The organism is Clostridium disporicum (assembly GCF_001405015.1).
Lineage (GTDB): Bacteria > Bacillota > Clostridia > Clostridiales > Clostridiaceae > Clostridium > Clostridium disporicum_B.
The window spans coordinates 1-57,671 of sequence record NZ_CYZX01000011.1; the positions used below are offsets into that span (position 1 = coordinate 1).

The 57,671-nt window shown below is 27.5% G+C and carries 67 protein-coding genes and 2 pseudogenes (2 of these 69 only partly in view); 4 read left to right on the forward strand and 65 right to left on the reverse strand.

Going from position 1 to position 57,671, the window contains the following annotated elements:
• The first annotated feature begins 449 nt into the window (after positions 1-449).
• Positions 450-944, forward strand: a complete 495-nt coding sequence (locus tag ARA56_RS08575) for a hypothetical protein (RefSeq protein ID WP_055265734.1) — start codon at positions 450-452, stop codon at positions 942-944.
• Between the two features lie 138 nt (positions 945-1,082).
• On the opposite strand, the gene ARA56_RS08580 is transcribed toward ARA56_RS08575, so the two are convergent.
• The 19 genes and pseudogenes from ARA56_RS08580 to ARA56_RS17090 form a co-directional block, all read right to left on the reverse strand.
• On the reverse strand, positions 1,083-1,448 hold the full coding sequence (locus ARA56_RS08580; RefSeq protein ID WP_055265736.1) for a site-specific integrase: 366 nt from the start codon (positions 1,446-1,448) through the stop codon (positions 1,083-1,085).
• Positions 1,449-1,598: 150 nt separating this feature from the next.
• Positions 1,599-1,919: a hypothetical protein gene (locus tag ARA56_RS08585; protein WP_055265738.1), complete on the reverse strand. Its 321-nt coding sequence runs from the start codon at positions 1,917-1,919 to the stop codon at positions 1,599-1,601.
• 13 nt (positions 1,920-1,932) lie between these two features.
• Positions 1,933-2,199 carry a hypothetical protein gene (locus ARA56_RS08590; RefSeq protein WP_055265740.1) on the reverse strand — a complete coding sequence of 89 codons (267 nt, stop codon included), beginning with the start codon at positions 2,197-2,199 and terminating at the stop codon, positions 1,933-1,935.
• A gap of 863 nt (positions 2,200-3,062) precedes the next feature.
• On the reverse strand, positions 3,063-3,785 hold the full coding sequence (locus tag ARA56_RS08595; protein WP_172675752.1) for a hypothetical protein: 723 nt from the start codon (positions 3,783-3,785) through the stop codon (positions 3,063-3,065).
• On the reverse strand, positions 3,754-4,386 hold the full coding sequence (locus ARA56_RS08600; RefSeq protein ID WP_055265744.1) for a hypothetical protein: 633 nt from the start codon (positions 4,384-4,386) through the stop codon (positions 3,754-3,756). The genes ARA56_RS08595 and ARA56_RS08600 overlap by 32 nt, the downstream gene beginning before the upstream one ends.
• Positions 4,387-4,914, reverse strand: a complete 528-nt coding sequence (locus ARA56_RS08605) for a hypothetical protein (protein ID WP_055265746.1) — start codon at positions 4,912-4,914, stop codon at positions 4,387-4,389.
• A gap of 267 nt (positions 4,915-5,181) precedes the next feature.
• Complete coding sequence (locus ARA56_RS08610) at positions 5,182-6,729, reverse strand: response regulator transcription factor (protein ID WP_055265748.1); 1,548 nt, start codon at positions 6,727-6,729, stop codon at positions 5,182-5,184.
• Between the two features lie 364 nt (positions 6,730-7,093).
• Complete coding sequence (locus ARA56_RS08615) at positions 7,094-8,089, reverse strand: ABC transporter ATP-binding protein (protein ID WP_055265750.1); 996 nt, start codon at positions 8,087-8,089, stop codon at positions 7,094-7,096.
• A gap of 3 nt (positions 8,090-8,092) precedes the next feature.
• The gene (locus tag ARA56_RS08620) at positions 8,093-9,070 is read right to left on the reverse strand and encodes an ABC transporter ATP-binding protein (RefSeq protein WP_055265752.1); all 978 of its coding nucleotides are present in this window, start codon (positions 9,068-9,070) and stop codon (positions 8,093-8,095) included.
• The gene (locus tag ARA56_RS08625; protein ID WP_070205674.1) at positions 9,054-10,025 is read right to left on the reverse strand and encodes an ABC transporter permease; all 972 of its coding nucleotides are present in this window, start codon (positions 10,023-10,025) and stop codon (positions 9,054-9,056) included. Before ARA56_RS08625 ends, ARA56_RS08620 begins: the two co-directional genes overlap by 17 nt.
• A 25-nt stretch (positions 10,026-10,050) precedes the next feature.
• Positions 10,051-11,040, reverse strand: a complete 990-nt coding sequence (locus tag ARA56_RS08630; protein ID WP_055265754.1) for an ABC transporter permease — start codon at positions 11,038-11,040, stop codon at positions 10,051-10,053.
• A gap of 30 nt (positions 11,041-11,070) precedes the next feature.
• Positions 11,071-12,777: an ABC transporter substrate-binding protein gene (locus ARA56_RS08635; protein WP_055265756.1), complete on the reverse strand. Its 1,707-nt coding sequence runs from the start codon at positions 12,775-12,777 to the stop codon at positions 11,071-11,073.
• Between the two features lie 720 nt (positions 12,778-13,497).
• Positions 13,498-13,914: a helix-turn-helix domain-containing protein gene (locus ARA56_RS08640; RefSeq protein WP_172675753.1), complete on the reverse strand. Its 417-nt coding sequence runs from the start codon at positions 13,912-13,914 to the stop codon at positions 13,498-13,500.
• A gap of 2 nt (positions 13,915-13,916) precedes the next feature.
• A pseudogene (locus tag ARA56_RS08645) lies at positions 13,917-14,915 on the reverse strand (FAD-dependent oxidoreductase); the annotation flags it as partial.
• Positions 14,912-15,904: a sulfide/dihydroorotate dehydrogenase-like FAD/NAD-binding protein gene (locus tag ARA56_RS08650; RefSeq protein ID WP_055265760.1), complete on the reverse strand. Its 993-nt coding sequence runs from the start codon at positions 15,902-15,904 to the stop codon at positions 14,912-14,914. The gene ARA56_RS08650 and the pseudogene ARA56_RS08645, both read right to left, overlap by 4 nt.
• Positions 15,905-16,205: 301 nt before the next feature.
• Positions 16,206-16,949 (reverse strand): hypothetical protein, encoded by a 744-nt coding sequence (locus ARA56_RS08655; protein WP_055265762.1) that lies wholly within the window; start codon positions 16,947-16,949, stop codon positions 16,206-16,208.
• A gap of 114 nt (positions 16,950-17,063) precedes the next feature.
• Complete coding sequence (locus ARA56_RS08660; protein WP_055265764.1) at positions 17,064-18,398, reverse strand: APC family permease; 1,335 nt, start codon at positions 18,396-18,398, stop codon at positions 17,064-17,066.
• Between the two features lie 19 nt (positions 18,399-18,417).
• A complete protein-coding gene (locus ARA56_RS08665; protein WP_055265766.1) occupies positions 18,418-19,020 on the reverse strand; it encodes an NUDIX hydrolase in 603 nt (200 codons plus the stop codon).
• Positions 19,021-19,452: 432 nt separating this feature from the next.
• A pseudogene (locus ARA56_RS17090) lies at positions 19,453-20,364 on the reverse strand (D-alanyl-D-alanine carboxypeptidase family protein); the annotation flags it as partial.
• Positions 20,365-20,767: 403 nt separating this feature from the next.
• On the opposite strand from ARA56_RS17090, the gene ARA56_RS17140 reads away from it, so the two are divergent.
• Positions 20,768-21,079: a DUF2953 domain-containing protein gene (locus ARA56_RS17140; protein ID WP_423230666.1), complete on the forward strand. Its 312-nt coding sequence runs from the start codon at positions 20,768-20,770 to the stop codon at positions 21,077-21,079.
• Positions 21,080-21,094: 15 nt separating this feature from the next.
• Positions 21,095-21,520, forward strand: coding sequence for a GerW family sporulation protein (gene ytfJ / locus ARA56_RS08680; protein ID WP_055265772.1), 426 nt, complete (start codon positions 21,095-21,097; stop codon positions 21,518-21,520).
• 95 nt (positions 21,521-21,615) lie between these two features.
• On the opposite strand, the gene scpB is transcribed toward ytfJ, so the two are convergent.
• The 6 genes from scpB to ARA56_RS08710 form a co-directional block, all read right to left on the reverse strand.
• Positions 21,616-22,233: an SMC-Scp complex subunit ScpB gene (scpB, locus tag ARA56_RS08685; RefSeq protein ID WP_055265774.1), complete on the reverse strand. Its 618-nt coding sequence runs from the start codon at positions 22,231-22,233 to the stop codon at positions 21,616-21,618.
• Positions 22,226-22,990, reverse strand: a complete 765-nt coding sequence (locus ARA56_RS08690) for a segregation/condensation protein A (protein WP_055265776.1) — start codon at positions 22,988-22,990, stop codon at positions 22,226-22,228. The genes scpB and ARA56_RS08690 overlap by 8 nt, the downstream gene beginning before the upstream one ends.
• A 68-nt stretch (positions 22,991-23,058) precedes the next feature.
• Positions 23,059-23,718 carry a TIGR03943 family putative permease subunit gene (locus tag ARA56_RS08695; protein WP_055265778.1) on the reverse strand — a complete coding sequence of 220 codons (660 nt, stop codon included), beginning with the start codon at positions 23,716-23,718 and terminating at the stop codon, positions 23,059-23,061.
• A gap of 12 nt (positions 23,719-23,730) precedes the next feature.
• Positions 23,731-24,642: a permease gene (locus tag ARA56_RS08700; RefSeq protein ID WP_055265780.1), complete on the reverse strand. Its 912-nt coding sequence runs from the start codon at positions 24,640-24,642 to the stop codon at positions 23,731-23,733.
• 22 nt (positions 24,643-24,664) lie between these two features.
• Positions 24,665-25,288 carry a GTP-binding protein gene (locus tag ARA56_RS08705; RefSeq protein WP_055265782.1) on the reverse strand — a complete coding sequence of 208 codons (624 nt, stop codon included), beginning with the start codon at positions 25,286-25,288 and terminating at the stop codon, positions 24,665-24,667.
• Between the two features lie 14 nt (positions 25,289-25,302).
• Positions 25,303-26,247, reverse strand: a complete 945-nt coding sequence (locus tag ARA56_RS08710) for a CobW family GTP-binding protein (protein ID WP_055265784.1) — start codon at positions 26,245-26,247, stop codon at positions 25,303-25,305.
• A gap of 145 nt (positions 26,248-26,392) precedes the next feature.
• Between ARA56_RS08710 and ARA56_RS17145 the strand changes: the two genes are divergently transcribed.
• Positions 26,393-27,121 (forward strand): YwaF family protein, encoded by a 729-nt coding sequence (locus ARA56_RS17145; RefSeq protein WP_055265786.1) that lies wholly within the window; start codon positions 26,393-26,395, stop codon positions 27,119-27,121.
• Between the two features lie 44 nt (positions 27,122-27,165).
• Here ARA56_RS17145 and mgsA read toward each other — a convergent pair whose 3' ends face one another.
• Positions 27,166-27,534, reverse strand: a complete 369-nt coding sequence (gene mgsA, locus ARA56_RS08720; protein WP_055265788.1) for a methylglyoxal synthase — start codon at positions 27,532-27,534, stop codon at positions 27,166-27,168.
• A gap of 86 nt (positions 27,535-27,620) precedes the next feature.
• A complete protein-coding gene (locus ARA56_RS08725; protein WP_055265790.1) occupies positions 27,621-28,250 on the reverse strand; it encodes a hypothetical protein in 630 nt (209 codons plus the stop codon).
• A 104-nt stretch (positions 28,251-28,354) separates the two neighbouring features.
• Positions 28,355-29,578 carry a D-alanyl-D-alanine carboxypeptidase family protein gene (locus ARA56_RS08730; RefSeq protein ID WP_055265792.1) on the reverse strand — a complete coding sequence of 408 codons (1,224 nt, stop codon included), beginning with the start codon at positions 29,576-29,578 and terminating at the stop codon, positions 28,355-28,357.
• Between the two features lie 91 nt (positions 29,579-29,669).
• Positions 29,670-30,974: a pyrimidine-nucleoside phosphorylase gene (locus ARA56_RS08735; RefSeq protein WP_055265794.1), complete on the reverse strand. Its 1,305-nt coding sequence runs from the start codon at positions 30,972-30,974 to the stop codon at positions 29,670-29,672.
• A 22-nt stretch (positions 30,975-30,996) separates the two neighbouring features.
• Entirely contained in the window at positions 30,997-32,166 is a 1,170-nt protein-coding gene (locus tag ARA56_RS08740) for a phosphopentomutase (protein ID WP_055265796.1), read from the reverse strand.
• A 56-nt stretch (positions 32,167-32,222) separates the two neighbouring features.
• Positions 32,223-33,101: a tyrosine-type recombinase/integrase gene (locus ARA56_RS08745; protein WP_055265798.1), complete on the reverse strand. Its 879-nt coding sequence runs from the start codon at positions 33,099-33,101 to the stop codon at positions 32,223-32,225.
• A 71-nt stretch (positions 33,102-33,172) separates the two neighbouring features.
• Entirely contained in the window at positions 33,173-33,808 is a 636-nt protein-coding gene (gene spoIIM, locus ARA56_RS08750; RefSeq protein ID WP_055265800.1) for a stage II sporulation protein M, read from the reverse strand.
• Between the two features lie 81 nt (positions 33,809-33,889).
• A complete protein-coding gene (locus ARA56_RS08755) occupies positions 33,890-34,561 on the reverse strand; it encodes an HD domain-containing protein (RefSeq protein ID WP_055265802.1) in 672 nt (223 codons plus the stop codon).
• Between the two features lie 198 nt (positions 34,562-34,759).
• The gene (spo0A, locus tag ARA56_RS08760) at positions 34,760-35,566 is read right to left on the reverse strand and encodes a sporulation transcription factor Spo0A (RefSeq protein WP_055265804.1); all 807 of its coding nucleotides are present in this window, start codon (positions 35,564-35,566) and stop codon (positions 34,760-34,762) included.
• Positions 35,567-35,810: 244 nt separating this feature from the next.
• Complete coding sequence (gene spoIVB / locus ARA56_RS08765; protein ID WP_055265806.1) at positions 35,811-37,001, reverse strand: SpoIVB peptidase; 1,191 nt, start codon at positions 36,999-37,001, stop codon at positions 35,811-35,813.
• 179 nt (positions 37,002-37,180) lie between these two features.
• Entirely contained in the window at positions 37,181-38,881 is a 1,701-nt protein-coding gene (recN, locus tag ARA56_RS08770; protein ID WP_055265808.1) for a DNA repair protein RecN, read from the reverse strand.
• A 23-nt stretch (positions 38,882-38,904) separates the two neighbouring features.
• The gene (locus ARA56_RS08775; protein ID WP_055265810.1) at positions 38,905-39,354 is read right to left on the reverse strand and encodes an arginine repressor; all 450 of its coding nucleotides are present in this window, start codon (positions 39,352-39,354) and stop codon (positions 38,905-38,907) included.
• Position 39,355: 1 nt separating this feature from the next.
• On the reverse strand, positions 39,356-40,207 hold the full coding sequence (locus ARA56_RS08780) for an NAD(+)/NADH kinase (protein ID WP_055265812.1): 852 nt from the start codon (positions 40,205-40,207) through the stop codon (positions 39,356-39,358).
• A 41-nt stretch (positions 40,208-40,248) separates the two neighbouring features.
• On the reverse strand, positions 40,249-41,058 hold the full coding sequence (locus tag ARA56_RS08785; RefSeq protein ID WP_055265814.1) for a TlyA family RNA methyltransferase: 810 nt from the start codon (positions 41,056-41,058) through the stop codon (positions 40,249-40,251).
• An 11-nt stretch (positions 41,059-41,069) separates the two neighbouring features.
• Positions 41,070-42,929 carry a 1-deoxy-D-xylulose-5-phosphate synthase gene (gene dxs, locus ARA56_RS08790; RefSeq protein WP_055265816.1) on the reverse strand — a complete coding sequence of 620 codons (1,860 nt, stop codon included), beginning with the start codon at positions 42,927-42,929 and terminating at the stop codon, positions 41,070-41,072.
• A gap of 17 nt (positions 42,930-42,946) precedes the next feature.
• A complete protein-coding gene (locus tag ARA56_RS08795; protein ID WP_055265818.1) occupies positions 42,947-43,816 on the reverse strand; it encodes a polyprenyl synthetase family protein in 870 nt (289 codons plus the stop codon).
• Complete coding sequence (xseB, locus tag ARA56_RS08800; RefSeq protein ID WP_055265820.1) at positions 43,806-44,021, reverse strand: exodeoxyribonuclease VII small subunit; 216 nt, start codon at positions 44,019-44,021, stop codon at positions 43,806-43,808. Before xseB ends, ARA56_RS08795 begins: the two co-directional genes overlap by 11 nt.
• Entirely contained in the window at positions 44,021-45,235 is a 1,215-nt protein-coding gene (gene xseA / locus ARA56_RS08805; protein ID WP_055265822.1) for an exodeoxyribonuclease VII large subunit, read from the reverse strand. The genes xseB and xseA overlap by 1 nt, the downstream gene beginning before the upstream one ends.
• Entirely contained in the window at positions 45,225-46,073 is an 849-nt protein-coding gene (locus ARA56_RS08810; protein ID WP_055265824.1) for a tetrahydrofolate dehydrogenase/cyclohydrolase catalytic domain-containing protein, read from the reverse strand. Before ARA56_RS08810 ends, xseA begins: the two co-directional genes overlap by 11 nt.
• 30 nt (positions 46,074-46,103) lie before the next feature.
• On the reverse strand, positions 46,104-46,508 hold the full coding sequence (nusB, locus tag ARA56_RS08815) for a transcription antitermination factor NusB (protein ID WP_055265826.1): 405 nt from the start codon (positions 46,506-46,508) through the stop codon (positions 46,104-46,106).
• Between the two features lie 191 nt (positions 46,509-46,699).
• Positions 46,700-47,089 carry an Asp23/Gls24 family envelope stress response protein gene (locus ARA56_RS08820; protein ID WP_055265828.1) on the reverse strand — a complete coding sequence of 130 codons (390 nt, stop codon included), beginning with the start codon at positions 47,087-47,089 and terminating at the stop codon, positions 46,700-46,702.
• An 87-nt stretch (positions 47,090-47,176) separates the two neighbouring features.
• A complete protein-coding gene (locus ARA56_RS08825; RefSeq protein ID WP_055265830.1) occupies positions 47,177-47,680 on the reverse strand; it encodes a SpoIIIAH-like family protein in 504 nt (167 codons plus the stop codon).
• 54 nt (positions 47,681-47,734) lie between these two features.
• Complete coding sequence (gene spoIIIAG, locus ARA56_RS08830) at positions 47,735-48,340, reverse strand: stage III sporulation protein AG (RefSeq protein ID WP_055265832.1); 606 nt, start codon at positions 48,338-48,340, stop codon at positions 47,735-47,737.
• The gene (locus ARA56_RS08835; protein ID WP_055265834.1) at positions 48,341-48,928 is read right to left on the reverse strand and encodes a stage III sporulation protein AF; all 588 of its coding nucleotides are present in this window, start codon (positions 48,926-48,928) and stop codon (positions 48,341-48,343) included. It lies immediately after the preceding gene.
• A 3-nt stretch (positions 48,929-48,931) separates the two neighbouring features.
• A complete protein-coding gene (gene spoIIIAE / locus ARA56_RS08840; RefSeq protein WP_055265836.1) occupies positions 48,932-50,119 on the reverse strand; it encodes a stage III sporulation protein AE in 1,188 nt (395 codons plus the stop codon).
• A 9-nt stretch (positions 50,120-50,128) separates the two neighbouring features.
• Positions 50,129-50,512 (reverse strand): stage III sporulation protein AD, encoded by a 384-nt coding sequence (gene spoIIIAD, locus ARA56_RS08845; protein WP_055265838.1) that lies wholly within the window; start codon positions 50,510-50,512, stop codon positions 50,129-50,131.
• A gap of 9 nt (positions 50,513-50,521) precedes the next feature.
• A complete protein-coding gene (gene spoIIIAC / locus ARA56_RS08850) occupies positions 50,522-50,719 on the reverse strand; it encodes a stage III sporulation protein AC (protein ID WP_055265996.1) in 198 nt (65 codons plus the stop codon).
• A gap of 21 nt (positions 50,720-50,740) precedes the next feature.
• On the reverse strand, positions 50,741-51,259 hold the full coding sequence (spoIIIAB, locus tag ARA56_RS08855; protein ID WP_055265840.1) for a stage III sporulation protein SpoIIIAB: 519 nt from the start codon (positions 51,257-51,259) through the stop codon (positions 50,741-50,743).
• Positions 51,244-52,167 carry a stage III sporulation protein AA gene (gene spoIIIAA, locus ARA56_RS08860; RefSeq protein WP_055265842.1) on the reverse strand — a complete coding sequence of 308 codons (924 nt, stop codon included), beginning with the start codon at positions 52,165-52,167 and terminating at the stop codon, positions 51,244-51,246. The genes spoIIIAB and spoIIIAA overlap by 16 nt, the downstream gene beginning before the upstream one ends.
• A gap of 152 nt (positions 52,168-52,319) precedes the next feature.
• On the reverse strand, positions 52,320-52,682 hold the full coding sequence (locus ARA56_RS08865; protein WP_055265844.1) for a CD1247 N-terminal domain-containing protein: 363 nt from the start codon (positions 52,680-52,682) through the stop codon (positions 52,320-52,322).
• A 133-nt stretch (positions 52,683-52,815) separates the two neighbouring features.
• Positions 52,816-53,373, reverse strand: coding sequence for an elongation factor P (gene efp / locus ARA56_RS08870; protein WP_055265846.1), 558 nt, complete (start codon positions 53,371-53,373; stop codon positions 52,816-52,818).
• A gap of 162 nt (positions 53,374-53,535) precedes the next feature.
• Positions 53,536-53,883: a hypothetical protein gene (locus ARA56_RS08875; protein ID WP_055265848.1), complete on the reverse strand. Its 348-nt coding sequence runs from the start codon at positions 53,881-53,883 to the stop codon at positions 53,536-53,538.
• A gap of 2 nt (positions 53,884-53,885) precedes the next feature.
• On the reverse strand, positions 53,886-54,278 hold the full coding sequence (locus ARA56_RS08880; RefSeq protein ID WP_055265852.1) for a hypothetical protein: 393 nt from the start codon (positions 54,276-54,278) through the stop codon (positions 53,886-53,888).
• Positions 54,259-54,906: a hypothetical protein gene (locus ARA56_RS08885; RefSeq protein WP_055265854.1), complete on the reverse strand. Its 648-nt coding sequence runs from the start codon at positions 54,904-54,906 to the stop codon at positions 54,259-54,261. The genes ARA56_RS08880 and ARA56_RS08885 overlap by 20 nt, the downstream gene beginning before the upstream one ends.
• Positions 54,907-54,914: 8 nt before the next feature.
• Positions 54,915-55,349 (reverse strand): prepilin-type N-terminal cleavage/methylation domain-containing protein, encoded by a 435-nt coding sequence (locus ARA56_RS08890; RefSeq protein WP_055265856.1) that lies wholly within the window; start codon positions 55,347-55,349, stop codon positions 54,915-54,917.
• Positions 55,340-55,807 (reverse strand): type II secretion system protein, encoded by a 468-nt coding sequence (locus ARA56_RS08895; RefSeq protein WP_055265858.1) that lies wholly within the window; start codon positions 55,805-55,807, stop codon positions 55,340-55,342. Before ARA56_RS08895 ends, ARA56_RS08890 begins: the two co-directional genes overlap by 10 nt.
• 4 nt (positions 55,808-55,811) lie before the next feature.
• The gene (locus ARA56_RS08900) at positions 55,812-56,213 is read right to left on the reverse strand and encodes a type IV pilus modification PilV family protein (protein ID WP_055265860.1); all 402 of its coding nucleotides are present in this window, start codon (positions 56,211-56,213) and stop codon (positions 55,812-55,814) included.
• Between the two features lie 13 nt (positions 56,214-56,226).
• The gene (locus ARA56_RS08905; protein WP_055265862.1) at positions 56,227-56,673 is read right to left on the reverse strand and encodes a type II secretion system protein; all 447 of its coding nucleotides are present in this window, start codon (positions 56,671-56,673) and stop codon (positions 56,227-56,229) included.
• Positions 56,666-57,671, reverse strand: partial view of a type II secretion system F family protein gene (locus ARA56_RS08910; protein ID WP_055265864.1) — the 3' portion only. The gene runs 29 nt beyond the window's last position; 1,006 of the gene's 1,035 nt are visible here — the last part of the coding sequence; its start codon lies off the right edge, out of view — the gene reads right to left on this strand; its stop codon occupies positions 56,666-56,668. Before ARA56_RS08910 ends, ARA56_RS08905 begins: the two co-directional genes overlap by 8 nt.
• Positions 57,666-57,671, reverse strand: the final stretch of a protein-coding gene (locus ARA56_RS08915) for a GspE/PulE family protein (protein WP_231071617.1). 1,416 nt of this gene lie beyond the right edge of the window; 6 of the gene's 1,422 nt are visible here — the last part of the coding sequence; the start codon falls outside the window, past its right edge; its stop codon occupies positions 57,666-57,668. Before ARA56_RS08915 ends, ARA56_RS08910 begins: the two co-directional genes overlap by 35 nt.

Below are 57,671 nucleotides of genomic sequence, written 5' to 3' on the forward strand. Positions count from 1 at the left end.
TTCCCATAATGGACACATCCTTTCTTAACTAAATATTATTTTACTTAGTTCGATTTAATGTGTCCACTACTTTATACTAACACCATATAGCTAATTTACATTAACCTCTTTCATACTTTTTATTAAATTACTAGCATTTATATAATTTTCAGGCTCTTCACTATGTTCTCCTACATATACCTATAATCCCCTAAGCTATAGAAAGTGGTATTTATAAAATACTAGCACTAACTAAATAAACCACTTGTATTCCAAATTTATTTTTATTATAATGCTCAATTATATAACTATATAATTATCCTTTTCATAACTTCATATAAACTTTATTTTACTCATTATAAAAATTTATAATATATTATACACTTTGTTACTTATTTATATAAATCTTATCTTTACTTTAATAAAATAATTAAACTTGTATATACTAAAAATGAAAATTGGAGGTGTGTATGAAAAGAACATTTAACGTATATTCAGATAATTATTTTGAGTTTCCAGATATGATTTTTGTTTATACAAGCATAACTTTAAAATCGCGCTATATAACCTTTAACGGTGTTGCTATTGATATGTTAAATGATAGTAAGTTTGTTGCATATAAAAATTCAACTATCAAATTAGAAGTATTATCTAGTTTTTATATTTCATTATACCTTTGTTCATTTTTATCAAATTCTTTAATTACTAAACTAATAAAAAAATATCTATCTAAATATAGAGAGAATAATTTAATAGATACAACTTTTGATAATCTAGAGTATGGCGATAAATTAGGATATCTTGATTTTGTTAAATATTCAACTCCCCTAGTATACGCTGAAGCATGTGAAAATATAGTTAACTTTATAGCTAAAAGTAATTATGAAAATAGAAGGGTTATCCATAATATGCATTCCTTTACTGAAAAAGCTTATGCTAAAGTTATTTATTGTAAAGCTATATAATGCTTTAGAGTAAAGAAAAACCTAGAATTTAAATTAAAATTCTAGGTTTATTTTTAAATTTATTTAGTTACTTTTGACATAAACATTTTTCAATACTTTTCTTCCAGCTCCATGCCCTAATTTATCAAAGGTATTATCTCATGCTTCAGTTTCATCCATACCTTGCTGTAAATTATCTTTATATTTTTCTGTTGCATAAGATTTTCTAATTGAATGTATTCCTGTTTTGCTATCTTTATATCTATTTATCTGATGCTTTAACAATATTCTCCTAACCTCTTGATTCACAGAGTCTTCTCTTAGTGGACATATCCTAGCTTCATCACTAACTATAGCTTTTATATATTCACAAAACTTTCTCTGCTGCTCTGTTTCAATTTTAATATCCCTACATCTTTTCCCTTTACTATCATGAACATGTATATAATCATTAGCTAATTTTATATCCTTCCCTTTCATTTTACAACACTCAGATACTTTTAATCCAAAAAGAATACTTAGCATAATTCAATTTCTCGCTTTACTACTACTTTTACTACATTCGTCTAGTAGTATTTGTAAATCCTCATCATTCTTTTTTATATCTCTTAAAATAGCTGTTGTTCCATTAGGAATTTTAATATTACTAGTATAATCAACATATAAAAGTAGCTCTTACTTTACCATCTTTTCTAGCTTTCTAATACAATAATAATAATTTTTCAATGTACTTTTAGTGCAATATTTTGCTTTTTCTATGAAAAAATTTTGAATGTGTTTAGTCTTTATATCTTTAATAAATACTATTTCTGAATAGATTTCTTCTAAAAAGTCACATAATAAACTTGTAACTTTTATTAAATTTCTTCGATCTTCGTAACTAAATATCTTTACTTTTTTGCAGTTACTTTTTTTGTAGCTGTACTTGTCTGTTCCTATCGCTGTACATTTTTCAATAGCCTTATAAAATTGATAAAATATCTTTTCTGCCTTCATAGTACTTCACCTTTTATATCTCATTATCCCAGTGTATAGATTCTAATAAATCATTCAATCTGCATAAGCAATTCGTATACACTTGTATAATTTCATCATCATAGTTACAGCTACCTTTTTCATAATAAATAATATGGTCTAATACACCTTCTAATTCAACTATAGCAATATCATAATCTCCATCTTCATCTTCTAAAATCCACTCCCAAATTTCATTTCTAGTATGTTTTGTTAAATCAGCTACAATTTCATCATAAATTTTTTTCTCTTTATCATTCATTTTTATCACCTCTTAAGGCTTCCATAGCTTTCTTCTCATTTCCATTTTATTTATTATACAAACTATAATTTTTTATTATTATTCTACATATCAAAAATGAAATCTTTTTCTTTTAATTTTTTTGTGATTTAATCTTAATTATTGTTATTGACAATTATACTATAACAACATTTTATATCTACATTATACATTGGATTTTTCACTAATCTCTTATATAAATCTTTAATATTTCTACAATATAAATTTCATGAAAATCTTTTTGAGGATAATTATTTTCAATTAAGCCTTCTTGAACAATTGAAGTATTATAAATTTTCTTACATACCAATTGCCATCTTTGCTTCCCTAATATATAGTTGTTCCTACAATAAATTCTGGTGTTATTCCTGCCTTTTCTATTTTGTTTTCATCATGGCCTAAAGGTGTTCTTAAATATCCTTATGCTTTCTTATTTACTTTATCAAATATACATAAAGTAAATAGAATTTAATTACTTATCTGTTTTTTTTATAAAGTTGTACTCATTTACGAGTATTTTATTTACTATTATATTTAGATTATTGTCTTAGTTGATACATTTAAATTTGAAATTCACTTAATCTTTTTATATCTTTATATTTCACCTTTCACGCGTAAAAATGCACACCCCCTAACTAAAATTCCACTAAGGTGTGCACACAAATACTCAAAATATATAAAAGCGGCTAAAATATCTATTAAAAATCTCTAAAATTTTATCCATATAAAGCAAAATACAATGGCCAAACCTTGATATTGCAAGGTTTTACCATTGTATCCTTACTTGATTTCTTATTTGGTGGAGGCGAGACGCTACTATTAATACCCTCGACCTTACTTTATATCTAGACTATTTCATTATATATATCATCTATCTTTTTAATTTCTTCTCTTAACTCATTATCTAGAATTTCATTGATGAACTCATATTTCACCTTACTAATAAAGGAATAATCACTTATTAGCCTATAAAGTGTTACAACAGCTCCGCCTACATCTAATTTAGTAAAATCCTTGGTAACTGCTGTATAAATAGTATTACTTGATGTAGCTAACGCATTCGAATAACTTAATATCTTTCTTGTCCTAACTTCATATAAATCTCTTTTAATATCTACTTTTTCATCATAGAATAATCCATGAATGGCCGAAATTATTGAATTTATTAGTGTAGATAACATTATGCCTCTGCTAACACTATATGCATCTATTCTGAAATTTTCACTTAACAATTTTGAACTTAAATCTGGTGAAATAGTATTAATAATTGGTATTGGCAAACCCATCTTAGTAAATGCATCTGCTCCAAAATGCAATGCTTGTCTAATTATAGAAACTACTAATAGCTTATAATCATTTTTAGCTAAATTAACTCCATTTATAAACACCTCTGATATTAAAACACTTTCTCCTATTTGTGTATAATTACCTGTAGTTGGATGTGCCTTTACAATATAAGTTGTTAATAATGGTGAATTTTTAGTTAATGTATTTGTCATAATATTTAATGTACCAAATATCCATCCTAGTATAGGATCATGTCCTAAAGTCATATGTCTGGTTTGCACAACTAATCCCTGTATTTTGGTCTTTATACCCATCAGCTTTTCTTACTGCATCATAGGGTACAGACCCTAAAAGTATATCTTCATATTTTCTAGGTACAAATTTACTTATAAATTTATCTCCTGCTTTGTCAGTATCAAATCTAAATTTATCATTAGAAATTAAATATTGTCTCAAACATTGTAATGTTGTTGCAAAAAACAAAAATTTAACATCAGTAGAGTTTAACCCTGTTGCCTTAGAAAATTGCTCGTTAATCTCATCTATTTTTTTATAAACTTGTACTTGCTCATTAGTAGTTAAAATGTCATTTATTTCAGTATTAACATAACCTTCCTCATTAACTTCTTTTACTATATCATCCCATGTTTTCTCTAAATCATTCTTACTATTTGTATTTGATTTATTGTTTACTATACTATTATTAGGATATTTCATAACATCAATATTTAAATTCTTTAACAGCTTTTTAGTATCATTTATTCTATCATCTAAACTATTATTAACATTATCTACTTTATTAATAATATTGCTACTTTTATCTTGGTTGTATTTTAGAACATCTAATAAATCTCTTTCATTATCATTAAATTTATCTGCCATCTATGCTACCGCTATATCGCCTTTTAAATCATTTATTATACCTGTAAGAATTATGTTCATAGCTTCTAATTCTCTAGCTTTTTCTTCTACTAATTCTACTTTATTTTTTAATTTATCAATAACTATATTTTGTTTTCTTATAGCTTCTTGTAGAAGAGCTTTCTTTTCAAGTAATAATTCTTTTTTCTTTTTATTGGCAACTAATGCATATCCTCCTACACCTAAAACAGCTATTGGAGCTGCTAGTACTCCTATTCCTGCAACCATTCCTCCACCAACGATTCCCCCTGCTGTTGCAAGTCCAGTTGTTATTCCAACAGCACTATATCCTGCTATCCCCAATGTACCTAAAGCTGCAAAACTCCCTGCAGCACCTACACTCATTCCAGCAGCTGCTGCAAGTACTTCACTTAACCCTTTATCATTTTTACTGATTACAGATTCGCTAGAAGTCATTTCCCCTGCTTTAGAAATGATATTTTTAATTGGATTTAAAGATTCCTTGTTTGTGTATTTTACTTTTCCCACAATGCCTCCTAAAACTTGTATTTATAATAGTTGTTATACTATAGATTTCCTAGTATAGCCCCTCCCCTAATTACGTACAATATCATTACATGAACATCTTGTCCATATTTTTTAATATATGCTCTATAATTGTTTATTTTTATTGAAAATAATTCTAACTTCAATCACTATCTGATGTATGTCTCATAACAATTAGATACTTTTCTAAATCAAATCTATATTACACCCTATTATATTCCATTAAGTATATTATTAAGATTAACCTTATTATATATTATTTAATTTCACATCCATAAACATAATTCTATTTCTCTTCTTATAACTTAAAGGGCTTGTACCTACATGCTTTTTAAATTTATAATAAAAATAATCAATATTTTTATAACCTACCTTTTCACATACTTCATATACCTTCAATTTACCCTCAACAAGTAATTTTTTAGCTTCTTCTATCCTAACATTATCTAAATAATTATTAAATTTTTCCCCTGTAGTATCCTTAAATAATTTCCCTAAATAAGAGCTATTATAATTAAAAATTTCTGCTAAATACTCTAATTTTAAATCTCTATAATATCTATTATCTACATATTTAACTATTCTATTAATACCTTTATCATTAAAGTTGCTTGCTAAATATTTTGATATATTCAAAAATTTATCTATTAATAACTTAATAGCTTCATGTAAACTATTTTTACTAATAATTTCTTCAATAAATTTTTTATTATCAATATCTAAACTTTCTTTTAAATCATAGTTTGATATAATACTATCTTTCAATTTAATATAGTAAGTAATTAATAAAGCCTTTACTCGTTCTTCTTTGTAATTTTTTCCTATTATAATTTTTTCTAGTAGCAAAAAGCTTTCCTCTATCCCATATAATTCTCCTATTTCTATATAACTATATAGCTTATCAATAATCTCTTCTTCAGTAACTTTGCTATTAATAATATTTTTTATCTTATCCTTATACATGATTCCTTCATTAATATATAAATATCTACTTTTCATTAATTCTATAGCAGTTTCATAAGAATAGTTAATTTCATTAATATTTTCGACTTCTTCTCCTATTGTAATGAAAATATTTTCTTTCATCTCTTTTTCAAATTGTATTTTTATTTTCTTTAATATTGAGTAGATATAATCAATACTTTTATCATAAAATATTATTGCCACTCTACTTTTAACTTTAAAAATATTAATATTTTTAATAAACACCTTTTCTTTAATCCATTTTTCTAAATCAATTGTATTATCATTACTTACTTTATTTTCTTCATTAGAGATTAATGATATATGCAAACTTTTACTCTTTATATATTTTAATATTTCCTTCTCTTCTTTTAAGTTCTTATTTAAACATAGCTGTGATAAAACATTTTCTTTTATTAATTCAACTTTACTTTCGATATTTATATTTAAATTTCTTTCATAAAAAAATTCCTTTTTTATTTCTTTAATAATATCAAGTAACTCATTTTTATCTATAGGTTTTAATAAGTATCCTTTTGCTCCAAATCTTATAGCATCTTTTACGTAATTAAATTCATAGTACTCACTTACTATTATAAATTTTCCTACGAATCCTTTTTTCTTTATATCTTTTATCACATCTAAGCCTGATTTTCCATGCATTTTTATATCAATCAACACTAAATCTGGTTTTAAATTACAAATCTTTTGATATGTATCCTCACCATCAGTTCCTTCTCCACATATAATAAATCCAAGTTGATTCCAATTAATAATATTTTTTATTGCTTCTCTTACAATAAGTTCATCATCTGCTATAAGTACTTTCAACATATTATTATCACCTCTTATTTCCGATAAACTAACACCCTCACCCAAATATTATATTATTTAAAATTTTTATTAAATTCATTTTAAGTTTGCATATTCTTAGTAGTAATTAACTACTTTCACATTTAAGCATATTAACTTAAAAGTTTTCCTTACAAATAATATTATATAATATTATTTTATTCCTTAAAATGTATTAACTGTAAAAAATAATAATAACTTTAAATAATTAGTCTATGTATATTTAAAACAAAAAATAAATCCTAGAGTTTATACTCCAGAATTTATTTTAAGAAAAAAATTTCTTTTAACATAATATTCTTTTCTAGCATATTCATAACTATATTAATATTTTAAAAGAATCTAATTAACCATGTATACATCTAATAAATTGTCCAGATTCAATTTCTCTAGATTCTGGAAATTCACTTGCACAAATGTCCTTTGCTACTGGACATCTAGTTCTAAATGGACATCCTTTACTTTCAGGAGTCCACTGTCTTATTTCTGTATCTTTATCTCTTACAACTGGTAAATCAATTACTTCTTCTCTTTCAGGATCTGGAGCTGCTGCTACAAGAAGCTTAGTATATGGATGTTTTGGATTACAAATAACTTTATCTACATCTCCCCATTCAACCATATGCCCTGCATATAATACTATTATTCTATCTGCAAAATATCTTGCTGTAGCAATATCATGAGTAATATATATAAAAGATTTTTTCATATCTCTTTTTAATTTATTTAATAAGTTTAAAACTCCAAGTCTTATAGATACATCAAGCATGGACGTAGGTTCATCTGCAAAAATTACATCGGCTCCTACTGCTAGTACTCTTGCAATATAAGCTCTTTGCTTTTGTCCACCTGAAAGTTGATGAGGAAATTTTTCACCTTGATCCTTAGGTGGAGTTAATCCAACCATTGTTAGATATTCATCCATCTTTTTATACATTGTCTCTTCATCAGAAGAATGATAAAGCTCTAATGGTCTTTTAAGATGATAATATATATTCTGTAAAGGATTTAAAGATGAAAAAGGATCTTGGAAAATCATTTGAGACTTTTGTCTATAATTTTTAAGTTTTTCACCTTTTAATTCATGAATATTTTCATTTTCAAAAAACATTGCTCCAGAACTTGGATTATAAAATTTCATTGCAATCCTACATAATGTAGACTTCCCACAGCCAGATTCTCCAACTATTGCCAAAGACTCACCAGGATATAAATCAAAAGATACATCATTTAAAGCACGAATAGTACTTTTCTTCGAAAAAAATCCTTTTTTAGCAACTTTAAAATCCATTGTAACATTTTTAACACTAAATATTGGTTTTACTAATTCTTGTGCTTTCATATCTTATCCTATCTCCTTTACCAATTCTAATGGATTATGACAAAAGAAGAATTCTTCATCTTTTGAATTCCTTTGTGGTTCTTCTTCAAAACATATTTTAGTTGCTTTAAAACATCTATCCTGGAATCTACATCCTTTAGGAATAGAGCTTAAATTTAATGGTGAACCTGGAATACCTTCCATATACTCTATTTCACCTTGTAATGAAGGAAATGAATTCTTTAATCCATAGGAATACGGATGTTGTGGATTACTTAATATCTTCTTTGAAGATGCTTGTTCAACAATTTTACCTGCATACATTATTGCTACTGTATCACAAAATTCCATCATTAAACTAATGTCATGAGTAATAAATAAAATTGAAAAATTAAACTTTTCCTTTAATTCATATATTTTTTGAAGTATTTCTCTTTGAACTACAGTATCTAATGCTGTAGTAGGTTCATCTAATATAAGAAGCCTTGGCTTTAAAGCTAATGCCATAGCAATTACAGCACGCTGTCTCATTCCACCTGAAAATTGATGTGGATAATCTCCTAAACGGTTAGCTGGAATACCTACTATTTCTAGAAGTTCTTCTGCCATCTTTCTTGCTTTTTTCTTATTATTCGTTATGCCATGAGTTTTATAAAGTTCAAAAAACTGATTTTCAAGAGTAACTACTGGGTTTAAACAGTTCATAGCTGATTGGAATACCATGCTTATTTTATTCCATCTAAAATCCTGTAATTGATTTTCTGATAATGATAAAATATCTATTCCATCCATCTTTATTTTCCCACCAGTAATAAGTGCTGGAGGCCTATGCAATCTCATTAACGAATAAGCAATAGTACTTTTACCACAACCTGATTCTCCTGCTAGTCCTAAGCTTTCTCCTTCTTCAATAACAAAACTTACATTATCTACTGCTCTTATATGTCCTCTTTCTGTTATATAGTCCACACAAAGATTTTCTACTTCAAGTACTGCTGCCATACTTAATACCTCCTTTACTAGTAGTTGTTGCTGAAAGTTGTTTATTTAATAATTTTTCTTGTTTCTTCTTTTCTTTATAGTATTTTCTCATAATTCTCTGAGCTCTCAATTTTGGATTAGATACTTCATCAATTGAGAAATTAATTAATGTAAGTCCAGCACCAAATAATATTACAAATACACTTGGACCTAATATTTCCCACCATACACCACTACTTAAAGCACCTGTACTTTGGGCATTATTTAACATTTGCCCCCAAGTTACTGACATTCTATCTCCAAAACCTATAAATTCAATAAATGATTGTGCCATAATAGCATATATTATTGTTCCTATAAATCCTGAAGTTATCATTGATAACATATTAGGCATTATTTCTACGAATAATATACGTAGCTTAGATTCACCTAATGTTTCAGCTGATTTTACAAACTCTCTATTTCTTAAACTCATGGTTTGTGCTCTATAAACACGTGCTCCCCAAGGCCAAGAAGTAAGCCCTATTATAACTCCAATTGCCATAGGTGATATTACCCCTATCATTGATGCAATTATTAGTAATAATACTGTTTGTGGAATAACCATAATTACATTTATTATAGTTGTAATAATGTTATCTACTACTCCTCCAAAATATCCTGCTGTAATTCCAACTATCAAACTTAAAACAACTGCAATTGAACCTGCAAAAATACCAACTGATATGGATACTCTTCCACCATATAAAGTTTGAGCCCATACATCTTTACCTGCTTGTGTAGTTCCAAGAATATGGTCCGCTGATGGAGCTACACGCCATAATCCATCAAATGTTTGCATAGGTTCATATGGTGTAAATAAGTCAGCTCCAAGAGTTAATATCAATACAATTAATATTAAAGCTAATCCAACTGCAGTTTTAGGAGACTCTTTTAAAAACTTTACTATTTTGAAATTAAATATTTTTTTTACCATACTACACCTCATAATTTACTTATAATTATTCTCCTGATTGTCTTCTAATTCTTGGATCAAGAATAAAAACACTTATATCTGCAATAAAATTAGTTGTTAACATCAAAATAGTAGTCATAAGCAAAATACCTTGCATTAATGGATAGTCTCTACCATTAATAGCTTGAATCATTAGCTTTCCTAATCCTGGATAGTTAAATATATTTTCAACAAGTAGTTGTCCACCAAGTAAAAATCCAACTGACATTGCAAATGAAGTTACTACTGGTAATAACGCATTTCTTGCACAATACTTAAACATAATCTTTTTATCAGGAACTCCTTTTGCCACTCCCATAACTATATAATCTTCACCTAATTGATTTATCATATTAGCCCTCATACCCATTATTCCACCAAAACTACTTATAATAATTGCAGTTACTGGCAAGAAAGCATGATAAGCAACATCTTTAACATATTCAAAACCTTTGGCATATAATAATGGAGTTACTGCATATCCTTTAGGAAAAATCCCACTATAAGCTAATGTATAGCTTAGTGTTAATGCAATAATTATAGCAGGAATATTCGCCATAATTTGTCCACCAACTGTTACTGTAGTATCTAATCTACTTCCTCTTCTCCATGCAACAAATATACCTAAAGCTGTATTAATAATAAATGATATTATTAATGCTGTCCCACATAAAAACACTGTCCATCCTAGTGGTCTTTTTATTACCTCAGTAACAGGATATAGGTTATTTGTAAAAGAAACTCCCCAATCACCCTTTAATATATCAACAAAATTTTTAAAATATGTTATTATTAAAGGTTCATTGCTATTAATCCCAAACATTTTTTCAATAGCTTGTATAGTTGATGGATCTACTTTACCACCTTGTCTTGCAAGCTCTCCTATTCTCATTTGGACTGGGTCTCCTGGCATAAGACGTGGAAGAAAGAAGTTTAGCGTAAAAGCCCCAATAAAGGCCATAAAATAAAATGAAAATCGTTTTAAAATATATCGCATCTTTCTCCTCCTCTAATATTACTTAATAATTTATTTTACTGGTGTTAATTCCATTAATTGTAGTATTTTAGAATCATGTGTGCTGTTATTTGGATCTGGACCCTTACCTTCTTCTGTTGTCCATCCTGTAAATCTAGCGTCACTATAAACTTGCCACTTACCATTAAATAACACTGGTACATTAATCATATTTTCAGCAAAGAATTTTTCAATTGTTTCTATTATTTCAGCTTGTCTTTCTTCAGGTGCTGAAGCTAATTCTTCTATTAAAGCTGTCATTTCATCATTTTTATAATTATTTTGGCAAGTTGACCACCAACTACTTGTTAAAAATCTTGATTGATCACCAATTGTATCAAAATAGTACTTCCATATATTAGTGTTTTGTCCATATGCTGTATATAACATGTCAAATTCACCTGTTTGCCATGCTTCTGTAACTACTCCAAGTTCTTTAGGTGTATTTGTAGCATTTATACCAATTGCTTGTAAATTTTCAGCAACTATTTGTGCTCCTGCATTCCAATCTGACCAACCTGCTGGTGAAATTATTTCAAATGCAATTGGAGTTCCATCTGGATTATCTCTATATTTATCTCCATCTTTATCTACAAATCCTGCTTCATCAAGAATTTTCTCTGCTTTAGTTAAATCAAATTTCACATATTCATCTGAAAGTGCTTGCGCATCTTCATTTATATAAGCTGATAACATTGGTGGTAATCCAGTAACTGTTGGTATCTCATCACTTAAGTAACCAAATGCTGCAGACTCATTAATGCTCTTTCTATCAATTGCTAAAGATACTGCTCTTCTAAAATCTACTGATTCAAAAGCTTTTTTATTATTTTCATTTTTAGTCATATAGTTAAAGCTCAATCTTATACCATCATTTTTTCCATACCAATATTTCTTATTAGCATCGCCTTTTACATAAGTTTTTTCAATATCTGGAATCATAATATAAGCCCAGTCAACATTTCCTTCTTCTAATAATGCTAATGCAGCATCATTTCCATCATATTGTGGTACTCTTAATTCATCTACTTCTAAATCATCTGCTTTCCAATAATTTTGATTTCTTCCTAAAACAACCATTTCAGGTGTAAAATCTTTAACTTCTGAGAACGCTCCTGTAACAACTGGATTTTCTATTATTGCTGTCGCTGGCTCTGAAACTTGAGAGAATACGTGCTCTGGAACTATCCAAGATTGATAGAATATATCTTTTCTGTGGAATGCATTTTCATATGACATTACAAATTTAACTGTATATTCATCTACTTTTTCAACTGATTGCATCTTTGGAGTATCGCCATTCCAGTTACCTGTTGTATCTATTTCTGGTTTATCCTTTGAATAAGTGTATGTGAATACAACGTCATCAGCATTAAAATCTTCTCCATCACTCCACTTAACATCTTTTCTTAATTTTACTATAATCGTTTTGTTATCTTCTTCACTTATAATATCTTCAGCTAACCACATTGTTTCTTGTCCACCATTATTTGCATCGAAAATAACTAATGGCTCATACATAAATCCTTGAATAAATTGAGTTGGATTATTGTATGGATTAAAGTTTCTTACCCATCCTTGTGAACTCTCTTGTAATACTGTTAATACTGCTGGTTTTTCAGTATTACCTACTTCTTCTTTACTTGTTCCACACCCTACAAATAGCGATGTAGCAATAGCTACAGTAAAAATAAGGCTCATAATTTTTTTGGCTTTCATATTCTCATCCCCCTAAATAGTTTTGTTATTAAATTTTGTACTATTTTATAATTTAATAGCATAGATTTATATCATTAAATCGTTTTCGCATAATGCTATTATCTATATCTAAATTATATATTAAAAATTATTATAAAAATACCCTAAAAATTCCATATATTTTCCAATATAAATTCTATATTTTTATATGAGATAAATTACAATATCAAGTGTAACACCAATTAATTGCAAAAAAATAACTCATACTGACACGTTCATGATAAAGTAATAATTGCTACAAAACCACTTTAAAGAACGTGTCCATATGAGTTATAAACATATTACTATAAATGAACAAGGATAAATTATGATAATCTAAAAAGTTTTCTAAAGTTAATTCTAATATTATTTGTAAGAAAAATTATAATCCCGAAATTCACAAAGATTGTTATAGTTATGTATTAAGAAGAAATGATTCCATTAATCTTATAAAAGAAATTTATCCTTATTTGATAATAGAATCTAAAAGAAAACGTGCTTAATTAATTCTAAAAAATTATAAAGCTTTAACTCCTAGAAATGGACGATATTCCCCTGAAATGTTAGTAGCCAAAGAAAATTTCTATGATGAATTTATGTCTATAAAGTAAAAATCCACGATATTTCTATCGTGGATTTTTTGGTGGAGTCGATGGGTACTGAATATACATGAAAAAATCCGATATCATTCTTTGTATTACACTATGTAATGCATTTAATTTTTTCAAATACTCTTCTCTTAACCTGATACTTACCACTCCCCCATCTCTCCAAAGTTGATCTATGTACTCCTAATATATTACACAAATATTCCTTACCAAATTTATCAATTAGATTTTGTATTACTTCTTGCTGATTAAGTATAAACTTACAATAATCATCTAATAAAATTTCATTATCTAATACTGTCATTAACTTTCTTAATGTATCCAATTTAATATTATGATTAGGGTTCCTTTCAATCTCATTAATGGTGCTTCTATCCAATCCACTAATTTTAGCTAACTGCATCTGGCTTAAACCCTTTATTTTTCTAGCTATTTTAATTCTTTCCAACAGTTCTTCATTAACTATTCTATATTCTTCTATATCTGTAATATCTTTCGCAGTTTTGAACATCATGCATCTGTATGACCAACAAATAATCCAGATTTTTCTCCTGCGCAGAATAAATTATCTACCCCTACTACCTTCATATCATTAGTTCTTGGAGCTACTGAAAGGTATCTTATTGAGTTTCCTTTACTTCCTGCATAAGGATCAACATACTTAGCATACTCTAGTCCCTTAATCTTTCTAAGCTTTTCTAATGGATAATAAGTTGTCATAAGCTTAGCATGACCTGTATCTAGTAATACAATATTTTCTGCAAATTCTTTTAAAGCATATTGTTGGCATACCTTTTTGTTTAACTTATCGTAGTTTACATCCTCCTCTGGAACCTTTAGTACTACAACACCCTTTTGATCTAATTCATTTCTTACATCTTCTGATAAACTTTCTTTTGCAAGTTTACAAGATCCTGAAAATGCTCCTAAAGAATCATCTGCTCTTTCCCCTTGTATATCTTGAACACCGCATCTTGCACTTATACTTAGTCTTGGTCCAAAAGCTGGACACCTTAATATGCACATTGAGCATCCATTACCATATCTTAAGCAATTACCCATTGGTCCTGTAGAACCTGTAGTTTCAATAAATACATCTCCACTTACATAAGTATCATCACTTAATAATATTCCATTTATCTTATTTTTTTCAATATCTACATCCTTTACTCTCTTTTCGAGATGTAGTTTTATTCCCATACCTAAAAGGTATTCTCTTACTTTTCCTTCAATTATATTTACATCATATAATGTTGCATGTTTATGACCTGGAAAATCTATATTTCTGTGTTTTGCCCATTTATCTGTAAGCTTTATTAAATCTCCTGCTCCTAATGCAATAAGTTCTTCTGATGCAGTATATCTACCATTATTACGCATTATACCGCCCACATTCCCAAGTCCTAAAAGCAAATCTGTTTTTTCGTATATATGGACTTCTGCTCCTGCTTTTTTTGCTGTAATTGCAGCTGCGCAACCAGCCCATCCTCCACCTACTATAATTACCTTCATATAAATCTCCTTCCCCCAAAGATACTACGCGGATCTGTTTGAACTTTGCAAAGCCGCTTTACTCTATGACCGCTAAATCTGGCGGTACAACTACCACATATTCCTTCTCCACAACACATCTTCATATTATTACAACATGATAAATCTATATCTTTTCTTTCTAATTCATCTAAATAATCTATTACTTTATAAGTTAATATATCTGCACCAGCTATATGGATTAAAGATACATTATTATATTTTATAAGTGATTTAATAGCTACTTTACCTTCTGGTGATAATTGTCCCTTTTCAATTAAATTCATCTCTTGTGGAATTAGTCCTAACTTATCTAGCCATTCTGTAACATATATATCTTCAAATGGTTGCTTATCAACAATTAAAGTAACTTTATTGTCATTTTGAACTAATTTTTTTAATACAGGTATCATTGGTGCCATACCTATTCCTCTTGCTAATACCAAAACATGATTATCTTTTTGTTTTTCTATGTTCTTTATCCCAAATACTCCGTTCCAATAAGGACCTCTTATTACTATATTTCCTTCCTTTTTTAAATCTAATATTTTCTTTGTTTTAATACCTCTTACTTCAATCATCACAGTGATTACATTATTATCTATATCAGATTCTAATATTGATATCGGAACATCGTAATAAATATTTTCATCACTTCTTATAAATATGAAACTACCTGGTTTAGCCAAATCTATTGCTAATTTATGAGGTGCTTCAAATTTAATTATTAATAATGAATCTTCATATAAAATTCTATCTACTACCTTACAAGTATAGACTTTTCTTTCTTCTTTAGGTTTATTGCCATTATCATGAAACTCTTGGTATATGCAAACCCCTTTCCAGTTTAAGCAATCACAAAAGTTGCTTCCATGAAGCTGTGAACATAAAATACATTCTCCAGATGCTGCTAAATGACAAGGACAATACTCAGTACCAGCATCAATGCAATCTATAGCTTCCTTAAACATGCTAGCTCCTTAATTAATTTATATACACTATATAGATTATTTTCAAAATAATAAAATGTTACAACGTGTAATTTATTATAAAATTTTATTATAAAAAATATTATTTTTATAACTTAAATAATTAAAACTCTGATAAATGCTTACTTGATATAATTTAATAAAGTATAATTTTTGATATTAAGATATTAATTTCAATAAATACTTTATCAGAAATTAATGATAAAGTTTGCTAAAACAAAAAAAACAGGAATTCATTATAATAATGAATTCCAATATTACTTGATACTACTAAAAGTAATATTTATTTAACCATTTTTATATACATCTTAAAATTACTTAAAGAAATATTGTGATCTTCTAACATTTCTATAATAATATCTCTAGAATCATTTTGCTTTGATTTCTTACCAATCACCTTTTTGTCAGTATTTATATTATTAAAGTTAAGATTCTTATCACATTTGAATTTCTTATTAAGAATATCTGCTGTCTTAACTATAGTATCATCCCAACCATCCACACACTCTTCATAGTTTTCTAGTTTTAATTTACATGGTTCATAGCCCGTAAAATCTTCATAAATAAATTTTTCTATATAATCATCTAATTTTATCTCATCTGCATCTAAAGCATTCTCTTCATCATAAGTAACTTTTTCTTTTTCTACATTTTCAACCTTTTCTATTGCTATATTTTTTCCATTGTGATTTTTTAGATTTTTATCCATCCAATTGATATATTCATTTATATCTTTATTAATCTCATATAGTTTTTGTGATGTTTCTCGATATTTTCCACTTAGCTTATAATCTCTGCTTACTTTTATAACTTCAGTAGACCTATCTTCAATTATATCAATTGATTTATCCAGAGTATTTATTAAGTTATCTAATGCATCTTTAATATCTTCTCCTAATTGTGGAAATTCATTTATTACGAATTTTATAACTTCTAAATCTAGTATGTTTTCCTTCTTTTCTGTTGCTTCTGGAGTTAAATTTTCATTTTCCTCTATGTTGCTTGTAACCTTTCCAAACAATTTCATACTAATTCCTCCAAAATTATAATTTATTTCCTTTACTAACTTATTATTCTAAAACTTGTTTTATTACAAAAAAATAAAGGAGAGATTAAATTTAATCTCTCCTAAATTCTTTTGTTATGCTAATTCTAATTCTCCAGCTCTCTTCTTCCAAAAAGCTACTGAAGATAAAATAACCATACCACATACTAATGCATATACAAAGAATAATTCATTACCTAAACTACCTGTAAGTATTATTAAAGATCCAATAATAGCTAATATAGGATTTATAGTTCCTCTCCATAATCCTTTAACTTCTCCCTCACGTCCAAGTTTAAACACTTTTACATATAAAAGAATATACATGACATAACTTACAGTAATTGATATTTCTGAAATATCTGAATTAGATAATAATCCAAATTTTGTAGTTAAGTAATGTACTATTGTCCAAAAAATACATAAAGCAAATGCTACCATTGCTGAGTTTAGTGGCATATTTATTTTTTGATCTAATTTAGAAATATTCTTAGAATTTGGGAACATTTCTCTAATTGCTAAAGAGTATGGTAATCTTATTAATCCTAAGATTAATCCATTAACTGTTCCAATAATTGATATTATTACAAATATTAAGATTATCTTTGCCCCAAAAGGTCCTAAAATCTTATTTGCAATTAAGTCAACATGTCCATCTCCTAAGCTCATTACTGCATCAGGTCCTAAATATGTAGATACACCAACAAAGTATATAATATATACTAGTAGGATAAATATTGGTGCAATAATTAATGCTTTTGGTAAATTTCTTTTAGAATCTTTAATTTCATGTCCAATTGATGTTGCTACTATCCATCCATCAAAAGAGAATGCTATAGGAGCAATTGCCGTTATCCATCCAGCTGATTGCATTGTTGTGACATCTGAAAATGATACCTTAGATACATCACCAAATATTAATCCAATTATAGCTATAAATATTAAAGGTATTAGTTTGATTATCGTTGATGCATTTTGAAAATATCCACCTAATTTTGCTGAAAGTGTATTTGTAATAAATAAAACTATTGTAATAGCTAGTCCAATAAATATTTGTACATTTAATGTACTTTCAAATCCAAACAACATACAAATATATATACCTGCAACCCATGATACTACAGCAATTAATGTTGGAAAATATAAAAATGTTTGGAACCATCCAAATGCACATGCAACTGATTTATTATAAGATTCTTCTGCATAAGCTATAACTCCTCCAGCTTGTGAAGTTCTTGACGCTAGTTCAGAAATAGTTAAACTTCCAAATATAATTGCTATAGCTGCTAAGCCGAAAACTAAAACTCCTAAACTAATGCTTCCACCAGTTGCAACTAAAATGTTGTCGCTCTTAAAGAATATTCCAGATCCTATCACTACGCCAACTATCATAGCAATAGCTGTAAATAAACCATATTCATTTTTCTTCATAAGTAATCTCCTCTATTCTTTAGATATCTGTATTTATATTAATAAATGATTGTAAAACCATAAGACATTTAATGTCTATTTTACTATCACTTTCTAATATAGCTTTAGCTTCTTCTTTTGATATTAATAATGGCTCAAGATCTTCATCCTCTTCTAACCCATCTTTTGAAATATCACCTTCACAAGTACAATAAACTAGATTTACTGACTCATCAGTCATTCCAGGTGATAAATAAACTTTATCTCTTCCTATACCTGGTATAATTTCAACAAGATCTAAACCTGTTTCTTCTTTTAATTCTCTTTTTAATGAATTTAAAGCATCTTCTCCCTGATCAACTAGTCCTGCAGGAAGCTCATATATATAATCATTAATTGGAACTCTAAATTGTTTAACTAAAACTAACTTTTTTTCACTCTTATGAAAAGCTACTATAACTACTGCATCAACTTTATCTTCTTTTCCTTGAAGTAATGTTTCATTTAAAACTTCAGTTCCTTTTCTTGAAGCAATAGTCCAATTTTTTTCTCTACCATTCTTATTTTCATATTTTGCATTATATAAACTTAAAAATTTTGTTCTAGCTAAAACTTCAACATCTTTAATTTTAGTCTTCTTCATAACCTAACTCCTTTTATTTAACAACACTCCTATTTATTACTTAACATTGTATACTAATAAAACCAATATTTGAATATATTTTTTTCATTTTTTATTACTTTTTTTTAGATATCGTTTTCTTATTTTAAATTTCAAATTATTACTTCAATAGAAAAGAAGATACTAACTTTCACTAGTATCTTCTTTATCAGAATGACTCATAGATAAAACCGTATCGTATTTATCTTTTGAAATATTCTTATTGCATCTAATTTCTTGTCTTAAAACTTCATTTCCCTCATCTTTTAATGAAATTTTACCTATAATATCACCTTTTAATACATTCATTATAGGTTTAAAAACTTCAACTTCTAAGTTTGCCTTTTCTTTACTACCATACTGAAAATCCGCTTCTTCAACGATAGATCCTAAATTAGAAATAGCATTAGACTTAATTATCTCACTATTACTTTCTTTCTTAAAATCATAGTTTGTACAAACATAATTAAATATTTTTTCTGTAACATTCCATCTATCGCTGCAGTTTAATACTACAATAATTATGTTTCTTCCTTCATGCTTAACTGAAGATACTAAGCATTTTCCAGCACCGCCTGTATATCCTGTTTTAACTCCATTAGCATCAGGTATCTTCCACAATATTTTATTTATATTTTGATACTCTCTTGTAAAGTTATATTTATCTTGTGTAATTAATTTTTCTCCACAAATCTCTTTAAAAGTATCATTTTCCATAGCTTTTGCAGTTAATATAGCTAAATCATAAGCTGATGAATAATGTTTTTGGCTATCTAATCCATGAGGAGTTTCAAAATGTGATGTAGTTAACCCTAAGCTTGTAGCATAATGATTCATAATCTTAGAAAAGTTTTCAATACTTCCTCCTAAACCTTCTGCAATAGTAATAGCTGCATCATTTCCTGATTTAAGCATTAATCCATATAAAAGCTCTCTTAGCTTAATAGTTTCTCCTGCTTTATATCCAACCTTTGACCCTCTAATACTTGCAGCATTTTTAGTTACAGTAAGTTCTCTATCTAAATCACCTTCATTTAAAGCTACTAAAGCTGTAAGAATTTTGGTCGTGCTTGCCATAGGAACTACTTCATAACAATTTTGTTCATATAAAATTTGTCTTGTTGTTCCATCTATAGCTATAGCGTTTCTTGCATTTACTCTTAATTTATCTAAAACTAAGCTATTATCTACATCATTTATTTCTCTATCTTCTGTTATTATTATTTCATCTTCCATTTCTTCACTATCTTCTTCAAAGAGAACACTAGCACTGCAAATAGAATAACTTTGCATAATTAATAGAATTGAACATATTACCTTTATAATAGTTTTCCTATTCATTCTATTCACCTCCATTTGTCTATCTGATATCTAGTTTTTTCAAAAATCTTATTTTTACTCCCAATACAATATAAATTTTATTGTTTATTTTTCATATTTTTGGATATAATCATAAAAGAGTTTAGGAGAGATTTTTATGATTTTTTTTATATTATTATTATTCTTTATTTTTATAATTTTATTACCAATCCCAATAAAGGTTAGTGCCCATTATAGCAATGATAATTATTATTTAAAACTATATGGAATTAATCTTTATTCTAATAATGATGGTATCATACGTAAATTACTAAATCGTAAATCTAATTCTTCTAAAAAAAATAATAAAAATCAAAAAGTAAATAATGCTAAAACTAAAAATAAAGAAAGTAATAAAAAATCATTTTCAATGAAAAAAGTTTATTATAGGCTAAAAATTAATAAGTTTAAGCCTTCAATAAAATTTTCCCTTTTAGGAAATTATAGTTTTAGTGACGCTGCATTAACTGCTATGTCATATGGATTTTTTAGCAATTTAAACTTTATATTCCTTAAAGTTTTTTCTGATTTTTTTAAAGTAAAAAAATTTAACTATTCCTTAAATCCAAACTTCAAAAATAAATTTAATATTAATTTGACTTTAAATTGTATAATTACTTTTAATTTTGCACAAATTATCTATATATTGTTTTTGATACGAAAAAAGGAGGTGTCCCTATAGTTTTAGGGCAAAGCTATGGAAAATAAACACGAACTTGAGAATCTTATGAGAAGTACTATGGAAAATTTAAGAGATATGATAGACGTAAATACCGTAATTGGTGATACTATAGAAACCGCTGACGGGAATTATATAGTTCCAATATCAAAAGTTTCTTTTGGTTTTGCTTCTGGTGGAAGTGAATTTGGAACTTTAGCTAAAAGAGATGATTTTGATAAATATCCTTTTGGTGGAGGTTCTGGTGCAGGCGTAAGTGTTAAACCAGTAGCCTTTTTAGTTATAAGAGGCGATAGCGTTAAGTTGTTACCTATGGATTATGATACAACAGTAGATAGAATTGTAGATTCAATTCCTGATTTTTTAGAATCAGTTAAGAGTTTATTTAAGTCTAATAACGAACCACTAAATAACTCAAATAATAATAACCTTAACGACCTTTAATATGTAATTATAAATATCTTATAAATATATTAATTTCCTTTATTAATTAATTTTTATCTACATTTAAAAATAAAAGATAGGATTCCTCCTATCTTTTATTTATCTATATCTTTAAAAACTTGATCCATTAATTCTATTGATTCCTCTGTATCCTTATCTTCATAAAGATCTAATGATGGAAGTTCTTTAAGATTTTTTAATCCAAATTGTCTTAAAAATTCATCAGTAGTTCCATAAAGAATTGGTCTACCTGGAACTTCTAGTCTTCCTACTTCCCTTATTAAGCTTCTTTCAACTAATCTTTGAAGAGCAGATTCTGATTTTACTCCTCTAATTTCATCTATATCAATTCTTGTAATTGGCTGCTTATAAGCAATTATTGCTAAACTTTCTATTGAGGCTTGTGATAATGAATGTTTTCTATTCTTTTTTAATAACTTTTGAATATAATCAGAATTTTCTTCTTTAGTAACTAACTGATATCCACCATTTATCTCAATTAATCTAAGTCCTCTATCTTCCTTTTTATATTCTTCCATCATTTCATTTATTATTTCTAGTATAAGCTTATTATCTATTTCTAAGTTTGCCATTAATTCTTTAGCCGGTAATGGCTCTCCACTTACAAATAACATGGCCTCTATTGCAGACTTCATTTTAGGCTTAATAGATACTTCTTCAAACTCAAACTGTTTTTCATCCACCCTATTCATTCTCCCTTCTTCTTTTCATTAGTATATTTCCAAAGTTATCTTCTTGATAAACTTTTATTACTCTTATTTTAATAAGTTCAAGTACTGCTAAGAATGTAACTACTGTTTCCATTTTACATTCACTTTCCATCATAATAGATGAAAACTCAACAACTTCATCATTTTCAAACTTTTTAATTAGAGTATTCATTTTATCTTCTATTTTATATTTATCTACGTATATTCTTTTTTGAACTACATTTGCAACATTCTGTTTTTCTCTATAATTCTCAAGTATTCTATTGTAAATATTATATAAATCTAACAAAGTAATATTTTTAAAAATATCTTCAAAGCTTTCAACCACTTTTTCTTCTGGTTTTTCTACTTCTTCTATTACTTCCGGCTTTTTACTATAAACCTCTCCAGCACTTGTATATCTCTCTTTAAAGAATTCAGATACACCTTTAAATTTCTTATATTCTATAAGTTTTTCCATTAAGCGTTTTTCGATATCTTCTTCGTTTTCTTCCTCTTCTTCCTTTACTTTAGGAAGTAACTTCTTTGATTTAATTTCAATTAACGTTGCAGCTATTACTACAAACTCAGATGTAATCTCTAAATCCATCTCTTTCATTTCATTAAGAGATTCTAAATATTGATTGGTTATTTTATATATTTCTACATTATATATATCCATCTTATTTTTCTTAATTAAATGTAATAACAAATCAAAGGGTCCTTCGAAATCTGCTACTTTTATCTTTAGCAATTCCATATATAACTCACCTCATTACAGTTAAATGCTATAACTATAATATCAATTTTAATAAAAAAGAACAAGCGTTATAGCTTTTCATGAAAATATATTTCAATTGGTTCATCTATCTTTTCGTATTCTATACATTCTAAGTATGTTTCATCAATATATTCTACTTTACCAATTACTTTAACCCATGTACCTTTATTAATATTATTAATTCCCTTAACTTTAATTTGTATTAGTGATTTATCTGATTGGCAACAACTTACTACTTCTCTTCCTAAAATTATTTCATTATCATTATTCGTTTCATATACAAACCCTGTTAGCTCAATAATAGAATTATTATACTCATCCATATTATATAAAATTTCATAGTTATCATTAGTTACTTTTATCATACCTTCATATATATTTTCATTGAGCATACTTACATTATTTTCCACAGCTTTCAAACTCTTGTAATTAGGCATAACATATAAAAATACTGCACATAAAACAATTACTGAAAGTATAGGATAAAATTTATTAGTAATATAATTCCTATTTCTCACTGTAAATATTTTTCTACTTTGAGCCAAAGCATACAACATTAAAATTATTATAGACATATTGAAATATATCATCATTTTACTACTTATAAAGTATGTTATCTTTCCTGATACCTTTAAATATATCATTAATATAATAAGTGTTAACTGAATTATAAACCAAATAAACTCATCCATATTAAATTTTTTCATATTCTTCCTCCTTTACAGTATTGATATAAGTAAAGCAAGAGCTGTAACTAATATTGTTATAATTAAAATTAATCTAGAAGCAAACCTATTCTTAAATACCCCAAAAGCCAAAAACGCATTCTTTAAATCCATCATAGGTCCCATTATCAAAAACCCTACTATTGCTCCGACTCCAAAGTTGTTTAAAAATCCTTTAACTACAAAAGCATCAGCTTCAGAACATAATGACAATATAAAAGATAAGCCTATCATAAATAAAACACCAACTAAATTATTAGTATTTATTCTTGCTATTACTTCATTATTCATCAAAGCTACAAATATGCTTGATATAAATGCACCTATTATGAAATACACACTAATATTTAAAAATTCATTTGATCCATGATTTATTAGATTTAATATTTTCTCACTTTTGGTTGTTGCAAATTTATTACTTACACAACAATCACATCTAATTGTCATTATATTTTCTTTTAAAATAACTTCTTTCTTTTTACCATTATATAAATACCCCATAATTAAACCTACTAACAAAGCTATTAATGCACCACCTAATGTCCTTAATAATACTATTGATATATTATTCGGAAATGCATAGTATGTAGACATTATAACAATTGGGTTAACTATTGGCACAGCAAGCATAAAGCTAATTCCAATACCTACTGGTAACCCCTTTTTTATTAAGCTTCTAGTAATTGGTACTATAGCACATTCACATATTGGAAACAATATCCCTGAAAGAACAGCTCCTAAATAACCTAATATACTCACTCTAGGAATAAACTTTCTTATTAATTCTTCTGTTAAAAATACTTGAATAATTGCAGAAACTAAGGAGCCTATTATTATAAATGGTAGCGATTCTACCACTATACCTAAAAAGCTCCATATAAAACTCTCTAAAATACTTGTATCCACCATACCACACCTTTTCTAAAATTTAATTTCTCTCTCCCCTTATGTTCATATATAATCTTTTAATTCTTTTTTTACTAAATAAGTTACTTTTCATTATTGTATTTCCTATATCTTCATTATTTTCACATTTTAAAATATGTCCGTTTAAATTAATCTTCTTTATTAATGATATAATTTCATTAATCTTGTCCTCTTTTTTGTCAAAACAATTATTTATAAGTATTAAATTACTACTTTCTAAAGCAGGTATAATAAAATCTCCCATATTTAAAATATAAGATTCTATTACATTTGCATCAGCTATAAAATAAATATCATTTATCTTATATTTTTTTCTTGTATTATGGATACTTAAAGTATATTGTAATTCTTCAAAAGATTCTGTTCCATTATACTCTATTATGATTCTTGTACAATTAGATTCTTCTATAGTATTATTTATAAAAGAATCTAATTTACAAATCTCATCATCATACATAAAAGTTTTAACATTAATAAAATCTTTTCTTATCTTTGTTTCACCATCTTCTAATTGTATAACTACCACTTTTTCATCATTTGTAATAGTTTCGGCAATAATATTATTTATAAATACACTTTTTCCACTTCCTAAAAAACCTGTGACAATATCTAGTTTTACTTTCATAATTTCACCTATTATTACTGAAAAAATCTTTTTATTTCATCTTTATTTAAATCTACACCGATAAAAGATATAATCCCATCACCTTCATAATTTACAGCTTCAATGGAGAATTCATCTAAAGAAAAATCAAATTGCTTCATTGTTTCATCATTAAGTTTTACTATACCTTTAGCTCTTATAATTTCCCCAAAGCTATGTGTATTAGCTACAAAATTAAATTTACTAATAAGCTCTTTTTCAGAAATTGCTCTATTTAAGCTCATAGCAAATGTTTGGAATGTATCATCTGCAGAATCAATATGAGCTGATACTCCTTTATTATTTTTAACATAGGCTCTTCTAAAAATCTTATTATCACCTTTCCTATGCTCTCCTATTGGAATAAGTTCTTGTGCATTTACTTTACTCCACTCTTTATCTACTACTATAGCTTTTGAATTCAAAGTTTTAATATCAGCTACTATCTTATCCAATTTATCTTTATCTATAAATTGTACCCTACTAATAACTATTACATCAGCAGCTTTAATTTGATCTACGAAGAACTTTCTAAAATTATTTAAGTATATATAAAATCTTTCTCCATCTACAACTGTAATTAATTTATCTATATCTACAACTTCACTAAGTTCTTTTTCTTCAAATACTCTTTTTAATTCACTAAGTTTAGCGACACCAGTAGGCTCAATTATAAGCCTATCAACTTCATAATTATTAATAATATTAGATATAGCTTTTTTAAAATTTCCACTTACTTGACAACAAATACATCCTGAATTAATCTCTGTAATTACAGTGTTTGTTTCTCTTAAAATAGCACCATCGATACTTACTTCTCCAAATTCATTTTCAACTATAGCTATCTTTTCTCTATAATACTTATCATTAATTAACTTTTTAATAAGTCTTGTTTTTCCTGCGCCTAAAAAACCTGAAAATACATCTACTTTAACTTTCATTTTTACTCACATCCTCTAATTACTATCCTTAAACCATTTTATGTTTTTGATATTATAAATATGTTTAAAGTAACTTTTTTTATCATATTATCCCTGTATCTTTATATACTTTAATATAATAATTATTATATTAAGGATGGTGTTTATGAGTAAGTTTTTTAGCTTAAGTAACATAGAGGTAAATTATCAAATAACTTTCTTTGAAAAGTTCACCCCTATCGTTATTCTTATATTTATAATAATTGCACTTTATTTAATGAGGAATAAACTCAGAAATAATAAATTATTAGATAAAAAACTTAGATACTCTTTTGCTATAATATCTTCAATTTTTCTAACACTTTACTATATATTAGAATGGTCTAGTAATGGAGTAACTGTATATAATCTCCCTCTTCATATTTGCTTTATTAGTAATATCCTTTGTATAATATTATGTTTTACTAAAAATAAAAATCTGTTTAATTTTGTTGTCTTTACCGGTGTATTAGGTGGAATAAGTAGCCTTTTAGCACCTGAATTAGATCTTTCATTTAAATATTTTAGATACTACCAATTTATGATTTGTCATCTATCTATCATTTTAATTCCAATCTATTTTATTTTTATTTACAAATATACCGTAACTATAAAAGATACTTTTAAAGTTATATTTCTAACTGAAATTCTAGGAATTTGTCTTGGTATATTTAACGAAATATACGGTTCGAATTATATGTTTGTAAGCTTTACTTCAAATTATGCTGCTAAAGATTCTGTTTTATCTTACATAGGAGAAGGATATTTTTACTTTATAAATCTACAATTCCTATTCCTAATTACAATGTTATTATGGTACTTAATATTAAAATTTAGCTATAAATATTTAAAATAAAAAAAGCCAGCAAAGCTGACTTTTTTTATTATGTATTTATTTAACTACTTTATAGTTGTTGCCTCTAGTAAAAGCTCTGCAGTTCCAATATTTGTTGCTAGTGGTATCTTATAAACATCACATAATCTTAATAATGCACTAATATCTGGTTCATGAGGTTGTGCAGTAAGTGGGTCTCTTAAAAAAATTACCATATCAACTTCATGTTCAGATACTAAAGCCCCTATTTGTTGATCTCCTCCTAATGGTCCACTCTTAAATCTTTTAACTTGTAAAGATGTATTCTCCATAATTCTTAATCCTGTTGTTCCTGTAGCAACTAAATCCATATTTTTTAATATGTCTTCATTTTTCTTAGTAAATTCTATCATTTCTTCTTTCTTCTTATCATGGGCTATTAACGCTACCTTCATATACTCTCCTCCAAAAATTTTTAATTTTTTATTGTAAATTATAAGTTATTCATCTTGCCTATTGCTTAAAACAATACTTATAATTTCTATATAATATTAACTAATAACTTGTCTTTATCTTGAACTATAGTAATAGTAAACTTTGATAAAGATAAAAAGTTAATATTATCCCCTGAAATATATCCAGTCATATTTAAAATAACTGAATCTTTTATTCCATCAACTTGTCCATCATAACTAACTTTAGAAAGCCTAAAATAAATTGGATCTTCATTATTTAAATACATCTGCTCTCTTAAAAATTGTAATGATTCTTTTAATCTATCTTTTTCATCATTATTAGCTTCTTTATATCCTACATCATATTTATCATCAAGAGTTATTAAATAATTATAAACGCTTTGATCTCCAGATAAATATTTCTCAATAAAATCATTAGCATAGTCTACTTCCATATACTTACCAGTTTCATATATATTATTAGTTAAGTTATTAAATACTTCCTCACCTTTTTCGTATAATGTAATATCTTGATTTTTCTCATAAACATTATCTAAACAATTAAATACAGTATAATTTTCTTCAATTATTTCTTCATCTTTCTCTACTTCTTCTGTATACATTCCATTGTTATCTATACTTTCTTTATTTTTATTACTACAACCTATAGTTAGCATAGTAATTATAATCAAAGCTAAAATACTTATTCTTTTCATAATATCCACTCCTATAGCTTGATTATATCATATAATGCATATTTGTATAAACAAATCAAGCACATAATATACAAAATTTAGTATATTATGTGCTCAAATTTTTATTAGATACCTTTTTTAAATAGATTTTTCATATTATATTTGAAGTTATCTAGGAAATTAGCTTTTTCTACATCTCTATCTGCATAAAGTAATCCTTCACCAACTTTGTTTTCTCCCATATAAACTTCACATTTTCCTACAACTTCTCCCATAGTATATGAGTCTTTTAACTCATCTAATACCACTTTAGTTGTTGGTTCACCATCAGTTCCTTTAGGTACTACAATAACTAAATCATCTTGAGATTTTGCTATAAAGAATCTGTCGGTATTCTTGCCTAAATAAATCTTTTCTACATCAGCATCTTTATCAAAAATCTTTTTGCCTTCAAATTTTGAGAAACCATAATTTAGAAGCATGCTAGCATCTCTATTACGCACCTTGTATGTTGGCGCACCCATAATTATACTTAACATTCTTACACCATCATGAACTGCTGTTGCAGAAATACAATATTTTGCTTCATCAGTAAATCCTGTTTTTAGACCATCACATCCATTAAAGAAACGAACTAACTTATTATGATTTACTAATTCTATTGGAGTTTTACGACCTTCTGATATTGTTTCCATGTATGTTCCAGTATACTTTAAAATACCTTTATGTTTTAAAAGTTCCATTGACATTGTTGCAATATCACGTGCGGTTGAAAGATGTCCTTCTACAGGTAATCCATTGCAATTTTTAAAAGTTGTATTAGTCATTCCCAGCTCTTGTGCTCTTTTATTCATCATTTCAACAAAAGCTTCTTCTGTACCACCTAAAAACTCCGCCATAGCAACTGCAGCATCATTTCCTGAAGCAATAGCAATTCCTTTTAATATTTCTTCTACTGTTCTTACTTCTCCTGTATCTAGTAGCATTGTGCTACCACCCATTTTTTTAGCATTTTCACTACAAGTTATTTTGTCTTGTAAAGATATTTTACCACTATCTACAGCTTCCATAGCTAAAAGCATTGTCATTATTTTTGTAACTGACGCTGGAGCAAACTTTTCATCTATATTTTTTTCATACAAAATAGTGCCACTTATTGGCTCCATTAAAAGTGCACTTCTCGCTTCAACTACTATATTACCCTCTTCATACACTGAATTAGTAGTAATTTCATCGTAGAATTCTTCCTCTAAGTTTTCTCCATTTAAGCTTGCGCTAACTGTAATATTGCTTAAAGATAATAAACATAAAAGTACAAAAGAAATAATTTTAATAAAATTTTTGTTCATCTATGTTCCTCCTTTCAAGCTTATTATTACCAAAAGAAATAAAAATATGATAGAAAGAATTATTATTTCTCTATATCATATTTTTTTATAATTATCTAATTATTTCATATACTACTGGAATATTTAAGTCATAACTATCATTTATAGTTATATTGCTTAATATATCCTTTTTAGCTTTTTCTATCTTATCTTCGTTATTTGCATGAATATAAGCTAGAATATCACCTTTAGAAACTTTATCTCCACGTTTCTTATTTAAAACTATACCAACAGCTAAATCTATTTCGCTTTCCTTAGTTGCTCTTCCTGCACCTAATTCCATTGCTATTAGCCCAAAAGCTTCTGCTTTAATTTTTGTTATATATCCATCCTGTTGTGCTACTACAGGTTCAATAAATTTAGCTTTTGGTAAAAGATCTAAGTTATCTATTGGTGCCACATCTCCACCTTGAGCTTTTATAAATTCTTTTAGCTTTTCTAAGCCTTTACCATTTTCTATGTTTTGAAGTAATAATTTTCTTCCCTCTTCTACAGTATTAGCCTTCTTTGCGCATACTAACATATTAGAACCTATAGTTAAAGTTAATTCTAATAAGTCTTTTGGCCCATTACCTTTTAATAGCTCTATAGCCTCTTTAACCTCTAAGCTATTTCCTATAGCATATCCTAAAGGTTGATCCATATCAGATATTACAGCTATAGTCTGTCTATCTAAAGCATTACCTATGTTAACCATCTCTTGTGCTAAGCTTCTAGCATCTTCTGGTGTTTTCATAAAAGCTCCATCTCCAACTTTTACATCTAAAACTATGGCATCTGCTCCTGAAGCTATCTTTTTACTCATTATACTTGATGCTATTAAAGACATATTATCTACTGTCGCTGTAACATCTCTTAATGCATATAGCTTTTTATCAGCTGGAACTAGGTTTCCACTTTGCCCCATAATTGCTATGTTTATTGAGTTAACATTATTAGTAAATTCTTCTTCTGTTAATTCTACAGAGAATCCTTCAAATGTTTCAAGCTTATCTATAGTTCCTCCTGTATGTCCTAAACCTCTTCCAGACATTTTAGCTACAGGCACATCTAATGATGCTACTAAAGGAGTTAAGCAGATTGAAGTTTTATCACCAACTCCTCCAGTTGAATGTTTATCTACTTTAATTCCATTAATTTTACTTAAATCAATTTCATCTCCTGATTTTACCATAGCCATAGTTAAATCTGCAGTTTCTCTTTTATTCATTTTATTAAAGAAAATAGCCATTAACAAAGCTGAAACTTGGTAATCTGGAATTTCACCTTTTGTAAATCCATCTACAACAAAATCAATCTCTTCTTTTGATAATTCATTACCTTTTCTTTTATTCATTATTATGTCATACATTCTCATAATTAATATTCCTCCTAAGAAACTACTTTAGCTTATCTAAAAAGCTTTCACCTTTAATTTCATTATCTATATTAAAGAAATCTAAAATAGTCTTTCCTATATCTGTAAAGCCTTTTCTTGTTCCTAAATCTACTCCACCTTTAAGTTTTTTACCATAAACTAATACTGGAATATATTCTCTTGAGTGATCTGTGCTATCTGTTGTAGGGTCACAACCATGATCTGCTGCAATTATAAGCATATCATCATCGCTCATATTGTTATATATTTCTTGTAATCTGCCATCAAAATCTTCTATAGCTTTTCCGTAACCTTTTGCGTCATTTCTATGGCCATATAACATATCAAAATCTACAAGATTAGTAAAGATTAATCCCTCTTCTACTTCTTTCATATATTCTAATGTTTTATCTACGCCATCCATATTATTTTTAGTATGCACAGCTTTAGTAACACCTACTTTATTATAAATGTCTTCTATTTTGCCTACTGCTGCTACTTCTTTACCGTTTTCTTTTAAATATTCAAGCATAGTTTTAGAAAATGGATTTAACGCATAATCTCTTCTATTAGATGTTCTTGTGAAGTTACCTTCTTCACCTATAAATGGTCTTGCGATTACTCTACCTACAGCCTTGTCGCCTACTAACATTTCCCTTGCAATTTCGCACATTTTATATAATTCCTCTATGGAAATAACTTCTTCATGAGCTGCTATTTGAAATACTGAATCTGCAGAAGTATAGATTATTGGGTATCCTGTTTTTACATGTTCTGCACCTAATTCTTTAATTATCTCTGTCCCTGAAGCAACTACATTACCTAATATACCTTTTTGATTTGTTTTTTCTAAAAATTCATTTATTATTTCATCTGAGAATCCTTCGGGATATGTGTTTAATGGTTTATCTAAGATAACCCCTCCGATTTCCCAATGTCCAGTAACTGTATCTTTACCTTTAGAAAGTTCCATAGCTCTACCATATGATCCTTTTGGACTATCACATTTATTAGGTCCATTAACGCCTTCTATATTTCCGATACCAAGCTCCTCTAAATTGTTAATATTTAATCTTCCGCAAACTTTATATATGTTGTCTAGCGTATGGCTTCCAACATCACCATATTCCTTTGCATCTGGTAATTCTCCTACTCCTAAACTATCTAATATAACTAGTATAGCTCTCTTCATTTTTGTTTCTCCTTTCCTACTCTTAAATATGCTCCCTATACTCATGTCTTATTGCCTTATGCTCTCGGATGGGAGTTCTTGTAAACTAAATTTATCTTATCATTGTTTATTATTTCATAGTAAGTATCCATATATGTTAGGACTTGATTTCCTAATAATTTTTGTACTGCTCTTACATTAGCTCCATTTTGTAATAAGTGTACAGCAAATGAGTGTCTGAAAGTATTTAAGTTTACATCTTTCTTTATTCCAGCTTTGTGAGAATACTCTTTTACTATTCTCCATACACCTTGTCTAGTTAATTGTTGACCATTAAGATTTACAAAAAGATTATCAACTCCACTTGCTGCAATAAGATCTCTTATCTTTAAATATTCTTTTATTGCATTTTTAGCACTTCTGCCAATAGGAATTACTCTTTCATAATTTCTATTATCATGACATACAACGTATGATAAATCAAGATTAACACATTCTACTTTTAACCCTATTATTTCTGATACCTTCATACCAGTTGCATACATAAGTTCTAATAGTGCGTTATCTCTTATACCTTTATTACAATCCTTATCCACTACCTTTATTATCTTATCAACTTCTTCAACTGTAAGAATTTCTGGAAGTTTCTTTGTGCTATCAGTTGCCTTATAATATATTTTAGGAATATCTCTTATTATCTTATGATCTTTTAAAAAATTATAAAAACTTCTTAAACTAATTACTATTCTATTTATTGACCTTTCAGATTTCCCTTCATCTAATAGATATTGTATATAATCAGATACTGTGTTATTATCTGATTCATTTAGATAAATATCCTTGCTATTTAAATATTTAATATATAAATTTACATCTGTAACATATGCATAAACAGTATTTTCACTTTTATGGCTTTGTAACAATGATTCCCTATACTCGTTTACTATCTCTTTCATAATTCTCCCCATTCCCATCTAATTTATATAATTCGACATTTTTTTATATTTCCCTCTATATTTATATTCTGTTAAACAATTTTATAAACATTTGTTAAAATAAACTTAATTAAGTTTGGACAGAGATAAGTTTCAACTATCGTACCAACAATAAATACACACAAGAATACCCCTACTTTAAAAATTATTTCCTTCTCTACTATTGTATTTACTTTTCCTTTATTAAAGAACCTATCTCTAAGTTTCATTGAAGAAAATTGTATAAAAACTATACTTAATGCAATGAAACATGGTATATAAATTATGTTCTGAGGTAAAGTCGATGCTACTGCAAGCCAAATTCCCTTTCCATCAAAGCTAGTTAATAAAAAACTAAATGTATAACCTAAGGTAAATCCCTTAATTAAGTCTATTAATAAAATTAATGGGGCACCAAAGATTGTAAATCCAAATAATACGATTGCTGTTAGCAGAATCAAATTTTTCTTTAAAACATCTAGTAATAAAACTTTTGTGTTAACTTGCTCTGAAACTATACTTTTAGTAAAAGTTAAAAAGTAATCTGTTAAGTCAGTAGCATCATTATAGTTCATATACTTAACCATAAAAGTTCCTAAAGTAATTCCTACGCAAAAAAATATGAATACCATAAAATAAAATATTTTATTCTCTTTATAATTATGTTGTGCCTTATTAATTATATTCATTTTAATCCCTCCAAAATCATTCTACATTGAATAATATGACGAGATTAACAGTATTATTCATAAGTGAATATATGTAAAACACTATTTATTTAAATTTTTCAGTATTTTTTCAACATTTTCCTTAGCTTGAGTTACATCTACATTATAATTTCTTTTTAAAATATCTAAGATTTCTAGTACATCTAAAACTTCCTTACTCTTTTCTTCATATGTTTCTTGATTTCTTCCCAATCTATCAGAAATAAATAATAATGCCATATCATTAATATCTACATCATTTATCAAGCCTTCAACATTTCCATAAGGTAAGTTTTTTATAATAAATAAATGGTGCATATGATATCTAACCATATTACAAACCTTATCAATTTCATCTTCTTTAATATCGTAGTTTTTTAATATTTTACGAGCTAAGTCAGCTCCAATTTTATCATGATCGTAAGATATCCATCTACCGCTTCTATTTTTTTTAGTTGCTGCTTTTTTCCCTACATCATGTAATAGAGCTGCTAACATTAGACTCTTAGGACTATTTGCATACTCTCTTATAGTAGCTGCTTGATCTACAACTAATAATACATGATTCCACACATTTCCTTCTGGATGGTGTTTTTTTTCTTGTTCTACCGATTCTAATTCTATCAGTATCTCTAAAGGTGTATCTTTTAATGATTCTTTAATACTTTTTAAATAAATTGATGGTTTAGCATCAGCTAAAAGATGATCAATTATATATCTTAATAATGTACTCAAATTTATACCTACTTTCTTTTTAACATATTATTTTAAATTTATAATTTTAACTATATTATCCCTCTCTTTTTTATCTATATTACTAAATTACTATTAAGTTATAAAACAATAATAATCAAATAACATAAAAAACAGCAACTAAAATGCATTTAACAAATTAGTTGCTGTCTTAACCATTCTTATTTAGCTTTTTAATTATTAAGAAACTTTATTCTTAAGTCTTAGCTTGTCTGCAATTATAGCGATAAATTCACTATTTGTAGGCTTTCCTTTATCATTATGAACTGTATATCCAAACAATTTGTTGATAGCTTCTATTTGCCCTCTTCCCCACGCAACTTCTATAGCATGTCTTATAGCTCTTTCTACTCTTGAAGCTGTTGTATTGTATTTCTTAGCTATTGAAGGATATAATTCCTTTGTAACAGCAGATAGAAGTTCCATATCATTAACAACCATAGTTATAGCTTCTCTTAAATACATATATCCTTTTATGTGAGCAGGCACACCAATCTCATGGATAATATTTGTAATTTCAGTTTCTAAATCCATTGGCCCATTAGATGACACTACTTCGTTTACAGGTACTGATATAGGTTTCTTTATAACTTCTGTTGTAACAACCCCATTAAACATTTCCCTTATTCTCTTTGTAAAAATATCCATATCAAATGGTTTTACTACATAATAATCTGCACCTAAAGTTATAGCTCTTTGAGTTATCTTATCTTGTCCTACTGCTGAAAGAACAATGATTCTTGGAAATTTCTTTAAATTCATTGAATGTAATCTTTCAAGAACTCCAAGGCCATCTAAATGTGGCATAATTATGTCTAAAACAACTAAATCTGGTTCTTTTTGTTCAATAAGTGCTAAATCTTCCTTTCCATCTTTTGCAATACCTGTTACAACAATATCTCTCTGATTTAATAAATAGTCATTTAAAATACTGCAAAATTCTTTATTATCATCTGCAATTAATACTGAAATTTTGTTTGATTCCATTTCCCTTTCTCCTTTACCATGATTTTACATAAAAATATAAACCATATTCAATGTTATATAAAAAAACCCTTCAATTTAATAGATTTTTAATTATTTGTAAAATTTATGTTTTTTATAATACAAATCACATTATATTTGTATTATAACACAATAAAAAAAAACATAATAGTCCTTTTTACATAATTTTGAAATTTTTCTGCCTTTTTTTAAACAAAAGCCTACTTTAATAAAGTAGGCCTTGCTTTTATGGTAAAATTTCAGCATCTTTTAACATCCATTCGATATATATACCATATCCATAATCGGGTTTATTTATCAAAACGTGCGTAACTGCACCAATAATTTTATCATTTTGTATTATTGGACTTCCACTCATTCCTTGAACAATTCCACCTGTACGACTTAATAACTCTTCATCAGTTACTTTGATTATCATACTTTTTGCCCCCGGTTTATCTTGAGGCAATAATTTAACAATTTCTATATCATATAATTTTGGACCATCTTCTCCTATAGTTGTTATAATTTTTGCTGGTCCTTCATTTATCTCATTCCTATAACCAACTTGCATAGGTTCATTAAATACAGGATTTATTAATGGTTCAGAGGTCTTTCCATATATTCCTGATCCCATATTTCTACTTATACTTCCAATTGATTCTTTTTCATTGAGGAATAATCCTTTCAATTCTCCAGGAGCTCCTCTTTGACCTTTTCTAACACTTAAAATGGATGATCTAAGTAATTCACCATTTTTTATTGAAAATACTGTATTTGTATCAGAATCTGTTATTGGATGTCCTAATGCACCAAAAGTATCACTATCTTCATGATAAAATGTTAATGTTCCAATCCCTGCAGTAGAATCACGCACCCATAATCCTAATTTATATTCTTCTCCTTCTTTTAAAAGTTTAATTTCTTTTGTTAACTTACTTTTACCTCTTAAAATTTCAACATTTATAAAATCACTATTACTTGATTTAACTTTAGATATCAAATCCTTAGAACTTTCTATGTCAGTTCCATTAACTTTTAATATCATATCTCCTAGCTCTATACCTGAACTTTTACCTGGGCTATCTTCTGTTCCATTTAGTGTCTCCACATTTGAATATCCTACAACTAGGACTCCATTTGTGGATAATTTGACTCCAACACTAGTTCCACCTGGATATACCTCTAAATTTGGAACTGTTTGAACAGCTACAGATTTTATAGGAAAAAGTCCTAAAAAGTCTATATTCAATTTATCGTTATTTAATTTTATTTTGTTTAGAAAGCTAGTATCATGTAATGAAAGGTCTGTTAACTTTGATTCTTCATTAATGTATATTTTATCTGGTATCCTTGAGATACTTAGATAAGTAATTAAAGTCAAAATAAACATTGGAGCAGCTATTATGCTAAAGCGTTTAATGAACTTTTTAATCATTTTATCTCCTCCTCCTTTGCTTCTGACTTTAATTTTCCCTTATAGAATTTACAATATGCTGTAGTAACTTTGTTATTAAAGTTAAAAATTATTAAGAAAAATAATTTTTTATAAAAAAAATAAAACCATGTTTTTTTTCCATGATTTTATTTTTTGCAGTATTGCTTAATCTTATGTAACTATATATGATTTTTTTTAATTTCTTCTTTTTTTAAATCAGCAAATCTAACCATTTCTGAAGCATTTTCTAAAGCTACGCTACTAATTTCATCTCCACCAATCATTTTAGCAATTTCTTTTACTTTTTCATCTTTAGGTAATATCTTAATGCCAGTAAATGTTTTATTATCTTCAACCTTTTTTGATACAAAGTAATGATTATCTGAAAGTGCAGCTATTTGAGGTAAGTGAGTTATACATAAAACTTGATGCTTTGTAGAAACTTGATACATTTTTTCTCCAACTCTTTTTCCAATAGTACCACTTATACCTGTATCAATTTCATCAAAAATAAGTGTTGGAATTCTATCTTTATCAACAAATACACATTTTAACGCTAACATAATTCTTGATAATTCTCCTCCTGATAAAACCTTCTCTAATGGTTTTAATGGTTCTCCAGGATTTGCAGATACTAAAAATTGAACATCATCATAACCATATTGATTAAAGTCTTCACATAATTCAACTTCTATCTTTATGATTGCTTTTTCTAATCCTACATATGAAAGCTCTTCTTTTATACTTTTCTGTAAAATTTCAGCAGCTTCAACTCTTAATATATGTATCTCTTCTCCAACTTTTCTCATTTGAACTTTTAATTCTTCTAATTCTTCTTTTAATTTATTAATTATAACTTCAGAATTTGTTAACTCTTCATATTGCTCTTTTAAATTTTTTAAATTATTTAAAATATCTTCTATAGAGTTTCCATATTTTCTTTTGTAAATATCTATCTGATATATTCTTTCATTAATTTTAGCTAATTCATTTTCATCATAATATACTTCATCGCCAATATCTCTAATCTCACGTGAAGCTTCTTCTATAACATAATACGCTTCTTCTATTTCAACTCTTCTATTTTTGATCTTCTCTGAATGACCTTCAACAGATGATAACTCACTTATTACCTTAGATAAACCTTCTAATACTGACATTCCATTATTTGAAGTATGTAAATAACTATAACTTTTAGAGAGACTTAATGATATTTTTTCAGCATTATTAAGAAGATTAAACTCCTCTTTTAATGCTTCATCTTCTCCAATTTTCAAATTAGCTTTTTCAATATCATCTATTTGAAACTTAATATAATCTACAAGTTTTTCTCTATCTTCGCTTCCTTTAAGTCTATTTAATTTTTCTATTAATTCTATATGTTTACATCTTAACTTATCAAATTTACTCAATAATCCTTTTAATTTATCCATATAAAATTCATCTAAATATAAAATATGAGTTCCTTTATTAAGTAAATTTTGGTTTTGATGTTGTCCGTGTATATCAAGAAGCTTTTCTCTTATTCTTTTTAATTGTGATAACACAATAGTTCTACCATTTACTTTTATAAAGCTTTTCCCAAAAATTGTAGTTTCTCTTGTGATTATTAACAGTTCATCTTTCTCTATTCCTAATTCGTCTAAAATTTCATATATTTCTTCATTTTCTATAGAGAAAATAGCTTCAACATATGTTTTCTCTTCTCCATATCTTATTAAATCTTTAGAAAACTTTCCACCTAAAACATAATCAATAGTATCAATTAATATAGATTTCCCGGCACCAGTTTCTCCTGATAATATATTAAATCCTGAACCAAATTCAACTGAAAGTTCTTGAATTAACGCAAAGTTCTTTATATTTAATCCTATTAACATTGTACCCCACCTTAATATCTATTTTAAGAAATTATCTTTCTTACCTTTAAAATAAGCTCTTCTGCCTTTTCATCTGTTCTTACTAAAATAAATATTGTATTGTCTCCTGCAATCGTTCCTGCAACATCTTCTGTATAAAGATTATCTATAGCCTCTGCAACTGCTGAAGCAGTACCAGTTAATGTTTTTAATACTACAAACTTATCCACTTTTTCTGCTGAAATTGCTGCATTTTTTAAAATGCTATATAATTTATCATTTAATCCACGCTCTTCTTTACTTGGCGCTACATATCTATATTTTCCTGATGAACTCTGCATTTTTACAAGTTTTAATATCTTTATATCTCTTGATACTGTAGCTTGAGTTACATCAAATCCATTTTTTTTAAGCTCTTCTGCTAATTCTTCTTGTGTTTCAATTTCGGATTGGTTTATTATTTCTAGTACTTTATTATGTCTTTTTGACTTCAAACTAATTTTCCTCCCCTTCTACTTGATTATTTAAGATTTTCTTACGCAACACCTTAAAATAATCATAATCATCTAATAGTAATATTTTTGCATTTTCTTTTGCTTTTTTTATTTTAATAATACTTTTATCAATATTTTTTAAAGATTTTTGTCCATCAAAAGTCAAGTATATCTCTTCACTATAACTATCTGCTTTAATTTCAATTTTACTTTTACTATTTAAAACTATTGGTTGCATACTCTTAGTATGCGGACAAATAGGTGTGATTGTAATTACGTCCATATCTGGATAAACAAATGGACCTCCTGCTGAAAATGAATATGCTGTAGATCCTGTTGGAGTAGAAATTATTAGTCCATCACCTTTAAAAGTATAGTATAACTTATCATCTATAAACACCTTAAATTTCATCATTCTAGATAATGTCCCTCTAGCTATAACTATATCATTTAAAGCCTTATTTACTTCAAAATTACCTTCTATATTACTTTCACACTCTAATAAAATTCTTTCTTGAATTATGAATTCATTATTTTTAATTTTTTTCAAAGCATAATCTAAATTATCTATTTCTATACTTGCAAGAAATCCTAAATTACCGATATTAACTCCTAAAATAGGATAATTGTATTTGTCGTTTATATCCCTCGCTACACCTAAAATAGTTCCATCTCCACCTAATACAATAATCAAATCAAGCTCTTCATCAATATTAATAGAACTTATATCAAAACTATTTAAAACTGTAATTTTAGAATCTAAGAATACATCATTTAATTTTAATAATATCTTTTCTAGTATTTTCCCATCTTTATCTTTTGAAGGATTTAACGCTATAGCAATATTTCTCATAATATTTCCTTTTTTAATTCTCCTATACCTAAAGCCAGCTATTATAGCTGGCTATGTGATTCTTCTATTATATCATTAATTTTATCTAAACTAAAATCTGATTCTTTTTCTTTATCTTTTGAAAAATACACAAGATATTCTCTATTTCCTTCTGGCCCTTTAATAGGTGAGAAACTCATACCAATTATATTAAAGTCATTTTCTATTAAATAATTAGCTATGTTGGATACAACTTCTTTGTGTACTTCTTTATCTCTAACTACACCCTTTTTGCCAACTTTTTCTCTTCCTGCTTCAAATTGTGGTTTAATTAAAGCCACGACTTCACCATTGTCTTTTAATAAATTTTTAACTGCAGGCATTATAGTTCTTAAAGAAATAAATGAAACGTCTATAGAAGCAAAATCTAATTTATCTCCTATATCTTCAGGAGTCACATATCTTATATTAGTTCTCTCCATACAAACAACTCTTTCATCAACTCTAAGTTTCCAAGCAAACTGTCCATATCCTACATCTACTGAAAACACCTTAGCTGCGCCATTTTGAAGCATACAATCTGTAAATCCACCAGTAGAAGCACCTATATCCATACATACCTTATTATCTAATGATATATTAAACTCATTCATTGCTTTTTCTAGCTTTAATCCGCCTCTACTTACGTATTTTAACTCTTCGCCTTTAAATATAATTTCAGCATCTCTGTTAACTTTCTCTCCAGCTTTGTCAACTCTCTGTCCATCAACAAAAACTAATCCAGCCATAATATTAGTTTTAGCTCTTTCTCTTGAATTACATATGCCCTTCTCAACTAAAAGTATATCTAATCTTTCTTTCTTTGATGACATCTTTATCTCCTTTATCCTTGTATCTCTACTATGCAATCTTTTATTCCTTTTGGATCTAATCCTGCATCCTTATAAAGATTTGTAACATCTCCATGTGGTACAAATTCATCTTTAAATCCTAATGATCTAAATCTACCTTTAAATCCTAATTTATTTAATTCCATAAGTACATATGAACCAAATCCACCGTTTACTATATTATCTTCAATAGTAACTATATTAAATCCTTTTTGCACTAATTCATTTAGCATTTCTAAATCTAAAGGTTTTATAAATGTAGCATTAATTATAGTTGGATTATATCCAAGTTCTAATAACTTGCTTCTAGCAATTAGTGAATGCTGAACCATTTTTCCTGTAGCTATGATTGCAACATTCTCTCCATCTATAATCTTTTCCCACTTTCCACAATTTATTTCACTTACAGGTATAATTTCATCACAACAATCTGAACCTCTAGGATATCTTATAGCCACTGGTCCATTTTGATTTATAGCCCATTTCAGCATTAATGATAATTCCTCTAAGTGCTTTGGTGCTAAAACCTTTAAGTTAGGTATTTGCGAAAGATATGATAAATCAAAAACTCCTTGATGAGTTTCTCCATCTTCTCCTACTATTCCTGCCCTATCTATTGCAAAAACTACAGGTAAATTTTGTATACATACATCATGAATTATCTGATCAAATGCTCTTTGTAGGAAAGTTGAATAAACCGCAAATACAGGTTTTAATCCGGCACTTGCCATACCAGCTGCTAAAGTTGTTGCATGCTCCTCTGCTATTCCTACATCAAAAAATCTATTAGGATATTTTTTTGAAAATTCTTTTAATCCAGTTCCGTCAGGCATTGCTGCTGTTATAGCTACTACTCTATTGTCAACTTCAGCAAGTTCCATCATAGTATCTCCAAAAACTTTTGAATAAGTCTTTTTAGGATTTATATTAGTTTCTCCACTTTCTAAGTCAAAAGGTGATACTCCATGATATTTATTTGGATTTTTCTCAGCGAATTCATATCCTTTTCCTTTTTGAGTTATTACATGTATAATAACTGGACCATTAATACGCTTAGCTTTTGTTAAAACATCGTTCATCATATTAATGTCATGTCCATCTATTGGTCCTATATATTTTATTCCCATCCCTTCGAAAAACATTGATGGTACTAATAATTGCTTTATACTATCTTTAACTTTATGTATAGAATGACTTAATGCTTTTCCAACATTTGAGCCATTTAAGGTTGAATTTATGTCTTCTTTTAACTTATTATATCCAGGTCCAACTCTAAGTTTGTTTAAGTGATTTGATAATCCTCCAACATTTTTTGATATAGACATTTGATTATCATTTAACACAATAGTAAGATTTGTTTTATTAAATCCTACATCGTTAAGTGCTTCTAAAGCCATTCCCCCTGTTAATGCTCCATCACCAATAACTGCTACAACATCATAATCCTCTTTTAATACATCTCTAGCCCTTGCCATTCCTATAGCTGCTGAAATAGATGTACTACTATGCCCTGCTCCAAAAGCGTCATATTTACTTTCAGATCTTTTAGGAAATCCACACAATCCTTCATATTTTCTTAAAGTGTCAAACTTTTCTTTTCTTCCTGATAATATTTTATGTACATAAGCTTGATGTCCAACATCCCATACAATCTTGTCTTTCTCAAGATTGTATGATTTGTATAGACTTAAAGTTAATTCTACTACCCCTAAATTAGAAGATAAGTGTCCTCCCGTTTTTGAAACACTATCTATTAAAAATTCTCTAACTTCTTCGGACAATTTATATAATTCTTTACTATTTAACTTATGAATATCATCTGGAGACTTTATATTATTCAATATATTTCCCATACATACCATTCCTTTGTTTAATATTCTCTATCTAACAACTCATATGTTAATTTAATTAAATCACTAGCATCAACAGATAGAGTCTTAAGTATATCAATACAATTCTCCGTTAACTTTTTACATTCTATTTTACAATATTCTAATCCATAAAGTGATATGAAGTTTGTTTTATCATTATTCTCATCACTTAATGTATTTTTCCCTAACTTATTAACATTGCCTTCTACGTCAAGTATATCATCTTTTATTTGAAAAACTAAACCTAATTTTTGTCCAAATTCATTTAGTTTATTTTTATCATCTTCATTAGCTCCAGCAAGCATAGCCCCAACTACAACCGATGCTCTTATAAGTTCACCAGTCTTTTTTAAATGCATATAATTTAATACATCTTTTGAGACTTTCTTTCCTTCACTTACAATATCTACAACTTGGCCACCAATCATGCCTTCTGGTCCTGCAGCTTCAGCTATTTCAATTGCTGCTTTTAAAGCATTTTCTCCATTTTTAAGTGCAAAGCTCATCATTAATGACATAGCCTCATTTAATAGCGTATCACCAGCTAATATAGCTATTGCCTCACCATACTTTTTATGATTTGTTGGCATCCCTCTTCTTAAATCATCATTATCCATAGCTGGTAAATCGTCATGAATTAATGAATACGTATGTATCATCTCCATAGCTGCAGCTACAGGTAAAATATCTTTCCAATTATTCTTATACATACTATAACTTAATATCATTAATATAGGTCTAATCCTTTTACCACCTATATTTAAGCTATAGCTAGCTGAATCATATATTATCTTATTATAATTGCCTTTATCATTAAAATAATTTTTCAAATAATCATTAAGCGATTCCCTAATCTCTTTATTCTTCATCACTATTCACCGCTTCATTTTCTTCTTTAATATTTATAAATTTACCTTCTAATGTATTTAATGTTTTATATAATTTATTTATAAGCTTACTACCTTTTTCATATTCCTTCATTGATTCCTCAAGGGTAAGCTCAGAATTCTCTAAGTTTCTTAGAATATCTTCTAAGTTTTCTAACATCTCATTATAACTCTCTTTTTTTGCCATTATAAATCTCCTCCCCTTTCTGTCAAGATAAAGCTTCCTTTAACATATCCATCCCTTAAAGTAATATTAATCTCCTCTTTATCACTAAAATCCTCTACATTTTTTAAGATATTATCATTCTCATCCTTAATTATAGCATATCCTTTTCTTAATATATTTATAGGGCTACGAGCTTGAAGAATTTCATTTAAAGATATTAATTTTTGTTTTTCCTTATCTATCTTATTCTTAATACTAAAATCTAATCTTTCTTTTAAGTTTTGAACTTCTAAATATCCATTTACAATCTTATTTAAAGGGGATTTTAATCTTAATACTTCATCATAACTTTCTAAGAGATTTTTTTCTATTTCAAATTTTCTTTGCATTATTGTGTTTAGATTATATTTGTTAATTTCTATTCTCTTATATATATCTTCTTCTAAAGGAGCTACCAATTCCCCCGCCTGTGATGGCGTTGCTGCTCTTATATCTGCTACAAAATCTGATATGGTAAAATCTACTTCATGTCCAACGGCTGACACAATAGGAATATTAGAATTAAATATCGTTTTAGCTAACTCTTCTTCATTAAAGTTCCATAACTCTTCAATGGAGCCTCCACCTCTACCAATAATTATTACATCTACATTCTTTTTTCTATTAAAATACTTTATACCTTCAATTATTGTCTTGTACGCTCCATTTCCTTGAACCTGAGCTGGATAAAGCATTATATCCACTAATGTATTTCTTCTTCTAATAACATTCTTTATATCTTGTATAGCTGCTCCTGTTTCAGATGTTACTACACCTATTGATCTTATATCTCTAGGTATATCTTTTTTTAAATCTTCATCAAAATATCCTTCTTTTGCTAGTTTAGACTTTAACTTTTCAAATTTAACGTATAGTTCTCCTATACCTTCTTTTTCAATTTCATCACAATATATTTGAAATGTCCCACTAGCTGTATAAACAGAAGCTCTACCTCTTATAACAACTTCCATTCCATCTTCTAAAGGAAATCTTAAATCATAAGCTCTATTTTTAAACATTATACAGTTTATCTTGCCAGCAGAATCTTTTAACGAAAAGTATATATGTCCACTTGAATGAAGCTTTAAATTAGAAATCTCCCCTTTTACAGAGAGATTATTTAAAATAAAGTCATTATCCAATATTTTTTTTATATAGTTATTTACTTCTGATACAGATAATGTCTTAATCTTCATCTTTCTCTAATGCCTCACATGAATTTTTTATTAGTAAAGTGGTAGTTAATGCTCCTACTCCTCCTGGAACAGGTGTTACAAATGATGCTTTATCAATAACTTTATCAAAGTCTACATCTCCTGTTATTTTCCCATCAACTGAAGATGTCCCAACATCAATTACTATGGCTCCATCTTTTACAAATTCATCATCTATAAACTTAGGCTTTCCAATAGCACTAATTAATATATCGGCTTCCTTACAAACATCTTTTAAATTCTTAGTTTTCGAATGACATACTGTAACTGTACAGTTTTCATTTAATAATAATGTACTTAGAGGTTTACCTACAATATTACTTCTCCCAATTACTACAGCTCTTTTACCTTCTAAAGTAATATCTAAACTCTTTAAAATTCTTATAACTGAGTTTGGGGTACATGGAAGAAAACATTTTTCTCCCATATATAACTTTCCAACATTCTCATATGTTAAGCAATCAATATCTTTATCTGCTGAAATATTAGAAATAACTCTTTTCTCATTCATTTCTTTTGGTAAAGGTAATTGAAGTATTATTCCACTAATATCTTCTCTATTATTTAAATCTATAATCTCGTTTATTAATTCTTCTTCTGAAATAGAACTAGGGAATAATATTTTATCAAAACCAACACCTAATGACTTAGATATTTTTTCCTGATTATTTATGTAATAAATAGACCCTCCATCTTCTCCAACAAGAATAGATGCTATTTTAGGTATTATTAAATTATTAGCTTTTCTAAAATTTACAAACTCCGATATATCTAGTTTTATTTTATCAGCTATATTTTTTCCTTTAATTATTTCTCCCATATGTATACCCCTACTCACCTATTCATATAATTAAATACTTTTAAACGCTTTATCTAATACACCATTGATAAATGATACGCTCTTTTCATCAGAGTATTTTTTAGTTAACTCAATCGCTTCATTTATAGCAACTTTTTCTGGTACATCTTCAACATAAAGCATTTCACCAACAGCTAGTCTAAGTATTGTTAGGTTAACTCTTGAAATTCTATCTAATTTCCAATTCACTAATGATTCTGTAATTATTCCATCTATCTTTTCTAAATTATCAGTTACAACTTTCACTGTAGATTTAATATACTCTAAATCTATAGTTGTAAGATCCATTTCATAGTCTTCTACAAAGTTTTCTATTGTTTCTTCATATGAATTTTTACTTAATTCCATTCCGAATAATAATTCCATTGCAATTTCTCTTGATCTTTGTCTTTTCATAATTTCCTCCTAAGTACTAATGCATATATTATATCTATATAAACACTTACTTTATTAATATTATAAACTTATATTTATTAATTAAACATATGTATATTACAATATAATCTTACTTGTGTCTATAATAAATCAATTTATTAACTAAAATTTCTCTAAATAATGAGAAACCCTCTGATGATCAGAGGGTTTTACTAATCTTCTTTTAGATTTTCTTGTTCTTGCTTTGGTACATATATGTTTTGAACACTTATATTTACCGCTTCAACACTTAACCCAGTTATAGTTTCAACAGTTTTCTTTACATTTTCTTGTACACTATTAACTACATCTGGAATCTTAACTCCATACTCAACTGCTACAGATAAGTCAATAACAGCCTTGTCTTCTACTAAAGTAACTTTAACGCTTTTTCCTAAGTTATTCTTCTTACCTTTTAATATTTGTGATATGTTATTTCCAACGCCTTGTGGAAGCTCTATTATTCCATCAATTTCTTCTGCTGCTATTCCTGCAATTACACTAACAACTTCATCAGAAATCTTTACGATTCCTAATGCTGAATCAGTCTTAACATTTTCCATATTAAACCCTCCTCAAGGTTTACATTTTTGTAAAACCTCTTTTTTCTTATGTTTATTATATCAAAATACTTTTACTATTACAACGAATTATTTCTTTGTTTCTATTTGTATATCACTTAATGTTGTAATATCTTCAACTAATTGTTGTAATAAAGCAGTTTCCTCTGTAGTAGGAGTTTCCTTTACTTTAACATATACTGTAACCTTATTAGAATCTATCATACAAATAGCATCTTCATACCCTTTATTCATGATTCCCATTTCAACTCTTGATTCTTGTTCTTGAAGTTGAGCTTTTTGAATTAACGAATTATTTGCTATGTCTTTCGCCTCTTGAGAAGCACTTGCATCTTCAGTAATTGCTTTCATCTCATCTTTAATTTTTGCATCAGATTGAGCTTTTTGTGTTCTTAGGTTATAGAAATAATCTTGAGTACTCATTGTTTGTTCTTCTGTATCATTTTCTAGTAACATTGCACCTAAATCTGTTGGATCTGTTAATCCGCTTTCATTTAATTTCATTGATAATACTCCAACACATACTATCAAAGCCATAAGTGTAAAGATAATCCCAAATTGTTTTTTTGTCATTTTAAAAATCCCCCTATACATTTTTCTATTTTCTATTTTTCTATAAATTATATGCTAGTTTTCCATAGGATATACATTAACCTTGTCTAAACTTAAATTATATAAAGTAGAAACTGCAATTTGAATATCATATCTTAATTTACTATTACTTGCACCTTCTGCTACTATAATTATTCCTGTTATCTTAGGCTTATAAGTCTGTACTATAAACGGTTCATTAGTACTTCCATCAGAATACATAACAACGGTATCTCCTCCAGTTTCTTGTATTGTAGATCGTGTTCCACCTTGTGAATCCTCTTCTCTAGTTTCAGCGGTTTGTGTTGTAGAATTATACGCTGGAACCTTTACTTCTCCACTTTCAAAGTGCATCTTAACATCCACCTTCCCAACACCTTCCATCTTAGATAGTATATCTTGCAGTTCTTGCTTTTGTTCAGCTTCATAATCTAAAATTTCTTTACTTATTTCAGCTTCCTCTACAGTTACTTCTTGTGCACCTTTTGGAGTTAAACTTGATTTTTCATTGCTACTACCAGTAAAAAATGCAGTATAAGCTAACCATAGAAATGCTATAACAAGTAAAACTGCCAGTGCATTAAAAAAAGTTTTATTATTAACTATTTTCTTTAGTTCGTTATTAAGTTTCTCTTTATCCATTTACTCACTCCTCTCCACTTTATATACCTCTATTTTTTCTCTAGAAACATTAAGTTCTTCTGTCAAGTAATCGATTATTTCTTCGCTACCTTCTATCTCTTCATTTGATGACATAACTTCAGTACTTTTACTTGTATCTATCTTAATCTTCTCTATAAGTTTTATTTTGTTATCTTTTACTCCAACATTTATTTTTTCAATATTATATGTCATATTTTCTAAATCAACTGTGCATATAACATCACATTCAAATTTTTTACCATCAAACTTATCTTCTAGAAGCATTGCACAGTTTTTGTTTAAATTCTCCTTAAAAGCCTCTACCCTCGTATCATTAACTGCACTGTTATCATTTGAAATTGTCCCCTGAGATAAAATTTGTTCGTATTTCTCAATAGCTCCTATAATTTCCCCTTCCCCTTTTGTAAAAAGATAAACAATAGGATTTAACAATACAGAAACAAGGACCAAATTTAAAACAAACTTTATATATTTTTTAATAGGTTTATCTGGAGCTATCATTTCTACTGCGGTTATAAATATTATTGTTGTAACTAATGCAATTATAAAGCTTTTAATATACTCCATACACTATCCCCCTATTACAAATTTTCCTGCTTGTACCATCATTGCAATCAGTAAAAAGAACATTAAACTAACGCATAATACACAACTCATTATCAATGTTAACGATTCTCCTGCTGCCGCTATAGATTTTGTTATACGCTTGTCTGCTATTGGTTCTAAAAGAGATGCAGACAATTTGAATATTATAGATGATAAAACTATTTTTATTATCGGGTACAATATTATAAGTATAATTACTATAAGCCCTATTGATCCTATAGCATTTTTTATAATCAACGAATAACCAGCTACAGATGATATAGCATCTGAAAATGATTTCCCAACTATAGGTATAAAGTTATCAATAGCAAACTTTGTTGTTTTTAAAGTAACAGCATCAATCGTAGAAGATGTAATTCCTCTAACCGTTAACAATCCTATAAATATTGTTATTATTATTCCCTGTATCCATATTGTACTTTTTTTTGCTATATCACATAAATTACTTAACTTACTTCCATTAGTCATATTGTTTGCAAACTGCAATACAAAACTTGATAAAATAAGTGGTATTATTATATTTAAGTATAGTTGTGGAATTAAAATTGTAGCACCTAAAACTATAGGATCCATTGTAGCTGCTTGAGTTAATCCACCAGCTGCACCTAGCATCAAAACTAATACAGGTAACAATTTACTCATAAATTCCACTACATTTGTTATAACATCCTTCGCCATATCTAAAGATATCAAAAAGGTTTTTGTAAGTATTACTATCATTAAAGCATAACAGGCATAAAAAGCTACTTCAGATATTCCCTCTGAATTAAATGCTTCTTGCAGACTTTTTAGCAATGCACTAATTATTCCTATTGCAATAATCGAAAAAGATAAACCTAAAACACTTTTGACTTCCTTTAAAAGTAAGCTTACAACAGCTCCCCCTATCTTTGATAAGCTAATATTCCCTTTACCATCTTCCATATAAGCTTTAATATAACTTACTGGATCTAATTCATTCATAAGCTCTATATCACTTTTCATAGTGTTTATATAATTATATAAGCTGTCTACTTCACTTTGTATCTCATCATTACCTAGAACTGATGTTATATTATCTTCTGCAAAAGATATATTTGTCACTGAACCAAAACTGAAAAGTATTATTGAAAAAATTAAACTTAAAAATATTCTTTTTATTTTTTTATTCATATCTAACACCTACAATATCTGAAGGATTGAATTTAATACTGCCATCAGTATCGGTATAGCTAATGCTAAAATAAGTATCTTTCCAGCAAACTCAACTTTAGATGCTATACTTGTAGCACCCGCGTCTTTACATATCTCACTACAAAATGTTGAAAGATATGCAATGGCAAGTATCTTAAGAACTATTCCTATATAAACCATATCTATATTAGCTTTATCAGCAATAGTATTAATAAAATTTATTATCTCGCTTAGTTTATCTATTAGAGCTAAAAATATTATTGCTCCTGCGATAATAGCTACCAAAACTGCCAATTCTTTTTTTCTCTCACCTAGAAGCATAAATATAAATAGTGCTGCTAAAGCAAAAGAAACTACTTTTATAATCTCCATAAAATACTCCTATAAAGTAAATAGAGTCTTCACTGAATCAAATAATTTATATATTATACTTAGTACTGCTATTAAGATTATTACTATCCCTGCTAAATTAGTTAATACAGATATATCCTCTCTTCCTCCGCTTTTTAGAACCTTATCGATTATTATCAATAAGACCCCCATAGCTCCAATTTTAAATAATAAACTAAAATCCAACACCACTTTTAAATATCCCCCTTTTTATATGAAAAATATAGCTATTATTGCTCCAACACAAACACCAATACCCCTATACATTTTTCTATTAACTTTACACTCTTCCTCAGCTTCAAGGTATTTTCTTTTCAATTCTTCAGAAGTTAAATTAAAAATTTTCTCCTGCCCATAAACTCCAGATTCACCTAATGAAAAGAAGAAATCTTTAATTATATTAAAATCATCTGCCTTTAAATGAAACTCATCTTTATGGTTATTATAACTTTTATTGAATCCTTCATATACGCTATATATCTCTCCAACCTCCAGCATATCGGCTGTTTCTTTAAAAACTTTACTAAAAGGACTTTCAAGCTTATAGCTAATATTTAATAACGCTGTAGGTAACGGTGTACTAGAGTATAAGACCTCAGTATTCATAAGCATTAATGCCTTTTGGAAATCTTTAAGCTCTACGCTTCTATGTTTAAACACTTCTCCAAAATAGAATCCTATATAGATGCATGCTAGAAATACCACTAAAATAACTATAATTCTAAACATTTAATTTCACCTCTTTCTATTTTGTATATTCTTTCAATAGTACCTGCTCCTTTTCTACTACTTAATATCACTACTCTTTCTATTATTGATTCATCAATTAACTCTTTAAAAACTTTTCTACTATATATATCTTCTATGTCAAAACCATGAACTGTTACAACTATATTTACTCCTGAATTAAATGCCATATTAAGAGCTTCAACTTCTCCTAAAGTACCTATTTCATCACATATCAATACATCTGGTGACAGACTTCTTATCGCCATAATCATCCCTGTTTTTTTCAAACAGTTATCTAGTACATCCGTCCTAATACCCACATCCATCTGAGGTACTCCATTATAACAAGCTGCTACCTCACTTCTTTCATCAATAATAACAACCTTTTTTCCTTTTAACCCAAGAGAATATACTCCATTTGAGATATTCTTTGCTATATCTCTTAAGATAGTTGTTTTCCCACACTTAGGTGGAGAAACTATAAGAGTATTATAAATTCTGTCACCTCCAGTTATAATAGGCATGATTTTCTTAGCTGATCCTACAACTGCTTTAGATATACGTATATTTAATGAAGATATATTTTTTATAGTTTTAATCTCTCCATTAGAAATAACACACTCTCCAGCTATCCCAACTCTATGTCCACCTTTTATTGTTATATATCCTTGTTTTATTTCCTCTTCATAAGCATATAAAGAATAGTTTGATATCTTTACAAGTATTCCTTTAACTTCATCATTAGTTGTAACATAATTTAATACCTTCTCCTCATTTGATAATATTAATATTATTGGTTTACCAACCTTTATTCTTATCTCTTGTATAGTTCCATCGCTTATAAATTTTTTTGTTTCATTAGCAATTTTTTCAGGAAGTATTCTTATAACTTCTTCTCCATAAACCATTTTAATCACTTCCTCTTCCACCGTTCTATATAATTTTTATTTCACACACTTTATAATTATTCTTAATATAAATAAAATATGTAAAATATTTTTATTATTTAGATAACATATTTTTATAAAAAAAAGAAACTGCAAATCTTTGCAGTTTCTTTTTAATTAGCCTTATTATTACAAAATGGACATGGAATATTATTATTTTTATTTAAAGCATCCTTTTCAACAAAAAGTGGTTTTCCACAACATTTACAGCTAATCTCAATATATTCATCTTCAATATCCATTAAGTCTTCAAAAGTTACTTCTTCAAATAATTCATCTTGTATATCTGTTAAATCTTCACCTATGTATCCAACATTCTCTTCTAGAGACTCTTGTTTAACTATAACTTCTTCTACTTTATCACTTAAATTAATTAACAAATTAGAAATTTGATTGAATAACTCTTTATATTTCTCATCTTGTATACTTTCTATACTATTTTTGATATTATCTATTTCATCAAAAATCTCTCTCACTTGCTTTCACTTCCTTAAAAGTTAATACTCTTATCTAAATTATACCCTTTTTGTAAAATTTATTATCAACTTATTATTAAAAATAGATATTAAAAAATGCTAAGTTCTAAGGAACTTAGCATTAATTAAGATATTAAACTCTTTCCATGTATTCGCCAGTTCTAGTATCTACTCTTATAGTATCTCCTTCATTAACGAACATTGGAACGTTAACTACAGCTCCTGTTTCTAATATAGCTGGTTTCATAGCATTTGTTGCTGTATTACCTTTGATTCCTGGATCTGCTTGAGTTATTAATAATTCAACGAAGTTTGGTGCTTCAACTGAGAAAGCATCTCCTTTGTAGAATTTAATTATAGCAAACATGTTTTCTTTTAAGAATTTTATAGCATCTTCAACTTTTTCATAGTTTAGTGGAATTTGCTCATAAGTTTCTTGATCCATGAAGTAGTATAATTCTCCATCAGAGTATAAGTATTGCATTTCTTTTCTTTCTATTACTGCTTCTTGTAATTTAGCAGTTGGGTTGAAAGTTGTATCTGTAACTCCACCTGAAATAACGTTTCTTAACTTAGTTCTAACGAATGCAGCACCTTTACCTGGTTTTACATGAAGAAAATCGATTACTGTAAAAACTTGTCCTTCATATTCAAAAGTAGTACCTTTTCTTAAATCACCTGCTGATATCATATAAGTTCCCTCCAAATAACTTGAATTCATAATTATTATGACCGTAAAACTCGATAAATAGTCATAACTATATTGTTGCATAATGACACAACAAAAATATTCTATCAAAATTACTAAAGAAATGCAATTATTTCATAAATATCTGTTGAATTTTTAATTATTTCATCTACATATGTCCAATAAAACCTGAAAATCATTAACATTTCCATCAATTTTATAATTAATTATATTATAATTTTTTAGTAATTCTATACTATTCAATACTTCTTCCTTACTACCTGACAATAAAACTTTACCACTCCATATCTCTCCATCATCTTTTAACTCTAATACTTCTAAATTTTCTATTTCATTTAACTCTATATCAATCTCTTTAAAATTTCCTTTTACTCTAACTTCATTACTAGAAATAACTTCTGTTGTTTTGTTATCCTCATTAAAATATAAACAAATTTGTATAATAGTTATCGCAAATATAACAATATAAATAATCATTTTTCTTTTAATCATAATTATCTTTTTATCACCCTTAAAATCATATTATCTTCTATCCTCTTATACTCTTTTATATCAAACCCTTCTTCCTCAATGTTATATGCAAATTTTCTATCTTTTAAATATATTTCTCCATCGTTGTTTTGTATTGAAATATTTATATAGTAATCATCATTTATATTAATCCATTCTTTTATACTTTTTATTTTATTTTCATAGTAATATATATCATCTTCACTAAATACTTCTATATCTTTATCATAATTTATCTTATTTAAATTTAAAGGTAGTAAAATACTATTTAAAAAAATCATCAGAAATAATGCTCTTTTATTACTTCTCTCAAATTCACTAACTTTCTTTACTCTAATATTCTCTGGTAAAAAATCTTTATATTTTTGATATTTCATATTCTACCTTCTCTTTCAAATTTATAAAATTAATCTCCTTAACGACTTCATTTTCTGAAATACTTTCTATAATTATATCCTTCAAATTAATATCGACTAATAAATCTTCTCCTACTAATTCTTCAAGAAGTAACTTATGTAAAGTATCTTCTCTTTCTTCCATGGTTTTCGAGTAAATTAATATTCCACTTTGAACCCGAATAAAATATAAATAATTATTTATTTTAACTAAAGCTTTATAGGTTTTCTTATATTTAAACCTTTTCTTTATAATGCTTATTAAAGTATATTGAATAGGTTCTACACGCATCTTTTCAGCTTTATATAAAATTCTACTTACTTTATTTCTCTGTTTAATTGAATATATATATATTTTCTTTGATTTTTTATCAATAATGTAATCCACTAATGTATCTTCATCAATAATCAAATTATTTTGTATATCTTTTTCTATATCTTTATTAATATTTATATCTATCTTTTCACAAATTTTTATTAATGGATTTTCTGCTAATATTACTACTCTAATATTTTTACCACATTTACTTGTCAGACTCTCTATATCATTATCTTCATATATTTTACCTTTATAGACATACTTATTCTTTTCTATAACAACAGTATTCATAAACTCTCCTATTTATTAGTGTATGCTGTGATATATCTCGTGGGAATTAATTTAATCTTTTCAGGCTCACTTACAACCTCATATTCCAATTTTCTATATTTCCTCTCTAAATTTTTCTTATGAATCAAATATATATCCTTATCTAATAACTCTATATATAAATTATTATCATTTGATGAAGTATATATTATTTTTTCTTCTATTCCCTCTTCTTCTAGCTTTCTCATAAGCTCTATATCTAAAGAAATTTTATTTTCTGCCACTTTTATCAACTGTTCTTCTTCACTATTAAGTGTTAAAATATCTTCTTTTATCCCATAATAATTAGATTTTCTTAGGTTTACAAAGTTTTGTTTTGCATATAAGGATATAAGAACTATTAGAATGCTTATAACGATTAAAGTTTCTAATAATGCAAACCCTCTCTTTTTCTTTATATACATCTTATTCTTCTCTCTTCACTCTTTGTAATAATTTCAAAATATATAAGTTCATCTTTCTGTAAAACATTAAAGTCTTTAACATTCTTTAAAAGAACATTGTTTCCTGTGCTAGTATCTAAATCATCATTTATTAAAGTTTTAACCATTAAGTTATTATCTTTTTTATATATAATCTTTTTCTTAATACTTTTACCTTTATGAACCATTTTTGATACAATCTCAATTTTGTCCCCTTCTACATTGATAGCTATTATATAATCACTTCTAAGAATATTATCGATATTTATAAGACAATTATCCAAATTATCTAATTCCGTGCTTTTATTTATATATAGAACGTATTCTTTAGTAGCAGAAATAATTATATTAAAAGATACCGTTGTTATTATAGTAAAAATACCTAAAGAAACTAATAGTTCTATTAATGTAAATCCTCTTTTATTCTTTTTTTCTTTCAATAAACTACCTCCACTTTATAAACTCCCTTTCTTCTGTGAACCCATCTTCATAAATTGAAATTTTAACATTTAAGCTATCATCACTATTATCAGAAAATGAAATAGTGATTCCATTACCTTTATCCACTTCAAATAAACCTTTACATTTTAAATCCTCTAATATATTATCATAATTTTTCAATTCTATTTTGTTAGCATTACTTTGTGAAATAATATTTTCCTTAGTACAGTTATACTTTAATTCATTCATAATACAGTATGTTATTCTACTCAATTTTTCTTTCGTTTTTCTACTAGTAAGATTAATATTATAATCTTTAACTAACGCTACAAATAATGTTATAACAATCATTAAAATCATCAAACTTACTATAGTTTCAATCAAAGTAACACCTTTTCTTTTCATTTATCCACCTTTATTAATAAATATTTACTAAATCTATCCCAACTGAAATTGTTACTTCATGATATTCTCCAGTTAAACTTTTAAAAATTATAGAATTGCTAGAAACTACCCCTTTACTACTTACAGGTATTTTAAAATCAGATACAAATTTATATCCCTTTGGTAAAGTTACCTTCGCAATTATATTCTTTGTAATTTCATTTTTTGTATCTATAAAAAGTATTTCTCCACTTAAAGTATTTATCTCTAATCTGCCAGTATTTCCAGTATTATAGCTATAGTGTTTAGCAAAACTAATTATATTAGCTATATCATTCTTTAAACTTTTTGATGTAATAGTATCAATAAGTTTATATGTTGACTTACCATTTATAAATATCGGCATAATTACTAATAATATTGCTATTACAACTATAACCTCTATCAATGTATATCCTCTTTTTCTCATACTTCTATCCAATCAACCCTTCAAAAACAGGTAGTATAACTATTAAAATAAAGCTTATCACTAATCCTCCTATAAATACTATTGTTATTGGTTGTATAAGCTCTAGTATCCTATTAAGTTCAGTATTTAATCTATCAAAAAGTTCATCTTCTAATGTAGTCAATACAGTTTCAAGGTTCCCACACTCTTCTCCTAATCTTATATGTGCTAATGTATACCTAGTAAATCCAGAAGTCCCCTCTAAAGCTAACGTTAACGACTTACCTTCTAAAATTGCTAAATTAATAAATTTAAAATCTTCTTTTATTCCACCTAATAAATCTATATCCATACAACGTTCTAATCCTATAGATAAACTAATACCACTTTTAACAATTATAGAAAGTAAAACTACGGAAACATATTCTTTAAATCTTCTTATTAAAGGAGTTTTATATATAATATTAGCTAAATTATTTCTGAAGTAAAAAATAACTGTAGCCGGTGCAAGTACACCCCAAAAAGAGAAAAATACTATAAATAAGATTGGTGATTTATCAATAAATTTTTTTAATAAAATAGAAAGTTCTATTACTTTTGGTATTTCCTTTTCCATAGAAATAAAGATATCTTGGAAAGTCGGTATTACAACCATTACAAAAAAACATACTAATAAAATTGTTATAAACACTAATATAGCTGGATACGTTAAAGAGCTTTTTAATCTTCTTTTCATCAAATTCACCTTTTTGTAATATACATATAACCCATTTAAAACATCGCCTAATCTCCCTGTCTCTTCCCCTACTTTTAACATAGATAAAAAGAATTTTGGATATAATCTATCATATTTGCTAAAAGAATAATATAATCCTTCACCCTTCCCTAAGTCTCCTCGTATATCTGTAATGCTTTTCTTATATTCTTTTGTTAAAGGTAATTCTTCCATCAATTCAAAAGAATTAAATAAAGGTATTCCAGATTTATATAGATTATATAAATTTTCTATAACTATCTGTAAATCTCTATGT

Bases quoted from the DNA above. Each gene is read 5' to 3' on its own strand.
- ARA56_RS08575 (WP_055265734.1), top strand. From the start codon at position 450: ATGAAAAGAACATTTAACGTATATTCAGATAATTATTTTGAGTTTCCA.
- ARA56_RS08580 (WP_055265736.1), bottom strand. From the start codon at position 1,448: ATGCTAAGTATTCTTTTTGGATTAAAAGTATCTGAGTGTTGTAAAATG.
- ARA56_RS08585 (WP_055265738.1), bottom strand. From the start codon at position 1,919: ATGAAGGCAGAAAAGATATTTTATCAATTTTATAAGGCTATTGAAAAA.
- ARA56_RS08590 (WP_055265740.1), bottom strand. From the start codon at position 2,199: ATGAATGATAAAGAGAAAAAAATTTATGATGAAATTGTAGCTGATTTA.
- ARA56_RS08600 (WP_055265744.1), bottom strand. From the start codon at position 4,386: ATGGCAGATAAATTTAATGATAATGAAAGAGATTTATTAGATGTTCTA.
- ARA56_RS08610 (WP_055265748.1), bottom strand. From the start codon at position 6,729: ATGTTGAAAGTACTTATAGCAGATGATGAACTTATTGTAAGAGAAGCA.
- ARA56_RS08615 (WP_055265750.1), bottom strand. From the start codon at position 8,089: ATGAAAGCACAAGAATTAGTAAAACCAATATTTAGTGTTAAAAATGTT.
- ARA56_RS08620 (WP_055265752.1), bottom strand. From the start codon at position 9,070: ATGGCAGCAGTACTTGAAGTAGAAAATCTTTGTGTGGACTATATAACA.
- ARA56_RS08625 (WP_070205674.1), bottom strand. From the start codon at position 10,025: ATGGTAAAAAAAATATTTAATTTCAAAATAGTAAAGTTTTTAAAAGAG.
- ARA56_RS08630 (WP_055265754.1), bottom strand. From the start codon at position 11,040: ATGCGATATATTTTAAAACGATTTTCATTTTATTTTATGGCCTTTATT.
- ARA56_RS08635 (WP_055265756.1), bottom strand. From the start codon at position 12,777: ATGAAAGCCAAAAAAATTATGAGCCTTATTTTTACTGTAGCTATTGCT.
- ARA56_RS08640 (WP_172675753.1), bottom strand. From the start codon at position 13,914: ATGTTCAAAACTGCGAAAGATATTACAGATATAGAAGAATATAGAATA.
- ARA56_RS08650 (WP_055265760.1), bottom strand. From the start codon at position 15,904: ATGTTTAAGGAAGCTATAGATTGCATTGATGCTGGTACTGAGTATTGT.
- ARA56_RS08655 (WP_055265762.1), bottom strand. From the start codon at position 16,949: ATGAAATTGTTTGGAAAGGTTACAAGCAACATAGAGGAAAATGAAAAT.
- ARA56_RS08660 (WP_055265764.1), bottom strand. From the start codon at position 18,398: ATGAAGAAAAATGAATATGGTTTATTTACAGCTATTGCTATGATAGTT.
- ARA56_RS08665 (WP_055265766.1), bottom strand. From the start codon at position 19,020: ATGAAGAAGACTAAAATTAAAGATGTTGAAGTTTTAGCTAGAACAAAA.
- ARA56_RS17140 (WP_423230666.1), top strand. From the start codon at position 20,768: ATGAAAAAAGTTTATTATAGGCTAAAAATTAATAAGTTTAAGCCTTCA.
- ytfJ (WP_055265772.1), top strand. From the start codon at position 21,095: ATGGAAAATAAACACGAACTTGAGAATCTTATGAGAAGTACTATGGAA.
- scpB (WP_055265774.1), bottom strand. From the start codon at position 22,233: ATGAATAGGGTGGATGAAAAACAGTTTGAGTTTGAAGAAGTATCTATT.
- ARA56_RS08690 (WP_055265776.1), bottom strand. From the start codon at position 22,990: ATGGAATTGCTAAAGATAAAAGTAGCAGATTTCGAAGGACCCTTTGAT.
- ARA56_RS08695 (WP_055265778.1), bottom strand. From the start codon at position 23,718: ATGAAAAAATTTAATATGGATGAGTTTATTTGGTTTATAATTCAGTTA.
- ARA56_RS08705 (WP_055265782.1), bottom strand. From the start codon at position 25,288: ATGAAAGTAAAACTAGATATTGTCACAGGTTTTTTAGGAAGTGGAAAA.
- ARA56_RS08710 (WP_055265784.1), bottom strand. From the start codon at position 26,247: ATGAAAGTTAAAGTAGATGTATTTTCAGGTTTTTTAGGCGCAGGAAAA.
- ARA56_RS17145 (WP_055265786.1), top strand. From the start codon at position 26,393: ATGAGTAAGTTTTTTAGCTTAAGTAACATAGAGGTAAATTATCAAATA.
- mgsA (WP_055265788.1), bottom strand. From the start codon at position 27,534: ATGAAGGTAGCGTTAATAGCCCATGATAAGAAGAAAGAAGAAATGATA.
- ARA56_RS08725 (WP_055265790.1), bottom strand. From the start codon at position 28,250: ATGAAAAGAATAAGTATTTTAGCTTTGATTATAATTACTATGCTAACT.
- ARA56_RS08730 (WP_055265792.1), bottom strand. From the start codon at position 29,578: ATGAACAAAAATTTTATTAAAATTATTTCTTTTGTACTTTTATGTTTA.
- ARA56_RS08735 (WP_055265794.1), bottom strand. From the start codon at position 30,974: ATGAGAATGTATGACATAATAATGAATAAAAGAAAAGGTAATGAATTA.
- ARA56_RS08740 (WP_055265796.1), bottom strand. From the start codon at position 32,166: ATGAAGAGAGCTATACTAGTTATATTAGATAGTTTAGGAGTAGGAGAA.
- ARA56_RS08745 (WP_055265798.1), bottom strand. From the start codon at position 33,101: ATGAAAGAGATAGTAAACGAGTATAGGGAATCATTGTTACAAAGCCAT.
- spoIIM (WP_055265800.1), bottom strand. From the start codon at position 33,808: ATGAATATAATTAATAAGGCACAACATAATTATAAAGAGAATAAAATA.
- spo0A (WP_055265804.1), bottom strand. From the start codon at position 35,566: ATGGAATCAAACAAAATTTCAGTATTAATTGCAGATGATAATAAAGAA.
- spoIVB (WP_055265806.1), bottom strand. From the start codon at position 37,001: ATGATTAAAAAGTTCATTAAACGCTTTAGCATAATAGCTGCTCCAATG.
- recN (WP_055265808.1), bottom strand. From the start codon at position 38,881: ATGTTAATAGGATTAAATATAAAGAACTTTGCGTTAATTCAAGAACTT.
- ARA56_RS08780 (WP_055265812.1), bottom strand. From the start codon at position 40,207: ATGAGAAATATTGCTATAGCGTTAAATCCTTCAAAAGATAAAGATGGG.
- ARA56_RS08785 (WP_055265814.1), bottom strand. From the start codon at position 41,058: ATGTCATCAAAGAAAGAAAGATTAGATATACTTTTAGTTGAGAAGGGC.
- dxs (WP_055265816.1), bottom strand. From the start codon at position 42,929: ATGGGAAATATATTGAATAATATAAAGTCTCCAGATGATATTCATAAG.
- ARA56_RS08795 (WP_055265818.1), bottom strand. From the start codon at position 43,816: ATGAAGAATAAAGAGATTAGGGAATCGCTTAATGATTATTTGAAAAAT.
- xseB (WP_055265820.1), bottom strand. From the start codon at position 44,021: ATGGCAAAAAAAGAGAGTTATAATGAGATGTTAGAAAACTTAGAAGAT.
- xseA (WP_055265822.1), bottom strand. From the start codon at position 45,235: ATGAAGATTAAGACATTATCTGTATCAGAAGTAAATAACTATATAAAA.
- ARA56_RS08810 (WP_055265824.1), bottom strand. From the start codon at position 46,073: ATGGGAGAAATAATTAAAGGAAAAAATATAGCTGATAAAATAAAACTA.
- nusB (WP_055265826.1), bottom strand. From the start codon at position 46,508: ATGAAAAGACAAAGATCAAGAGAAATTGCAATGGAATTATTATTCGGA.
- ARA56_RS08820 (WP_055265828.1), bottom strand. From the start codon at position 47,089: ATGGAAAATGTTAAGACTGATTCAGCATTAGGAATCGTAAAGATTTCT.
- ARA56_RS08825 (WP_055265830.1), bottom strand. From the start codon at position 47,680: ATGACAAAAAAACAATTTGGGATTATCTTTACACTTATGGCTTTGATA.
- spoIIIAG (WP_055265832.1), bottom strand. From the start codon at position 48,340: ATGGATAAAGAGAAACTTAATAACGAACTAAAGAAAATAGTTAATAAT.
- ARA56_RS08835 (WP_055265834.1), bottom strand. From the start codon at position 48,928: ATGGAGTATATTAAAAGCTTTATAATTGCATTAGTTACAACAATAATA.
- spoIIIAE (WP_055265836.1), bottom strand. From the start codon at position 50,119: ATGAATAAAAAAATAAAAAGAATATTTTTAAGTTTAATTTTTTCAATA.
- spoIIIAD (WP_055265838.1), bottom strand. From the start codon at position 50,512: ATGGAGATTATAAAAGTAGTTTCTTTTGCTTTAGCAGCACTATTTATA.
- spoIIIAB (WP_055265840.1), bottom strand. From the start codon at position 51,259: ATGTTTAGAATTATAGTTATTTTAGTGGTATTTCTAGCATGCATCTAT.
- spoIIIAA (WP_055265842.1), bottom strand. From the start codon at position 52,167: ATGGTTTATGGAGAAGAAGTTATAAGAATACTTCCTGAAAAAATTGCT.
- efp (WP_055265846.1), bottom strand. From the start codon at position 53,373: ATGATATCAGCAGGTGATTTAAGAAAAGGTACTACTTTTGAATATGAA.
- ARA56_RS08875 (WP_055265848.1), bottom strand. From the start codon at position 53,883: ATGATTAAAAGAAAAATGATTATTTATATTGTTATATTTGCGATAACT.
- ARA56_RS08880 (WP_055265852.1), bottom strand. From the start codon at position 54,278: ATGAAATATCAAAAATATAAAGATTTTTTACCAGAGAATATTAGAGTA.
- ARA56_RS08885 (WP_055265854.1), bottom strand. From the start codon at position 54,906: ATGAATACTGTTGTTATAGAAAAGAATAAGTATGTCTATAAAGGTAAA.
- ARA56_RS08890 (WP_055265856.1), bottom strand. From the start codon at position 55,349: ATGTATATAAAGAAAAAGAGAGGGTTTGCATTATTAGAAACTTTAATC.
- ARA56_RS08900 (WP_055265860.1), bottom strand. From the start codon at position 56,213: ATGAAAAGAAAAGGTGTTACTTTGATTGAAACTATAGTAAGTTTGATG.